This is a genomic window from Nocardia sp. NPDC055050 (genome assembly GCF_053608345.1).
Genome location: NZ_JBSGVG010000012.1, coordinates 112,991 through 169,657 on the forward strand (window position 1 = coordinate 112,991; position 56,667 = coordinate 169,657).

The following is a 56,667-nucleotide window of genomic DNA, read 5'->3' on the forward strand; positions in this document are numbered from 1 at the left end:
CGATCGCGGCGAGAAACGCGGGTGTAGATGCGCGAGCCGAACCGGTCGACGCCGCAGGGGAATCCGATGTGGTGTCGGAAACAGCTGTCTCCGAGGGGGAGCCGAGCTCCACAGCGGTCGGGGCGATGGGCCGGGAAGTGGTCGCCGGGTCGAGCGCGGCCGGAAAGCCCTGTGCTGTCAGCTCATCGGGGGAAGGCAACAGATGGCCCAGGTTCAACGCGCCGAACACCCGGGTGACGTCATCGATGCTGAGCCGGACCGTACGCCCGCTCTCGGCCTGGAAATAGTCGTGCAACGCGCCGGCGTCGTCGCGATCGATCAGCACCGCGCGGTACCCGTCGGCGATCCTGGTTTCCTCGATGGTGATCTCGGCGCCGGGCTGAGCGACCAGCGCGATCACCGCGTTCACCCAGCCGAAGATCCCGGATTGCTGCAGCAGGCTCTTGGCCGCGAACACCTGTCGGCGCACCTGGACGAACGGGTTCGGCACCCGGACGGCGTGATAGAGCGCCGCCGGTTCGCCGTCGATGGTCCACGGGCCGTTCGGTGGGGTGGCGAGGGTGCCTTCCTGACGGGCGGTGAAACCCTTCACCTCCACGATGGTCACGCTCTGCGGCGTGCACACCAACGCGTCGACCTCGACCGACCCACCCCGGTTCTCCGGTACGTGACAGCGGAACACGGCGACGCCGCCCGCCCGAAACGCCTGGTCACGGAGCGCCGCGCCGACGATCTGTTCCGCGCCTTCGAGTTCGCTCTCGTCCGCGACAACGACGATCACCACGACCCCCTGTGCACCTGACTGCGGACTGCTACCAGGATACGGCCTCCACTAGCCGTATCGAAACCGAATCCTGTTGCTGAGCAACGGCTTCGGCAATGTCGATTACCGATCTCACCACGGCGGCCCCGGGTTTCGTCTGCCCGCCGGTTCCACACCGACCGGCCGAACCCATTCCACCGGCGGCTTCGTGACCTGACCTGCGACCAAGACGAGGCCGGTCGGCCGGTCTACCGCGATGAATCCGAAGGGGCGGTCGACGTTCACCGATGTGATCGTCGACCATGTCTTCTGCGGAACGCCGCCGAGGCGCATTGCCACGGCCGTGACGGCAGCCGCTTCGAAGCCTTCGGCGTCGAAGCGTGCGATGACGTCCTGACCCGCAGCGTCCAGCGCCAGCGGATCAGCTGCGAGTCCAGCGAAATGGGAACCGGGAACGTTCATCGAGGTGGACAGGCCGAACATCGCCGCATGGCGAGCGAGGTTGTGCTTGTTCTCCACCTCGAACGGTGGCATGGTCAGCACCACGGAGTCGCCACCGCCGAAGGTCTCCCGTCGACTCACCGATAGACAGGGTGCCGTCGTGCCGACAGGCAGTTCCGTCCGCACCTCGACGGTCCCGTCCAGAGCTGCGAGGCCAGTGGCCAGACCGTGCCGCGGATTCGCGCCGATCAGCACGTGCACGTCGAGTTCGCCCTTGCCGGTGACGATCACCCGGGTCACTTCGTCGTCGAGTACCGACACACTGCCGTCGGGATGGCTCGTGCGGTACAGGCCGGGTCCCCGATGTCCTTGCCACGGACCGGTTTCCGGTGTGTAGAGGATCTCGTCGAACGCCGTCACCCAGCGGGTGCGTGCCATCAGCGCGGTCGCCAGCGCGAGCGCCGTGTCCGAGGTGATCGGTACCGGAAATTTCTTGATCAACCCCCGGGTCTGCTCGTTCGCCCACGCATCCAGTGCCGCCGGATCGCCCAGCTCACCGACCGTCCCGGCGGGCATGCTGCGAACCCACTCCTCGCGCAAGGTCAGCCCCGCCCGGACCCACGCCCCGATCGCCGTCGACACCTCCCGCGAAGTATCCAGCGATTTCAGCATGTCCAGCCCCGCCGCATGCGCCTGCTCCGCCGGAACTCCCACCGCGGCAGCGAGCTCATCCCTGGCCGGGCCGGAAGCAGCCCCGGCCAACACAGCGAGCAACGGCCACAATCCGGCCCCCGACACCACCGCGTCCCCGCCCTCGAACGTTTCGCACCACCGCCCCGTCAGCGCGTTCGATGCCCGCACATGCGGCAGAAGTGAACTCCCCATCCCCGGATCCTACGACCAGCGACCGACAATCCGCCACGTCGCCGACATCCGTCAGCCCCGGACGATCCCCAGCCAGACATAGTCCCTGGCCCGCGTGACCGCGACGAACTGCTGGCGCATGATCAAATCCTGACGCTCCCGTTCGGCGTCGGTACCCGGCGGCGTCGGCTCGACGAACGGATGGATCACCGCGCGGAAATCCAAGCCCTTCGCGCGATAGACCGTGCCGACCTTGACGCCGCTGTCGGTGTCGGCGCAGCGGTACTCGACGAGCTCCTGCGCGGCGATCCCCCAGCGGCGCAATCGGCGGAGCACGGCTTCCGCTTCGGCGTTGGTGATGGTGATGATCGCGGTGTCCGACAGCGAGATGCCCTGGGCGACAATATTGTCCAGCTGGCGACGAATATGACCGTGCAGCTCGGCCCGCGTGCAGTACTGCCGTCCGGCGTAGCCGTCGGGAAGGGCGGCGTCGGTGAGATCGAGGCTCTGCCGTTCGCTGGTATCGAGGTCCTCGACGGGTCGTGCGCCCGGCAGGCTCGCCGCGAGTCGCAGGACCTCCCGGCGGTTGCGGTAGTTCTTGGTGAGCTTCTCGCTGCGCCCGACGATATTGACTTCGGCATCGACGAATCGCCAGCCGCCCGCGTAGATCTGCTGCTGGCGGTCGCCGACGAACAGCAGGGAGTTGGGTTCGTCGCCGGTCAGCGCGTGAACCAGCCGCACACTCTGCACGGTCATGTCCTGCATTTCGTCGACGACGACCATCGCGTACGGCTGCCGGAGGGGACGCGCGCGCAGTTCGTCGAGCGCTGCGGTGATGACATCGTTTCCGTCGAAGCATCCCCACTCGGTCCGGTACGCCTCGTAGGCCTGGTACAGCTCCCACACGTGTCGGCGCTGACCGGTACGCAACGACACTCGGCGACCACGCCGATCCACCTCGGCGTAGGCGGTGAACCCGGCGTCGTCGCAGGCGAGTCCACGCCCCTTGATCACCCGATCGACTTCCTCGCGCCAGTAGGGGAGCGCGGGCGAGATCTCCGCCAGTGGGCCCGACCTGCCGACTCGCCCCCACGCGAGGTTGAAGGCTGTGTCGGCCCGCTTGAGTTCCATTCTCATCGGAATCCCGCGCTCGGTCAGGAACGCCTGCGCCCACGCGTGCAGGTTCGTGAACTCCGCCCGCCCGGCCGCATCGGGCAGCAACCGCGCGAACGCCGACTCCTGGCACGGCGGCAGGTTCTTCACCAACGTGGTGAACAGCAGCGGTCCGGTGCTGCGGCGGGCCCGATGTGCCATCCGGTGTAGCGTCAGTACCGTTTTCCCCGACCCCGCCGGACCCACGATCCGTGCCGGACCGTTGTGATTGCGGGTTACCAACGCGAGCTGGGCGGGATCGAGGAAAGCCAGCCAGGTCGGGAACGGCTTGGCCAGCGCACCGGCAAGATGGTCGGTATGTAGCGTTTCCACCTCCAGCAGGCCGTCTGTCTCGGCGGGCGGCTGCGCGGGAGCGAGCCGGGCGATCGGACGATAGTCGCGATGGCGCTGGGCGGTGTGCTCGGCGAGGTCGCCTGCCAACCGTGCGGGCATCACCGATCGCCGACCCATCAGTGTGCGCACCGTCGCGTCGGTGACGACCACGAACCGGCCATCGCCGCCGGCACGTCGGCCCGGCGGCAGAACGAACACCAACTCGACTGTCTCCCGGACGAACTCATTGCGATTCGGTCCGATCGACACACCGGCAAACAGCTGTTCGGCCTGTGCGCGCAGCCGCCGCACCTGGTCGTCGTCCGGCAGCTCGTCGACCACGGCGAGCGCGAACACTCCACCGGGCCCGATGAGCAGCGCGTCACACCGACCAGTCGGAGCGGGCTGGGTCCGGTACACCGACAGCCGCCATCGCTGTCTACCCGCCAATAGCAACGCTGTGTAGACGCCACGCAAACGCCCGGTCAGCCCGACCACGCTCTGCGCGAGCGCCTCTTCCGCACGCAGACGCAGGAATTCCTCATCATTACCGGACGTCATCTCGGCCACCCCGCTTGGTCCGTAATACTCCGTTCTTTCGAGTATCAATGAATTACCAAGCAACAGAAAGTGTTTCGACCGAATCAGTCCGACGGACGTCGTCGGGTCAGCGGACCCCGCGGGGGCGGAACTGGATGCTGATGCGGGGTCCGACGGGGCGTGCGGTCTTGGGGACCGCGTGTTCCCAGGTGCGCTGACATGCCCCGCCCATCACCAGGAGATCCCCGTGCCCGGCCGTGAACCGGACGCTCGCGCCACCGCCGCGCGGGCGCAGCAGCAGAGCGCGCGGCGCTCCGACCGAGACGATCGCGACCATCGTGTCGTGGGTGGCGCCGCGGCCGATCGTGTCGCCGTGCCAGGCGACGCTGTCCCGACCGTCGCGGTAGAAACACAGCCCGGCCGTGCGGAACGGTTCACCGAGTTCCGCCGCGTAATGCGCGGTCAAGGCCGCCCGCGCATCGACCAGGATGTGATCGGGGAGCGGGTCGTTCTCCCCGAAGAACGACACCAGCCGCGGCACGTCCACGACCCGGTCGTACATCGGCCTGCGTTCGGCGTGCCAGGGAACGCGTTCGGCCAGTCGATCGAACAGCCGGCTCGCGCCGCTCAGCCAGCCGGGCAGCACATCGACCCAGCTGGTCGCGTCGAGTGGGGTGCGCCGGATCGCCTCGATCGAACCCAGGGCAATCGCATCACCGTCGAACAGTGAACCTTGCAGGGGCAGCGACATGAGCCCCAGTCTACAACGTGTTCGAATGTATGTTCGATAGACGGCTTGTGGTGCGAGTGTCGCTCAGCGGAGTTCCTCGACCAGCCCGAGGAGGACGCCGTCGGGGCCGCGCACATAGGCGTAGCGGCAGATGTCTTCGTAGCGGGCGAGCGTGCCCACGAGTTCGGCGCCGTGGGCGCGCAGGCGGTCGAGGACGTTCTCGACATCGTCGACGACGAATGTCAGGCGCGGGATGCCGGGGATGTTCACCGGCGCGTTCGGCGCGGCAAGGGTGGTCGTCGGCGAGCGGAACGTCGAGAGCTCGACCCGGCTGTGGCCGTCGGGTGTCCGAACGACGGCCATGTTGGCTCGGACGCCCGTCAATCCGAGCAGGTCGTCTGCCCATTGGCCCCCGACTGTGGCTTCGCCCTCCAGCTCCAGGCCCAGTTCGACGAAGAACGCGACAGCAGCCGCGAGATCGTCGACCACGATGCCGACATGATCCATCCGATGGACCGTCATGATGTTCTCCTCGGGTTCGTCCGGCTCATTCTGGCCGGGTCGATCGATTTCGGACGCGCTGACGCTCGTCGTCTCGAGGCCCGTTCGGCTCTCGTAACCCTGGGACGGAGCCGCCCGGGCGCTCTCGACATCTCAGTCCTGCCAGCCGCTCGTGTCGAGAACCGTGTCCCACGTGTACGGCACCAATTCCGGATGCCGCAGCCGGAGGATCTCGCCCGGCAGCGAGCCCGGCGGTGCCTTGCGCGGATCGGCGACGGCTTGACGTTCGATGATGTCGGTGAGAGCTCGCGTGCCGCCGAGACGTGGATAGGAGGCGTGGACCAGGTCCGCGAATCCCGGGGGCAGATCGTCGGGGCCGCCGCCGACGTCGAGACCGATGCCGGTGACCGCGATCCAGATGGCGGCGGGTCGGCGACGGCGGTATACGGGTGAGTCGCTGAGGCCTGTCGTGTGTGCGGCGATGGCGTCCCAGATGATGTCGACGCGTTCGTCGTCGATGCCCTGCGCTTCGAGGAACTCGGCCGCGAAATCCGCGCCGTCGATCTCGAATCGCTGTGTGCCGACGGCACGTTCGGACAGGCCGATGTCGTGCAGCGCGCAGATGAGGTACATGAGCTCCTCGTCGTAGTCCGCGCCGGGCCGCAGGCCCTGCTCGGCGGCGTGGGCGCGCCCGAACAGGAACCCGCGAACGCTGTGATGGCATACGGATGTTTCGAGGGCCTCGTTGATCAGCCGGTGGGTCTCGATCGCGAGTGGGGTGGACGGTAGTGCCAGCGAGTCGACGCCGAATGTGGCCTGTGACATGAGGTTTGCTCCTATCGGTGTGCCCGGGTTGCGTGACGTCCACCAACCTTCAGGCTGGTTGAAGCATACCTCGAGTTTCAAGGAGACTGAAGGTTCATGGACGCAGGAGCACCGTGCCGAAAGCGGTTCTGTCCTCCAGCATTCGGTGTGCCCGCGCGGCGTCGGCGAGGGGGAGGATCGAGTCGATCGCGGGTGTCAGCAGGCCCTGTGCTGTTGCCGTGAGTGCCGCCGATCGCTGCCGGGCGACTTCGCCGAGCCAGGCGGTGCCCGCGCAGCCGGTGAGCGTGAGCCCGCGCAGGATCAGTTCGGTGACGCCCAGCTGTGCGGGAGCGCCGTCGAGCCAGCCGTAGCTGAGGATTCGGCCACGCAGGGGCGTGATCAGGTCGAGCAGCGGCGTCAGTGATGCGCCCCCGATGGAATCGAACACGACATCGACCGTGCCGTCCGTGAGGAGATCGGCCAGCCGATCCGCCCAGTCGGGCGCGGTGTGATCGAGCACCTCGTGCGCGCCGCGCTCGCGCGCGAGCCGGGCCTTCTGTTCCCCGCCCGCGGTGCCGATGACGCGCACGCCCGCGGCGGCGCACAGTTGGGTGAGGCAGCTGCCGACACCGGTAGCCGCCGCTTCGACCAGGACGGTCTCGCCCGCCGCGACACCCGCGGTCCGCATCAGCGCCAGTGCCACCGATCCCGGCATCAGTATCGCGGCGGCGTGCTCGATGGTCAGGTCGGCCGGGATCGTGGTCACCGAATCGGTTTCGGCGACAACAAGTTCGGCGTAGGCGCCGAAGCCGCGGGTCGACGCGACCACCCGGGCGCCCAGCAATGCCCGATCGACGCCCGCGCCGATATCGATCACCGTGCCCGCCGCCTGGAACCCGAAGACCTCGGGCAGCGGCGCGGGAAACGGAAACGCGCCGGCCCGAACCTTGGTCTCGGGGTAGAGCACCGGCACCACTTCGGCCCGGAGGACGACCTGTCCCTCGCCGGGGCGAGGTTCGCCGATCTCGCGCGCTACCAGAACGTCGGGTGCGCCGGTCTGGGTCATTACGATTGCCTGCATCAGAACTCCATAAGTTGACTGCCGGTCCAGATATCTCGAACGATATGGACCGTCGGTCAACTTGTCAACGGATCGGCGGGTGCCGAGAAAGCGGGTGCGATGACCGACCGACGTCCCACCGAACGCGCCGATGCCGCGCGCAACCGTCGAGCGATCCTCGATGCCACCGCCGCGCTGCTGGCCGAACACGGCGCGGCCGGGGTGACGATGGATCGGGTGGCCGCGGCGGCAGGTGTCGGAAAGGGGACCATCTTCCACCGGTTCGGCAGCCGCGCGGGCCTGCTCTACGAGCTCGTCGCCGAGGGCGCCGTCGCGTTGATGGCGGCGGTGTCGAGCGGCCCACCGCCGCTGGGACCGGGCGCGCCGGCGACCGACCGGCTACTCGCCTTCTTCGATGCGATGACGCGCATGGTCACCGACGACGTGGAGCTGATCGCGGCCTATCAGGCGATGCCGCCACATCCGCGCAGCGCCGAATTCCACACGTTCTGGGCGCAGCACATCGGCACGCTCCTGCACGAAGTCCGTCCCGATATCGACGCCGACACCGTGGGCGCGCTGTTGTTGTCGACAGTCGGCGGGGAACTCGCACAGCAACTGGCCAGGGCGGACGAGGTCGACCGATTGCGATCGGCGGTAGCGGAAGTGGTGCGTTCGGTGCTGCGCGCTCCCTGAACGCCCGGGTCGGAGCCGTTACCGCCGTGCTGTCGGCGGAAGTGGCCGACGCGGAAGCCGCACGGTGACGCGGAGTCCGCCGGCCGGACGGGGATCGAGTGCGAGGGTTCCACCGTGTGCCGCGGTGATGCTGTCGACGATCGCCAGGCCGAGGCCGATGCCCGCGTGGTCGGTGCGAACGCGTTCGGTGCCGCGCTGAAACGGCTCGACCAGTGTGGAAACCACCAGGGGGTCGAGGACCGGGCCTGTGTTCTCGACGGTGAGCACCACGGTCTCGGGGCACAGTCCGGTCGTGACCCACACGATGCCGCGTGCGGGCAGGTTGTGCACGATCGCGTTGTGCACGAGGTTCGTCGTCAGCTGCAACAGCAGGGCGTGCGAACCGATGGTTGGCGTCACCTCGCCGGAGGTCTCCAGGCTCACGCCGTGTTCTTCGGCGAGGGCGAGCAGCGTTTCGGCGGCTTCTTCCGCGAGCAGGGAGAGGTCGACGTGTTCTCGGGTGAACGACCCTTGATCGGCGCGGCTGAGCAGGAGCAATGCCTCGGTGAGAGCGATCGCTCGGGTGTTGACGGCGTGCAGGCGGTCGACCAGTTCGCCGGTGTCGTGGGTGCGGTCGTCGCGGGCCACGTCGAGCAGGGTCTGGGTGATCGCCAGCGGCGTGCGCAGTTCGTGGGAGGCGTTGGCGGCGAATCGACGCTGTTCGGTGACGTGTGCTTCCAGCCGGGTGAGCATGATGTCGAAGGCGTCGGCGAGTTCGCGGAACTCGTCGCTGCGGCCCGGCAGCCGGATTCGGTGGGCGAGTGAGCCGTTCGCGGCGGTCCGGGTAGCGGCGGTGATACGGGTCAGCGGGGTGAGCATCCAACCGGCGAGGAACCATCCGCCCACCAGACCGATCGCCAGCAGGAAAGCCATCACAATGGTCACGAACGGCGCGAAGGACCGTAGCAGCATGCCGCGATCGATCCAGAAATCGCCGCCGCTGGTGTAGATCCACCCCTCGGGCAGGTACCACAGGTAGTAGACACCCACAGCGGCGATGAGCAGAGAACCCACGACCGTGATGAAGCCTGCGTAGCTGAGGGTGAGTTTGAGGCGAACACTCAATCCGGGCGCCCTACCCACGCGCTCGCCCGTCGCTGATGCGATACCCGACACCGGCCACGGTGGTGATGACCCAGGGCTCGCCGAGCCGTTTGCGTAGCGCCGAGACGGTGATACGCACCGCGTTGGTGAACGGGTCCGCGTTCTCGTCCCACGCCCGCTCCAGGAGTTCCTCGGCGCTCACGACCCCGCCTTCGGCGGCGATGAGCACTTCGAGCACCGCGAACTGCTTGCGGGTCAGAGCGATGTAGCGGCCGTCGCGGTAGACCTCCCGGCGGAACGCGTCCAGCCGCAACCCGGCGATCTCGCGCACCGGTGGCCGGTTGTGCGCGCGCCTGCGATCGAGCGCTCTGAGCCGGAGGACCAGTTCGCGGAGTTCGAACGGCTTGGTGAGATAGTCGTCGGCACCGAGCCCGAAACCACTCGCTTTGTCGTCGAGCCGATCGGCTGCGGTGAGCATCAGGATCGGCAGACCGCTACCGGAGGCGACGATGTATTCGGCGATCTCGTCGCCGGAGGGACCCGGGACATCGCGGTCCAGGACCGCGATGTCGTAGGTGTTGACGCTCAGCAGCTCCAGTGCGGTGTCGCCGTCACCCGCGATGTCGCCGGCGATCGCGTCCAGGCGCAGGCCATCGCGGATGGCCTCCGCCAGATAGGGTTCGTCCTCGACGATCAGTACACGCATAGACGCTCGATTCTCCCAGCCCGGGGATATCGTCGGCGTATCCGAAACCGCATACGCGTCGGCAACACCATGCTGCCTTGACTGAGGGGCATGAACTACCGTGAACCGGCGATTCGCCGTCTCCGATCGATCGCCCTCGGCGCCGTTGTCATCGTCAGCGCGGCGTCTGTCGGTGTCCTCGTTTACCAGTCTCTGCCGACCATGTCCTCGGTCGCACGATCCATCGACGCCTTTGTCGGCGGCCACGCCGGTCCGCCCGGCGCGACGCTCTTCGATGACGGGAATCCGTCCGTCGGCAACCTCGACTCCGATCTGCTCGCCGCCCTGCGCGCCGCCGCCGCCGACGCCGCGGACGACGGAGTCGAGCTCGTCGTCAACAGTGGCTGGCGGTCGCCGGAATACCAGGAACAACTGCTGCGCGAGGCAGTCTCGAAATACGGCTCGGAAACCGAAGCCGCTCGGTGGGTGGCAACCCCCTACACCTCCGCTCACGTAGCCGGCGAGGCGGTTGATATCGGGCCGACCGACGGCGCGGCATGGTTGGCCGCGCACGGCGCCGCCTATGGGTTGTGCCAGATCTACGCGAACGAACCCTGGCATTACGAACTTCGCTCCGACGCGGGGGAACTCGGCTGCCCGCCCCTGTACGCCGACCCGACCCACGACCCGAGGATGCAGCAGTGACCACGACAGTGTCTGCCCCCGTCGCCGCACGGGCCGGTCGGCCCGTGCTGACCCAGATCGTCCTCCGATTCTCCATCATCTACTTCGGCCTGCTCTGCCTGCTTCTCACCTATATCCCGTTCGCGCTGCTCGGCATCCTCGGCCGGTGGATTCGCGAATACCCGGGGCCGTGGAACATGCCCATCACCGACCCCGTCACCGGGCCGGTGGGTCGAGCGGTCTTCGGGGTCGACGCTCAGTTACACCAGGATTCCGGAGCGGGCGACCAGACCGCCGTCTGGGTACTGGTGTTCTGTCTGCTGGTCGTCGCGGCGACCGGCGCCGCGGTGTGGACAGCCGTCGACCGTCGTCCCGTACCCGCCCGCGCGCTCGCCTGGTTCTCGCTGTTCCTGCGGCTGGCTCTGGGCGGGCAGATGATCGGGTTCGGGTTCGCCAAACTGATCCCCACCCAGATGCCGGCCCCCGGACTGGCGCAGCTGTTGCGGCCGTACGGCGAGATGAGCCCCGCCTCGGTGTTGTGGCTGCAGGTCGGCAGCTCGTATCCGTACGAGATGGCTCTCGGTGGGGTGGAAGTGGTGGCGGGGCTGCTGCTGTTCGTGTCCAGGACCGCAGTGCTCGGCGCCGCGTTGACGCTGGCGAGTACAGCGCAAATTCTGCTGCTGAACATGACGTTCGACATACCGGAGAAACTGCTCGCCGCGCACCTGCTGCTGATCAGCGTGTTCCTGCTCGCGCCGTACCTGCGCCGGCTGACCGATGTCTTCGCGCGCGAACGCGCGTGCGCGCCGCTGACCCAGCCCGCGCTGTTCACCGACGCCAGGAAGAACCGCGTGGCGATCTGGGTGGTGGCGGCGCTGGGCTTGTGGGTCGCGTTGGGGAGCGGCTATGACCGCTGGGTGGTCTGGCACGAACAATCCGGTGCCGCGAGCCCCAAGTCCGCGCTGTACGGAATCTGGGAGGTGCGGGATTTCACCATCGACGGGCAGCCGATCCCGCCGCTGACCACCGACGAAACACGGTGGCAGCGACTGGTTTTCGATGACCCGCAGGAAGCCGCCTACCAGCGGATGAACGGCGAACTGGTACCCGCGCACGCCCACTTCCGCCCCGATGGACAAGTGGAGCTCACCTCGATGAACGCCATCGGCGCGGTCGACCCCGGACCACCGTTCGCGACACTGTCCTCCGAAAAACCCACCCCGGACCGACTGCTGCTGCGCGGAACACTGCACGACCGCCCGATCACGATCACCCTGGAACGCAAGGACCCCGACACCTTCACCTTGCGCAGCCGCGGATTCCATTGGGTCCAGGACTATGTGTACTTCCGCTGACAACCACCCTGACGGTGACCCGCTGACTCGTTGCCCCTTCTAACTTATAGCTCACCCCGGGGCTTGCGGCAAGGCCCCGGTGGTGCTGCAGAATCGCTGGGCAATGCAGGGACCAGCCGTATTCGGGAGTGACGAGATGCAAGAGATGACCACCGACGTGATCGTTGTCGGCGCTGGGCCTGCCGGATTGATGCTCGCCGGGGAACTGGGCCGGGCCGGGGTGCGGCCGTTGGTGCTCGAACGTCGTGAACGGCCGGGCACCGCGCAGAAGGCCAGCGGTCTCGGCGGGCGAATTCTGGATGTGCTGCGCCATCGGGGCCTGCTCGACCGGATGACGGCGGTCAGCGGTGACGCGAGTCCGAAGCCGATCTTCCCTTTCGGCGGGGTGTACCTGGACTTCACCGGTCTCGACGAAACTCCGTTGCACGCCATGGCGATTCCGCAGGCGCGGGTCGAGGAACTGCTCGCCGAGGACGCCGTCGACCTCGGCGCCGAGATCCGGCGCGGACACGAAGTGGTCGCGGTGACCCAGGACGACGAGGCGGTGATCGCGGAAGTGAACGGGCCGGACGGACCGTACCGGGTGCGGGCCCGCTACCTGGTCGGCTGCGACGGCGGCCGCAGCCGGATTCGCGAACTGGCCGGAATTGGGTTCCCCGGCAGCACCTATCCGGAGGTCAACCGGCTGGCCGTGGTCGCGGTGCACGAGTCGGTGACCGTGCTCGACGACGGCGGCCTCGAGGTGCCCGGTGTCGGACGGATCGATCCGGGATTCACCCGCACCGACACCGGGGTGTTCGCGCTGGGACGGGTCAGCTCCGAGGACCGCGTGATGTTCTTCCAGACCACCGAGAACGACGACGCCGAATACGACAACGACGAACCACTGACCATGGCCGAACTCGGCCACAGCGTCCGGCGTGTGCTGGGCGCGGAGGTTGCGCTCGGTGCGCCGACTCGCTTGTCGCGCTACCAGTTCCAGGACCGACAGGCCGAAAACTACCGTGTGGGCCGGGTTTTCCTGGCGGGGGACGCGGCCCACCTGCTGCCCGCGACCGGCGCCGCGATGAATCTCGGCATGACCGATTCGGTGAACCTGGCCTGGAAGCTGGCCGCGGACATCCACGGTTGGGCACCGGCCGACCTGCTCGACACCTACCACGACGAACGTCACTTCGCCGGTGGTCGCGCGCTGCTGCAGACCCGCGCCCAGGCGGCACTTCGCCAGGGTCAGGACCCTGCCGCCGAGGCACTGCGCGCGGTATTCCAGGAACTGCTCTCCGACGAACCCGCGTTGCGCCGTATGGGAGCCCTCGTCGCGGGCACCGATCTGCGCTACCCCTCGCCCGGAACCCATTCGCTCACCGGAACTTTCGCTCCTGATCTGAGCCTGCACACCGACCAGGGCACCACCACAGTCGCCGAGATCATGCGCGGCGCGCGACCGGTCTTCCTCGACCTGGCCGACCGTGCCGATCTGCGTGAGATCGCCGGGGAGTGGGCACCGCGCGTCGACATCCACGCGGCCAAGACCGGCGATCGTGTCGCCGACGCACTCCTGATCCGCCCCGACGGTCACATCGCCTGGGCGGCAACGATCGACGAGTCGTCGGACATCGCCGCAGCTGATCTGCGCGCGGCGCTGACCAGGTGGTTCGGCGTCCGGTAACCGCGCGAACGCGAAACTCCGCAGCTGCCGGCGTCGACGTTCCGGCAGCCACGGGACGCACTGTCACCGGTAGTGCGAACCGGTCCTCGATCATTCGATCCCGGGCCGGTTCGCGTTGAAATCCGTGCCCGTGTGTGGATTACTCCTGGGATGAATGCGATCTCGACAACCGACCGGGCGGCGACGCGCGCGCTACCCGGCTGGTCGGTGCCGATGGTGTTCATCATCGCGGCGACCTCGCAATATGTGGGTGCGGCACTCGGCGTCTTCCTGTTCGACACCACCGAGCCGTCCACTGTCGCCTGGTTGCGGGCCGCGGCGGCGGGGGTCGCGTTGCTGGCCTGGCGGCGGCCGTGGCGGACCCGCTGGACACGGCGGGGCATCGCGACGGCGGCGGGCTTCGGCATCGTCACCGTGTCGATGAACATCGTGTTCTACGAGGCCATCGCGCGTATCCCGCTCGGCACCGCCGTGGCCATCGAATTCCTCGGTCCGGTCGCCGTCGCGACGCTCGGGTCGCGGCGGGCGCGCGACCTGCTCGCCGTGGCGCTGGTGGCGGTCGGTGTGGTGTTGCTGGCCGGCGTGCAGTTCGACGTCGAGCCGGTCGGGGTGGGGTTCGCTCTCGCCTCGGCGGTCCTGTGGGCGGCGTACATCCTGGTCGGCAAGCGCGTCGCCGATACCGGTGAAGGCCAGGATTCTCTCGCTGTCGGGATGGCGGCCGCGGCGGTGCTACTGGCGCCGTTCGTGCTGATTCCGCAGCTGATGATCGATGCCGCGGTATTCGCCGATCCGCGGACCTGGCTGCTCGGTCTCGGTGTCGGTGTGCTGTCGAGTGCGGTGCCCTACGCGCTGGACCAGGTGGTGCTGACCGCGGTGGGACGCGCCCGATTCGCCCTGCTGCTCGCGTTGCTCCCGGCGACCGCGACCGTCGTGGGCGCGATCGCTCTCGCGCAACGCCCCACCCTGCTGGAACTCGCGGGCATCGCATTGGTCATGCTGGCATTGACGATCAGCGCCCTGCCCGCCCGCCAGACCACGCCGGAACCGCCCGCACCGCTGTGACCGTCCGTCCGGATCATGCGCGAGACGCCCGCTCCGGCGATGGCGCTGTGAGAGGCCGAGCGGCGCCGCTGATTCCGCGCAGCGAGGATTTGCCTCTCCCCCGAGGGGAGACGGCACGCTGAGATCCATGGACGACGACACGCTCCGCACGATCGGTGAAGTGGCCGCGCGTACCGCGCTCACGGTCAAGACCATCCGCTTCTACGCCGACCGCGACATCGTGGCGCCGACCGTACTCAGCCCGGCCGGCCACCGCCTCTACGACACCGCCGCGATCGCGCGACTGGAATTCGTGCGCACCCTGCGCGCACTCGGCATGGATCTGAGCACCGTGCGCGCTGTGCTCGATCGCGAATCCTCGATGGCAGAGGTCGCCGCCACTCACGCGGACGCGCTCGACGTCGAGATCCGGACCCTGCGGGTGCGCCGGGCCGTGTTGCGAGCGGTGGCCGTCAGGGACTCCAGCCAACGAGAGATGAACCTCATGCACCGACTCGCCGCCCTGTCCGCTGCCGAAAGGCACCGCCTCATCGAGGAATTCGTCGACGACACCTTCGGCCGCTACGCCGCCAACCCCGCCATGGTGGAGCTGGTCCGGGCAAGCGTGCCCGACCTCCCCGACGACCCGACCCCCGATCAGCTGGCAGCCTGGATGGAACTGGCGGAACTGGTGCAGGACAACGACTTCCGTGACGCTGTCCGCCGGATGGCCGACTACCAGGCCCGCGAACGCGCCGCAGGCGACACCACCGGCCTGCACCACGACCTCACCGAAGCCGTCCGCACACTCGTCGGTGACGCCATCGCCGCGGGCATGCCCCCACAACCCCCGGCCGCGACCCCCATCCTCGATGCCCTCACCGCCCGCTACGCCACCACCTTCGACCGCCCTGACGACAACGCACTCCGCCGGTGGATTCTCGAACGACTCCATGTAGCCGACGACCCACGCGTACAACGCTATTGGCGGCTACTCGGCACCGTGAACGCCTGGCCCGACCAACCCGACCTGGCCCCGATCTTCACCTGGTTCGCCCAAGCCCTGCGCGCCCACATGGCGTGAGCCGCAGGTCCTGACCTGGAACGAGGCACAGGCACCGGCTCGAGCGGCGTGGTTCGGCGACTACTCGCCCCGTGTGGCGTGTCAGTTTCCCTGAGCCAGGTAGTTGTAGATTTCGTGGACTTCGATGGTGGGCTGGTTGGGCATGCCGACTTCCATGCCGATGGGGCCGAGGGTGGATTCGGCGAAGCTCTGGAATTGCTCGGGGGTTTCCCACACGTCGGTGACGTGGAATCCGGTGTCGGTCTTCCTGACCAGATGGAACAGGAGGCCGGGGCCGCCGGAGCCGCCGTGCACGAAGCCCATCTTCCCGAGGGCCTGGTCGTACTGTTCGAGTGTCGCGCCGGTGAATTCGAGTTCGACGGCAACCGCCATGACGGTCATCTCCTTGCGCGGTCGAGCGGGTTGGAGTGACTTCGGGCCCGGTCCGACGAGCGGGGGGCCACGATCGAACACCGCGATCCGGCGCTCCGATCGGATCACGATCGCGCTGGACGGCGGTGTGCACCCGCCGTCGCGATATGGTGCGCGTCACAGTCTAGTCCGGGGGTCGTCGAGCGACAAGCGATCTCCTCGGCCCGCCCGAGGACCCTCGATGGTCGACCAGACCATGCCGATGCCGGAGTCGGCGGGCGCTGTGCGCGGGCGTGGGGCAGTGCTGACCAGCTCGTATCCGAGCCGTCGGGGAACAGCCGCACTGCGGACATTGGCCGCGTCGCAATGGATTTCGACGCGACCGATGTGGGGGAGGGCGAGCGCGGCGGTGGTCAGAGCATGGGCGGCGCGCGTGATGATTCCCCGTCCGGTGTGGGCGGTATGGCACCAGTAACCGATCTCCAGTGCGGCCGGGTCGATCCTGTCGTGGAGTCCGATGCCACCCGCCACCTCGCCGCTCGCGGTGAAGATCCCGTAGAGGTAGCCGCCGTCGGGTGTCGGCCAGTGTGCGGACGAGATCTGCAGGGAACGGCGTTGCCCGGCGAGCGTCGGCGGCTCCCCGGCCCACGACATCCACGGGCGCAGGTGTGCGTGCGAGGTGCTCAGCGCGGTGAACTGGCGGGTCAGGTCACTGGGGCGCCACCGGCGCAGCAGCAGATCGCCCAGATCGATCCGCTGCGGGGGAGTCGACCCGGGCTGAGCGCTGGTGCTGATGGTCATGATCGATGATCGCGGACGCAGGTGCTCGCGGGCAACGCGTTTCCGGCGCTCGACGATGTACGTTCAGTGGATCCTGGCGAGGATATCGATCGCGATATCCGTTGCCGCGGTGTGCATCTGGTCGTCGGTCAGATCGAGATCGTCCATCATCGACAGGCTCCAGCTGATGGCGAGCAGCGCTTGCCGTGCGTGGTAGATGTCCAGCGCAGCACCGTCGGGCGCGGTCATGAGGTCGGCGAGCACGCGGAACTGGTAGCGCAGGCCCGCGCCGAAACCGAGGTCGCGGAACGCGGGTTGGTTCTCGTGCCAGAACCGCACCATGTCACGGCCGAGACTGTGCAGCAGCGCGCTGTAGCGGCGCAGGATCTGCTCGGCCCGTTCGGAACCCGGCGGTGCCTGTTCGGCCCAGGTGACGATGTCGTCGATGCCACGGCGTAGATCGTCGGAGAGGCTGACGACGATGTCTTCCTTGGTCCGGAAGTGGTAGTACAGCGCGGCTTTGGTGACGCCGAGCCGCTCGGCGATCTCGCGCAGCGAGGTCTTCTCGTACCCGCGCTCGGAGAACAGTTCCATCGCCACCGTGCGAATGCGTTCCCTGGTGTCGCTACGACGTCCGTCCACGGGGCTTTCCTTTGCTTGACGACCGGCTAGGGGGAGCCTACCGTCGAATCATGACCGAGATCACTAGCCGGTCGGCAAGTTAGTTTGAAGGAGGGGCAGATGACACACGTGAACGCACCTACCGCGGGGGTGGCGCTGACAGCGATCGGCGTCGCGCTGATCCGCGAGCAGGAGTCGCGCAGGCCGGATCGGCTCTACGCCGACCCGCTCGCTACGGCGTTCGTCGACGCGGCGCGACGTGACTTCACCCGCACCGGGGCAGGCGCCGCGAAATGGGAGCGAGTCGAGGCCGTGGCCGAACAGTTCTTCGCGGGAAGATCCGTCGGGGTTCGCCTGGTCGACGACCGGGTGGCCGAGGCCGTCGCCGCCGGATGCAGGCAGATCGTTCTGCTCGGCGCCGGTCTGGACACCCGCGCGTTCCGGATGGGTCTGCCCGCCGACGTCACCGTCTACGAACTGGACCTGCCCGAGTTGTTCGCCTTCAAGGAGCCGGTACTGCGCGCACTGCACGCCACGCCGACCACGCAACGACACGTCCTACCGATCGACCTGCGCACCGACTGGGCTGTTCCGCTGCGCGAGCGGGGATTTCGGCCCGAGCTGCCGACTCACTGGATCGACGAGGGCGCGCTCCCGTACCTCCCACCCGGGGATCATCTCCGCACGGTGGCGACGCTGACGACACTGTCCGCGCCCGGCAGCCACTTCGGTCTCAGCCGGTTCGCGGTCGACCCCGAGGCTGCGCCCTATGCCGAATTGCGTCGCCTCGTCGCCGGTGACGACGCCGGTATGCCACCGCCGGACGCCGGGCGCCCGGGGGAGCAGTGGCTGCTCGAGCACGGCTGGCACACGCGGTTCCGCGCTTGGGACGACATGATCGTTCCCCTCGGCAGAGACGTGGCGGTGAACGACCCGGAGGTCGGCGTCGTGCTCGCCGAGCGGGTGTGACGGAAGGCAAACCATGTCGCGTCGAGGCGGCGGCGGTTGCCGAGGTCGTTCCGGCGACGTGAACGCGATCACCGACCGCTCGCCTCGGGGCGGTCGCCCCAGGTCTGCGTGGGGGTGAAACATGCGCGCTCGCTGCACTTTCGGCGTGCCTGTGAGCACCGACACGGCAGCGGTCACCCTCTTGTGCTCCGTGGTCGCGCTCACAGGTGGGCCTACCTGGTCAAAGGCACCTCGCGGCGCTGATAGGCTGACGGGCGAGTTAGGCATCCTTTAACGGACCGTCCGGTGAGGCGGGGAAGGAGGTCGGCATGGCTGTGCCCGAACGGGCGGCCAAAACCGGCGCGGGCGAAACATCGCAGCGGCACACCCCGGAGTGGGTGGCGGCCGGACGCGAGCTGTTGTCGCCATCGGACGTCACCAGGACCGTAGCGCGCATCGCGCATCAGATCATCGAGAAGACCGCCTTGGATTCCGGCGACGCCGACGCACCGCGGGTGGTTCTCATGGGAATCCCGACGCGCGGCACCACCCTGGCCAATCGGCTGGCGGACAAGATCGAGGAATTCTCCGGTGTGCGCCCCGCCCTCGGCTCCCTCGACATCACGCTGTACCGCGACGACCTGCGCAGTCGCCCGCACCGCCCGCTCGAACGCACCTCGGTGCCCGACGGCGGCATCGAGAACTCCCTGGTCGTCCTCGTCGACGACGTGCTGTTCTCCGGCCGCACGGTCCGCTCCGCCCTCGACGGCCTGCGCGACCTCGGCCGCCCCCGCGCCGTGCAACTGGCCGTGCTCATCGACCGCGGCCACCGCGAACTGCCGATCCGCGCCGACTACGTGGGCAAGAACGTGCCGACCTCGCGCGCCGAGGACATCTCGGTGCTGATGGTCGAGCACGACGGTCGTGACGGTGTGTATCTGCATCAGGAAGGTCAAGAGTGAAGCATTTGCTGACGGTCGCCGACCTGGATCGCGGCGCCGCCACCGAACTCCTCGACGAAGCTGAGCGCTTCGAACAGGCGCTGCTGGGCCGCGAGGTGAAGAAGCTGCCGACCCTGCGCGGACGCACCGTGATGACGGTGTTCTACGAGAACTCCACCCGCACCCGCGTGTCCTTCGAGGTCGCGGGCAAGTGGATGAGCGCCGACGTGATCAATGTGAGTGCGTCGAGTTCCTCTGTCTCCAAAGGTGAATCGCTGCGCGACACCGCCCTCACCCTGCACGCGGCGGGCGCCGACGCGCTGATCGTGCGGCACCCGGCGTCGGGTGCCGCGCACCAGATCGCGCGCTGGATGGAGCAGTGGGCGCGCGAGGAGAACCGCGCCGCCCCGTCGATCATCAACGCGGGCGACGGCACCCACCAGCACCCCACTCAGGCCCTGCTCGACGCACTCACCCTGCGCCAGCGCCTCGGCGACATCGAGGGCAAGCGGATCGTGCTGGTCGGCGACATCCTGCACAGCCGGGTCGCCCGCTCGAACGTCTCCCTGCTCAACACCCTCGGTGCCGAAGTGGTCCTGGTGGCGCCGCGCACGCTGCTGCCGGTCGGCGTGGAGGCCTGGCCCTGCCGGGTCTCGTCCTCGCTGGACGCGGAACTGCCCGGCGCCGACGCGGTGATGATGCTGCGGGTGCAGGCGGAGCGGATGAACGGCGGGTTCTTCCCGTCGGCCCGCGAATATTCGATCAACTACGGACTGTCCGAGCGCAGGCTCGCGCTGCTCGGCGACGACGCGGTGGTACTGCATCCCGGCCCGATGCTGCGCGGCATGGAAATCGCTTCGGCGGTCGCGGATTCGCCGAAATCTGCTGTGCTGCAGCAGGTCTCGAACGGAGTGCACATGCGGATGGCCGTGTTGTTCCGGCTGCTCGTGGGTCAGGAGGAAACGGTATGAGTGAGCTGCTGATCAAGAACGTCAAGCCCTACGGCGAAGGCGACCCCGTCGACGTCCTGGTGCGCGGCACCCTCATCGCCGACATCGGCACGGGCCTCACGGCGTCCGACGGCGCCGAGGTGATCGAGGGCAACGGCCAGATCCTGCTGCCCGGCTTCGTCGACCTGCACACGCACCTGCGCGAACCCGGCCGCGAAGACACCGAGACCATCGAAACCGGTTCCGCCGCCGCCGCACTGGGCGGTTACACCGCGGTGTTCGCGATGGCCAACACCAGCCCGGTCGCCGACTCGGTGGTCATCACCGACCACGTGTGGCGTCGCGGCCAGGAAGTCGGTCTCGTCGACGTGTTCCCGGTCGGTGCCGTGACGGTCGGCCTGCAGGGTAAGCAGCTGGCCGAGATGGGTACCATGGCCGCCGGTATCGGCCAGGTCCGGATGTTCTCCGACGACGGCCACTGCGTCGACGACCCGCTGATCATGCGCCGTGCCCTCGAATACGCGAACTCGCTGGGCGTGCTCATCGCCCAGCATGCCGAGGAACCGCGCCTGACCAAGAACGCCATCGCGCACGAAGGCCCCAACGCCGCGCGCCTCGGACTGCACGGCTGGCCGCGCGCCGCCGAGGAGTCGATCGTCGCACGTGACGCACTGCTGGCCCGCGACGCGAACGCCCGCGTGCACATCTGCCACGCCTCCACCGCGGGCACCGTCGAACTGGTGAAATGGGCCAAGTCCCAGGGCATCTCGATCACTGCGGAGGTCACCCCGCACCACCTGCTGCTCGACGACTCGCGCCTGGAAACCTATGACGCGGTCAACAAGGTGAACCCGCCGCTGCGCGAATCCACCGACGTGGCGGCCCTGCGCCAGGCACTGGCCGACGGCATCATCGACTGCGTCGCCACCGACCACGCCCCGCACGCCGAGCAGGACAAGTGCTGCGAATTCGCGGCCGCCCGCCCCGGCATGCTCGGGCTGGAGACGGCGCTGTCGATCATCGTGCAGACGATGGTCGAGCCCGGCCTGCTCGACTGGCGCGGCGTCGCGAAGGTGATGAGCGAGAAGCCCGCCGCGATCGTCGGCCTCGACGACCACGGCCGCCCGATCGCGGTCGGCGAGCCCGCCAACCTCACGCTGATCGACCCCGACGCCGAGTGGACGGTGCGCGGCGCCGAGCTGGCGAGTATCTCGAACAACACACCGTTCGAGGACATGACGTTCCCGGCCGAGGTCACAGCCACTGTGCTGCGCGGCCGGGTAACTGCCCGCGAGGGCAAGGCGGTCGGGATCTAGGGAGGCCAGGACGTGGAAAGAACGCTGTGGGTAGTCGGGCTGCTGGCATTTTTCATTGTGTGCCTGTGGCTGATGTACCGGGCTTGGCAGAAGAAGGCCACGCGACAGCAGGCACGCATCGGCGAACTGCCGACGGTGCCGGCCGAACTGGGCGCACAACTACTGGAACCGACCACCGGCATGTACCTGGGCAGCACCATCGCGCCCAGCTGGCAGGACCGGATCGCGGTCGGTGACCTGGGATTCCGGGCGACCGCCGAACTGACGCGGTTCGAACGCGGGATTCTGCTCGAACGCGACGGCGCCACGGTGATCTGGATTCCGCAGGAATCGGTGACAGCCGTGCGTACCGAGCGCGGACACGCGGGCAAAGTGATGACGGAGAATGGTGTGCTGGTAATTCGCTGGACACTGCCGACCGGAACCGAGATCGATACCGGATTCCGGGGCGACGACAAGACGGTGTACCCGGCATGGACTGCGGATACCAGGGTGACGACGGGAGACGATGAATGAGCACAGTGAAGGCAGCCTTGGTGCTCGAGGACGGCCGCGTATTCCGCGGTACCGCCTTCGGCGCCGAGGGACAGACACTCGGTGAGGCCGTGTTCTGCACGGCGATGACCGGGTACCAGGAAACCCTGACCGATCCCAGCTACGCCCGCCAGATCGTGGTGGCCACGGCCCCGCAGATCGGCAACACCGGCTGGAACGACGAGGACGACGAGTCCGCCAAGATCTGGGTCGCCGGCTACGCCGTGCGCGACCCCTCGCGGGTCTCCTCCAACTGGCGCGCCACCGGCACGCTGACCGACGAGCTCGACCGCCAGGACGTGGTCGGCATCGCGGGCATCGACACCCGCGCGGTGGTCCGCCACCTGCGCAGCCGCGGCTCGATGAAGGCGGGCATCTTCTCCGGCGCGGCACTGGCCAACGACGAGGAACTCCTCGCCCGGGTGAACGGCCAGGCCTCGATGCTGGGCGCCGACCTCGCCGAAGAGGTCAGCACCGACGCGATGTACACGATCGAACCGATCGGTGACCACAAGTTCACCGTCGTCGCGGTCGACCTCGGCATCAAGACCAACACCCCGCGCATGTTCGCCGAGCGCGGCGTGCGCACCCACGTGGTGCCGTCGAACACCTCCCTCGACGACATCCTCGCGCTGAACCCCAACGGGGTCTTCCTGTCGAACGGCCCCGGCGACCCGGCCACCCAGGTCGGCGCGATCGCGCTCACCCAGGGTGTCCTGGAACGCGGGATCCCGCTGTTCGGCATCTGCTTCGGCAACCAGATCCTGGGCCGGGCACTGGGCCGCAGCACCTACAAGATGAAGTTCGGCCACCGCGGCATCAATATCCCGGTGATCGAAGAGGGCACCGGCCGCGTGTCCATCACCGCCCAGAACCACGGCTTCGCCCTCGAGGGCGAGCGCGGCGAGGTGTTCGACACCCCGTTCGGCAAGGCCGAGGTCTCCCACATCTGCGCCAACGACGGCACCGTCGAAGGGGTCCGGCTGATCGACGGCCGCGCCTTCTCGGTGCAGTACCACCCCGAGGCCGCCGCAGGCCCGCACGACGCCGCATACCTGTTCGACCGTTTCGCCGGTCTCATGGAAGGAGCCTGATGCCTCGCCGCGAGGATCTGAAGCACATCCTGGTGATCGGCTCTGGCCCGATCGTGATCGGCCAGGCGTGCGAATTCGACTACTCCGGTACCCAGGCGTGCCGGGTGCTGCGGTCCGAAGGACTGCGCGTGTCGCTGGTGAACTCCAACCCGGCGACCATCATGACCGACCCGGAATTCGCCGACGCCACCTACGTCGAGCCGATCACCCCGGAGTTCGTCGAGAAGGTCATCGAGAAGGAACGCCCCGACGCCATCCTGGCCACCCTCGGTGGGCAGACCGCGCTCAACACTGCGGTCGCGCTGCACGAGAACGGTGTGCTGCAGAAGTACAACGTCGAGCTGATCGGCGCCGACTTCGACGCCATCCAGCGCGGTGAGGACCGGCAGAAGTTCAAGGACATCGTCGCCAAGGTCGGCGGTGAGAGTGCCCGCAGCGCCGTCTGTTACACCATGGACGAAGTCCGCGAGACCGTCGCCGACCTCGGTTACCCCGTGGTCGTGCGTCCCTCGTTCACCATGGGTGGGCTCGGCTCGGGCATGGCCTACAACGAGGAAGACCTCGACCGCATCGCCGGTGGCGGCCTGTCCGCCTCGCCGACCGCGAACGTCCTGATCGAGGAGTCCATCCTCGGCTGGAAGGAGTTCGAACTCGAGCTCATGCGTGACCGCAACGACAACGTGGTCATCGTCTGCTCGATCGAGAACGTCGACCCGATGGGCGTGCACACCGGTGACTCGGTCACCGTCGCCCCCGCGATGACCCTCACCGACCGCGAGTACCAGAAGATGCGCGATCTCGGCATCGCGATCCTGCGCGAGGTCGGCGTCGACACCGGCGGCTGCAACATCCAGTTCGCGGTGGATCCCGCAGACGGTCGCCTGATCGTCATCGAGATGAACCCCCGCGTCTCGCGCTCCTCGGCGCTGGCGTCGAAGGCCACCGGCTTCCCGATCGCCAAGATCGCCGCCAAGCTGGCCATCGGCTACACCCTCGACGAGATCGTCAACGACATCACCGGCGAGACCCCGGCCTCTTTCGAGCCGACCCTGGACTACGTCGTCGTGAAGGCGCCGCGGTTCGCGTTCGAGAAGTTCCCCGGCGCCGACGCCACGCTGACCACCACCATGAAGTCGGTGGGCGAGGCGATGTCGATGGGCCGCAACTTCTCCGAGGCCCTCGGCAAGGTGCTGCGCTCGCTCGAGACCAAGGCCGCCAGCTTCTGGACCACCGACGACGGCCAGTGGGCCCCGGCCGATCCCAGCGATCCGGCCTCGGTGCGCGAGGCGATCGAAGCCATCCTCGCCGACCTGCGTGTGCCGACCGAAGGTCGCATCTACCAGGTCGAACGCGCACTGCGCTACGGCGCGAGCGTCGCGGAGGTCGCGCTGGCCTCCGGTGTGGACCCGTGGTTCGTCGCCGAGGTGCTCGGCCTGGTCGAGCTGCGGACCGAAGTCCTCGATGCGCCCGTCCTCGACGAGGATCTGCTGCGCCGCGCCAAGCACTACGGCCTGTCCGACCGTCAGCTCGCCGCCCTGCGGCCCGAGCTGGCCGGTGAGTCGGGTGTGCGCTCGCTGCGTCACCGGCTCGCGGTGCGCCCGGTCTACAAGACCGTCGACACCTGTGCCGCGGAGTTCGAGGCCAAGACCCCGTACCACTACAGCACCTACGAGCTGGATCCCGGCGCGGAGTCCGAGGTCGCGCCACAGCGTGAGCGCGAGAAGGTCATCATCCTGGGCTCGGGCCCGAACCGCATCGGTCAGGGCATCGAGTTCGACTACTCGTGTGTGCATGCGGCCCAGACCCTGTCGGCCGCCGGGTACGAGACCGTGATGGTCAACTGCAACCCCGAGACCGTCTCCACCGACTACGACACCGCCGATCGTCTCTACTTCGAGCCGCTCACCTTCGAGGACGTTCTCGAGGTGTACAACGCCGAAGCCGAGTCGGGCACCGTCGCCGGTGTGATCGTGCAGCTCGGTGGACAGACCCCGCTGGGTCTGGCGCAGCGGCTCACCGACGCCGGCGTGCCGGTGGTCGGCACCTCCGCGGCCGCGATCGACCTGGCCGAGGACCGTGGCGAATTCGGTGACGTGCTCGTCGCCGCCGGACTGCCCGCGCCCAAGTACGGCACCGCCACCACGGTGGCCCAGGCCAAGAAGATCGCAGGCGAGATCGGCTACCCGGTGCTGGTCCGCCCCTCCTACGTGCTGGGCGGGCGCGGCATGGAGATCGTCTACGACGAGCAGTCCCTCGAGGGCTACATCTCCCGCGCCACCGAGCTCAACCCGGATCACCCGGTGCTGGTCGACCGCTTCCTCGAAGACGCCATCGAGATCGACGTCGACGCGCTGTGCGACGGCGACGAGGTCTACCTCGGCGGCGTGATGGAACACATCGAGGAAGCCGGCATCCACTCCGGTGACTCCGCCTGCGCGCTGCCCCCGATCACGTTGGGCCGCAGCGACATCGAGGCCGTGCGCCGCTCCACCATCGCGCTGGCCAAGGGCATCGGCGTCAAGGGCCTGCTCAATGTGCAGTACGCCCTCAAGGACGACGTGCTCTACGTCCTGGAAGCCAATCCCCGGGCGAGCCGCACGGTTCCGTTCGTCTCCAAGGCCACCGCGGTTCCGCTGGCCAAGGCGTGCGCGCGCGTGATGCTCGGCGCCACCATCGCCGACCTGCGCGAGGAAGGCATGCTGCCGCCCGAGGGCGACGGCGGTCATGTGCCGCTCGACGCGCCGGTCGCGGTGAAGGAAGCCGTGCTGCCCTTCCACCGGTTCCGTCGCGCCGACGGCTCCGGCATCGACTCGCTGCTCTCGCCGGAGATGAAGTCCACCGGTGAGGTCATGGGCATCGACGCCGACTTCGGCACCGCCTTCGCCAAGAGCCAGGCCGCCGCCTACGGCTCGCTGCCGACCGAGGGCACCGTGTTCGTCTCGATCGCCAACCGCGACAAGCGCGCCATGGTGTTCCCGATCAAGCGCCTGCACGACCTGGGCTTCCGCATCCTCGCCACCGAGGGCACCGCGGAAACCCTGCGCCGCAACGGCATTCCGTGCGAACAGGCACGCAAGCACTCGGATCCGGAATCGACCGATCCGGCCACCGGCATGCCGGAGGCCTCGATCGTGGAGCAGATCCGCGACGGCGAGATCGACATCGTGTTCAACACCCCCTACGGCAACTCGGGCCCCCGCGTGGACGGCTACGAGATCCGCACCGCCGCGGTGGGCGCGAACATCCCGTGCATCACCACCGTGCAGGGCGCTGCCGCGGCGGTGCAGGGCATCGAGGCCGGTATCAACGGTGGCATCGGGGTGCGCTCGCTGCAGGAACTGCACTCGAAACTGCGTGGCTGACATGAGCTTCGGTCACCGGTTGCAGCACGCCATGCGGCAGTTCGGACCCGTGTGCGTCGGCATCGACCCCCACCCCGCGCTGCTGCGGGCGTGGGGGCTCACCGAAGACGTCGACGGGCTCGAGGCGTTCGCCGAGATCTGCGTCGAGGCCTTCGACGGGCGCGTTGCCCTGGTGAAGCCACAGGTCGCGTTCTTCGAAACCTACGGTTCCGGCGGCATCGCGGTGCTCGAGCGCACCATCTCGGTGCTGCGCGCCTCGGGCACCTTGGTGCTGGCCGATGCCAAGCGCGGCGACATCGGCTCCACCATGGACGCCTACGCCCATGCCTGGCTCGGCGACGGCCCGCTGGGTTCGGACGCCGTGACGGTCTCGCCCTATCTCGGGTTCGGCTCCCTCGACCCGGCGCTGAGCCTGGCGAAGGACAATCACCGTGGGGTCTTCGTGCTCTCGGCGACCTCGAATCCCGAAGGGGCGCAACTGCAGCGGATCACCGCCGCGGACGGGCGCACCATCGCGCAGACGATGGTCGACGAGGCCGCGGCTCGCAATGCCGGGTCCGGTTTCGGCTCCGTCGGCGTGGTCGTGGGTGCGACGCTCACCGAGGCGCCCGACCTGTCGGATCTCAACGGCCCGATCCTGATGCCCGGTGTCGGCGCGCAGGGCGGGGGAGCGGACTCCATCCGTGCCCTGGTCACCGAGGCGAACTTCGCCGCCGCCGTCCCCGCGGTGTCGCGCGAGGTGCTCAACGCGGGCCCGTCGGTGACGGCGCTGTGCGACAAGACGGCACAGCTGCAAGAGGAGTTCGCCTTCCTGCAGCGCTGATGCACGCCATGGCGGGCCGGGGTAGCGACACGCTGCCCCGGCCTCGTCGTTGTCGCGCCCCACTGCCCAGGGGAGAACTCCGTCAGGCGAGGCAGTAGGTGGCGGTGACCGTGGTGAACAGCGACAGCGCGTCCGACGACGCCGCCGAGCCGAGAACCATCGTCAGCGATCGGCCGCCGGTCGAGCGGAACGCGTACGAGACGTAGCCGAGCAGTTCACCGCCGTGTCCCCACAGGTCGGCGCCACACGGAGGCTCGAAACGCTGCAGGCCGAGGCCGTAGTGGAAACCCATGCCCATCGGGACCGTCTCCCGCATCCGGTCCCACGACGCGGGGCTCAGCAGGCGCCCACCGAGCAGTGCGGCGAAGAACGCGTCGAGATCGGCTGTGGTGGAGATCATTTCACCCGCGGCCCAGTCCAGCGAGGGGTTCATCTCGGTCACATCCACGCGCCCGACACCGTCGATGTCGCGGTGCGCGGTGAGGGCGGGCGAGGGGACGCGCGGGTCGTCGCCGGGCACGGTGGTGGCGGTCAACCGCAGCGGCGTGAGCACACGGTCGCGGATCTCGTCGCCGTAGCGGTGCCCGGTCACGTGCTCGATCAGCAGGCCGAGCGCGATGTAGTTGGTGTTCGAGTACCGGAAGCGGGCGCCCGGTGCGAAATACGGGTCGTGGCGCATCGCGGTGGCGAGCAGATCGCGCGGCGCGTGCGCGCGGAAGCGGTCGTCACCGCGCCACCGGTTCGTCGACAGGCCCGATTCCTTCATGTAGTCGTAGAGCCCGCTGGTGTGATTCATCAACTGCCGCACCGTGATCCGGTCACCGCCCGGAATCGGCTCCGGCAGCTGCCCGGCGATCGGGCCGTCGAGCTCGACTCTGCCCTCGTCGACCAGTTGCAGCACCACGGTGGCGACGAAGGTCTTGGTGATGCTGCCGATCCGGAACCTGCTGTGCGGTCCCGGCGTACTCGTCTGCCCGGCGGCGCTGCCCTCGTGGTGCCATTCGCGCTGCCGCTCGCCGTCGGAAACTCGCACCACCACGTCGGTGTCGTTCCAGCGCGCCGTGGCCTCGACCATATCCCCGACGACCCGCCACCGTGCCGTCACGAGGACGAGAGCGGCCACCAACGTGGCCGTCACAACGGTGCCCACAACGACCACTGTGGCCCGAAAGAGTTTCTGTCGCATAGCTTTCGACGCTAAGTGGCTACTCGGACCGTATCGATGGTGCAGGCCTCGCGACGACGGGTGCGGAAATCCTCACCCTGCGACTGCGGTCGTACCGCGTCGACCGGGTGGTTGACGCTACTGATCACCGCGCCGGGGCTCCCTAGCGTCGAAAACATGGATACGACAGGGAATTCGACCGAACTGACCGGCATCGCGGGCTGGGCCGTCCAACTGATGGAACAGCTCGGCGGCTTCGGCGCCGGCCTCGCGATCGCACTCGAGAACCTCTTCCCCCCGCTGCCCAGCGAGGTGATCCTGCCGCTGGCCGGCTTCACCGCCAGTCGCGGCCGGTTCAGCATCGCTGAGGTCTTGCTGTGGACCACCCTCGGCTCGGTCGTCGGCGCGCTCGCCCTCTACGGCCTCGGCGCCGCCCTCGGCCGCGACCGCCTGCGCCGCATCGTCGACCGGCTACCCCTGGTCCGCCTGTCCGACCTGGACCGCACCGAGGACTGGTTCGCCCGACACGGCGACAAGGCGGTCTTCTTCGGCCGGATGATCCCGATCTTCCGCAGCCTGATCTCGATACCCGCCGGTGTCGAACGCATGCCGCTCGGTCGCTTCACGCTGCTGACCACGGCGGGCAGCCTGCTGTGGAACGCGGTCTTCGTGTTCGCGGGCTACTTCCTCGGCGAGAACTGGCACGTCGTCGAGACCTACGCCGGCATCGTGCAGAAGGCCGTGATCGCCGCCGTGCTCGTGGCCGCGGCCGTCTTCGTCGTCCGGCGCGTGCGGCAGCGGCAGGTACAGCCGAGCACCGGCCGATGAGCGTCACGGCGTGGGCTGACCGCGCGTCCGGAGTGGTTGCCGGTCGGACATCGACGGGGGCGGGGCCCGGATGGCCGGAGTGGGCGCGGCACGCGAGAATTGGCCGATGAGCACCTCTGCGGCGCGATCCGCACGCGTCGCCGCCGCGGTCGCGGGATATCTGCTCGGCGTGCTCACCGTGCCTCTCGATCTGCTCGGGGTGCTTGCCGCGCCGATCTCGCCGGGCCTCACCGATCGGATCGCTCAGGTCGAGCAGCGGCGCCTCACCCGGTTGCTCGACGTGCGGTCGAGTGGTGTTCCGAGCGGGCGGCGGGCGGCGGGGTATCTGGCGGTCCGCGCGCTCGTCGGGGTGCTCGGCGCGCTGGTGCTGGCGCTGTCGGTGCTGGGCGTCGTGGTCTCGGTGGCCGTGGTCTACGGCGCTGCCACCGGCGCCGCGGTACTGATCATCGACGCGACCGAACCGGGACAGGTCACCTGGGCGACGGTCACCGTGCTGGTTCTTCCCGGCGCGGTGCTCTGCTTCCTCGCCGTCCAGGGTCTGCTCGGGGTGGTGCGCGCCGAGGCCTGGTGCCTGCGCCGGAGCACGCGCCCGGGACAGCACGAACTGACCCAGCGGGTCGCCCAGCTCACCACCACCCGCGCCGAGATGGTCGAAGTGATCGACGACGAACGGCGCCGGATCGAGCGCGATCTGCACGACGGTGTGCAGCAGCGGGTGGTCGCGTTGTCGATCCTGCTCGGCCGGATGGACCGGGCGGCCGACGAGGACGGGCGCGCCGACCTGCGCCGGCGTGCGATCGCCGAAACCGGGCACATCCTCGACGAACTGCGCGAGGTCTCCTGGCGGATCTACCCGGCCATGCTCGCCCGCGACGGCCTGCGCGCCGCCCTCGAAGCCCTCGCCGACCGCACCCCGATTCCGACTCGCCTGACCGTCGACCTCGACGAACGCGCACCCCGCCCGGTCGAGTCGGCCTGCTACTTCACCGCCAGTGAGGCGATCACCAACGCCATCAAGCATTCCGGCGCCACGGCCGTCGAGGTCGGCGTACAGCGGGTGGGATCGATCGTGCGCCTGCGGGTACACGACGACGGACAGGGCGGCGCCGACCCCACCGGACACGGCCTGACCGGCATCGCCACCCGCGTCACCGCGCTGGACGGCACCATGACGGTGGCCAGCCCGCCCGGCGGCCCGACGATCATCACCGTGGAGGTTCCGTGCGGATAACCCTGGCCGAGGACTCCGCGCTGCTGCGCGAGAGCCTGGCCCAGCTGCTCACCGCGGAGGGACACGAGATCGTGGACTCCGTCGGCACCGGGACCGAACTGCTCGCCGCCGTGCGAGTGCGCCCGCCCGATCTGGTCATCGCCGACGTGCGGATGCCGCCCGACCACGTCGACGAGGGGATCAGAGCGGCCCTGGAAATCCGTCGCGACCAGCCGGGCGTCGCCGTCCTGGTGCTGTCGCAGTATGTCGAGCGCAGGCACGCGGCGGAGTTCCTCACCGGCACCGGCGGCATCGGCTACCTGCTCAAGGACCGGGTCGCCGCGATCGGCTCGTTCCTCGACGCCGTCGAGCGGGTGGGTGCGGGCGGCACAGCCTTCGACCCGGAGGTGGTGCGTCAGCTCCTGCTGCACAATCGTGCCGACTCGCCACTGCACCGGCTCACCGAGCGCGAACGCGAAGTGCTCGAACTCATGGCGCAGGGTCTGAGCAACGCGGCGATCTGCGGACAGCTCTACGTCACCCGCAGCGCCGTCGAGAAACACATCAACGCGATCTTCACCAAGCTGGATCTGCCGGTCGGTGAGGCGCACAACCGGCGGGTACTCGCCATCCTGCAACACCTGCGGGCGGGTGCGGCGCAGGGCTGACCGCTCAGGCCGTGGCCCGCGCGTTCCTGGCCCGCCACCAGCCGAAGACGCCGGCACCGAGCGGCAGCAGCACCGTGATGAACCCCGACAGCGGCATGAACGCGAGACCGAACACCGTCGCGACGCCGAGCACGAGCAGCACCGTGCCGGGCACGTACCCCAGCGCGCGCTCCAGCGCGATCATCGCGAGGCCGAAACCGATGCTGACCACGCCGAACTCGGTGAACCAGAAGGTGAGCTCGACGTCCTGATCGCCGGCGGCGAACACCGCGACGCCGAGCGCGGTGTGCACCGTGCCGATGAATGTCAGGAGGGCTCCGGCGAGGGGAAATCTTGTTCTTGAATCCATATTCATAAACTGTGCCACTAGGCTGATCCGGTGGCAAGACCCCGCCTTTTCACCGATGAGCAGGTGCTCGACGCGGCGCGCGACCTGCTCGCCGACCCCGCCATCACCCGGCCCACCGTCACGGCGATCACCAGGGCCGCCGGCGTGCACGCCGGGTCGATCTATGTGCGTTTCGCCTCACGTGACGAACTGCTCGCCCGCCTGTGGCTGCGGTCGATCCGCCGATTCCACGAGGGCTTCATCACGGCACTGACCGGCCCCGCGCCGCTGCTGGCCGCGGCCACGTTTCTGCCGCGCTATTGTCGCGCGCACCCGACCGAGGCGCGGGCGATGAAGATGTTTCATCGCGACGAACTGCTCGAGGTCGGCGCCGAGGATCTGCGGGCCGCGATCGCCGGTGTCAACGACGAGATGAACGCCGCGCTGCTGACTGCCGTGGTGACCGAATTCGGGGTCGCCGACGACCGCTCGCTGGCCATCGCGGACGCCGCGGTGAAGGCGATTCCGTACGGTCTGGTCCGTGATTACATCGCCCGTGCCGCCCCGATTCCGGACTGGATCGACGACGTCGTAGCGACCGCATCGGGTGCGGTTCTCGACCAGTTTCGGACCCGATCGTGACGACACGCTGTGCGAAATCGGGCGACACGCGGGCTTTTTCAGGAAACCCGCTGGTCGCGCGCCACCGGGTTTGCCAGGGCGGCACCCGGCACTCACGCTACCCGGTGGCTATCATCGCCCATATCGGTATAACCGCAGGTGAGGATGCATTTCAGCGATTCGACTGTACGATCGAGACGTGGGAATCAGCCGTCACCGCATCGGGTCCGCGCGCGCCATACGGCATGCGTAATCCTGCCCTGACCTGGGGGTCGGGTTCGCAATCGGCGCGCACCGTGGGTACGGTCGCACAGACCGTCCGGGTAACCGGCGGTAGATCTGGCAATGAACGATGAGACGGAGGAACCCGTGGCCCTTCCCCAGCTGACTGATGAGCAGCGCGCCGCTGCTCTGGAGAAGGCGGCTGCCGCTCGCCGCGCTCGGGCAGAGCTCAAGGAGCGCCTGAAGCGCGGTGGAACGAACCTGAAGCAGGTCCTCACCGATGCCGAGTCCGATGAGATTCTCGGCAAGATGAAGGTTTCTGCGCTGCTCGAGGCTCTGCCGAAGGTGGGCAAGGTCAAGGCGGCGGAGATCATGACCGAGCTGGAGATCGCGCCTACGCGTCGTCTCCGTGGTCTCGGTGCCCGGCAGCGCGCAGCGCTGCTCACCCGCTTCGACTTCGACGCCTAAAGTCTGGTGGACAAAAACACGCGGAAGGGCCGGCTGGTAGTACTGGTCGGCCCCTCGGCCGTGGGTAAGTCCACGGTCGTTCGGTGCGTGCGGGAACGCCTGCCCGAACTGGTTTTCAGTGTGTCGGCCACCACCAGGGACCCCCGTCCCGGCGAGGTCGACGGTCTCGATTACCGCTTCGTTTCCCGAGTCGAGTTCGACGCCATGATCGCGGCGGACGAACTGCTCGAATGGGCAGACATCCATGGGGGGCTGCAGCGATCGGGCACCCCCGCCGCCCCGGTGCGCGAAGCGCTGGCGAGCGGACTTTCAGTACTGATCGAAGTCGACCTGGCCGGTGCACGGTCGGTCCGGCAGGCGATGCCGGAAGCACTGCTGGTGTTTCTCGCGCCGCCCAGCTGGGAAGAACTGGTCTCGCGGTTGCGTTCGCGCGGCACCGAGACGCCCGAGGTGATCGAGCGCAGGCTCGCGACGGCTCGGGTCGAATTGGCGGCCTGTGACGAGTTCGACACGGTCATCGTGAACAGCGAGGTAACGACCGCGTGTGAGCAGTTGGTATCGTTGTTCGTTAGCACAAATTCGAGTTCTTGACCCACTAACCCGCAGGAGTCACCCCTAGTGAGCACGGACATCACCGCAGTACCCGCGTACGACACTCCGATCGGCCTCACCAACCCCCCGATCGACGAGCTGCTCGAGCGCACGTCCTCCAAGTACGCCCTGGTGATCTACGCGGCCAAGCGCGCCCGTCAGATCAACGATTACTACAACCAGCTCGGTGACGGCATCCTCGAGTACGTCGGCCCGCTCGTCGAGCCGGGTCTGCAGGAGAAGCCGCTGTCGGTCGCCATGCGCGAAATCCACTCCGACCTGCTCGAACACACCGAGGGCGAGTGACAATCTCTAGTCCGGAGGCGTAAAGACCATGCGGATCGTCGTCGGGGTCGGCGGGGGCATCGCCGCCTACAAGGCGTGTGCCCTCGTTCGCCGTTTCACCGAGACCGGACACCAGGTGCGGGTGATTCCCACCGAGTCGGCTCTCCAGTTCATCGGTAAGGCGACCTTCGAGGCGCTGTCCGGTCAGCCGGTGCACACCACGGTGTTCGCCGACGTGCCCGAGGTGCCGCATGTCCGGATCGGCCAGGAGGCCGATCTCGTCGTCATCGCCCCCGCCACCGCGGATCTGATGGCGCGCGCCGCGCAGGGGCGCGCCGACGATCTGCTCACCGCCACCTTGCTGACGGCTCGATGTCCGGTGCTGTTCGCGCCCGCGATGCACACCGAGATGTGGGAGCATCCGGCGACGGTGGCCAATGTCGCGACGCTGCGAGCGCACGGCGCCAACGTGATGGAACCCGCGTCGGGCCGGCTCACCGGCACCGATACGGGTCCGGGGCGGCTGCCCGAGCCGGAGGAGATCTTCGGTCTGGCCTCGCTGCTGCTCGAACGTGCCGACGCGCTGCCGCGCGACCTGACCGGTCGCCGCGTGGTGATCACCGCCGGTGGCACGAGGGAACCCCTCGACCCGGTGCGCTTCCTCGGCAACCGCAGCTCCGGCAAGCAGGGCTACGCCCTGGCCCGGGTCGCCGCTCAGCGTGGTGCCCAGGTGACGCTGATCGCGGGCAACACGATCGAGCTGGCACCGCCCGCCGCGGTCGAACTCGTCCACATCACCACCGCCGACCAGCTCAAGACCGCGGTCGACAAGCACGCGCTCGGCGCCGACGCGGTGATCATGGCGGCCGCGGTCGCCGATTTCCGTCCGACCCACGTGGCCGCGGCGAAGATCAAGAAGGGTGCCGACGAACCCGATGTGATCCCGCTGACCAAGAACGAGGACATCCTCGCCGGCTTGGTCGACGCCCGCACCGAGGGACGGCTCGCCGGTACCGCGATCGTGGGCTTCGCCGCCGAGACCGGTGACGACAACGGTGACGTGCTCACCCATGCCCGCGCGAAACTGGCCCGCAAGGGCTGCGATCTGCTCGTGGTCAACGCGGTCGGCGAGGGCAAGGCGTTCGAGGTCGACACCAACGACGGCTGGTTGCTCGGTGCCGACGGCACCGAGGCTGCTCTCGATCACGGTTCGAAGGCGCTGCTGGCCAGCCGGGTGCTCGACGCGCTGGTTCCGCTGCTGCGCTGACCGGGGAGTTCGCGTCGATTTCGCGCGAAAACGGTTGCGCGGCAACGCGGGTCGTGCAGTCTACCGCCCGTGCGGGTGTTCGCGGCGTGGCTTGGTACTTACTCGCCACCATGTCGGTGGTTTGGAATAGTCTTGATGAGAAGGGTTGCGCGGTAACACCGAGAAGTTACCGTCACAAGCCGAACGAGTAACCCGTTGAGGGAGAGGGAATAACTGTGCGTACGACAGGCAGTCGGCTTTTCACCAGTGAGTCCGTGACCGAGGGGCATCCGGACAAGATCTGTGACGCGATCAGCGATTCCATCCTCGACGCCTTGCTCGCGGAGGACCCGAGCAGCCGGGTCGCGGTGGAAACCATGGTCACCACCGGGCAGGTCCATGTCGCGGGCGAGGTCACCACCTCCGCTTACGCAGACATTCCGCGGATCGTGCGCGAGAAGGTCCTCGAGATCGGATACGACTCCTCCGCAAAGGGATTCGACGGCAACTCCTGCGGAGTCAACATCGCGATCGGTGCCCAGTCGCCCGATATCGCCCAGGGTGTCGACACCTCGCACGAGGCGCGCGTCGGCGGTTCCGACGACGCGATCGAGCGCCAGGGCGCCGGCGACCAGGGCCTGATGTTCGGCTACGCAACGACCGACACGCCCGAGCTGATGCCGCTGCCGATCGCGCTCGCGCACCGGCTCTCGCGCAAGCTCACCGAGGTCCGCAAGTCGGGCGTGCTGCCCTACCTGCGCCCCGACGGCAAGACCCAGGTCACCATCGAATACGACGGCGACCGCCCGGTTCGCCTCGACACGGTGGTCATCTCCACCCAGCACGCCGCCGATATCGACCTGGACAACCTCCTGGCACCCGATATCCGCGAGAAGGTCGTCGACGCCGTCATCGGCGACCTGAACCTGCCCAGCCTCGACACCTCCGACATCCGCCTGCTGGTGAACCCCACCGGCAAGTTCGTCCTCGGCGGCCCGATGGGTGACGCGGGCCTGACCGGCCGCAAGATCATCGTCGACACCTACGGCGGCATGGCCCGCCACGGTGGCGGCGCGTTCTCCGGCAAGGATCCGTCGAAGGTCGACCGCTCGGCCGCCTACGCCATGCGCTGGGTCGCCAAGAACGTCGTGGCCGCCGGTCTGGCGGACCGTGTCGAGGTGCAGGTCGCGTACGCGATCGGCAAGTCGGCCCCGGTCGGTCTGTTCGTCGAGACCTTCGGCACCGAGAAGGTCGACCCGACCCGCATCTCCACCGCCATCTCCGAGGTCTTCGACCTGCGTCCGGGCGCGATCATCCGCGATCTCGACCTGCTGCGCCCGATCTACGCGCCGACCGCCGCCTACGGGCACTTCGGCCGCACCGATGTCGACCTGCCCTGGGAGCACACGGACCGCGCCGACAAGCTGCGCGCGGCCGTCGGCCTGTAATACCCACGGACCGCGTGTCAGCGGGCGAAACATCGACAGCAGCGGGACACCCCATCGCGAGGGTGCTCCCGCTGCTTTCGCCTGCCCACCTCGACCGCGACTTCGACTACCTCGTCCCTGCTGAATTGGACGAGATCGCGCAGCCCGGCGTGCGCGTGCGCGTGCGTTTCGCAGGCCGCCTCGTCGACGGATATCTGCTCGAACGTCTCCCGCGCAGCGATCACAACGGCAAGATGATGCCGCTCGAACGAGTGGTCTCCGCCGAACGCGTCCTCACCCCGGAGATTCTGCGCCTGGCCACCGCCGTCGCCGCCCGCTACGCGGGAACTCGCGCTGATGTCCTGCGTCTTGCCATCCCTCCGCGCCACGCCCGTACCGAAACCGGCGGGGCGAAGAAGTCCGATGCCGTGAAGAAGTCGACGCGTTCGGCGGCTGGAGTTGTCGATATCGCCGACGATCCGACGTCGTCGCCGGAAGACCCGGCCCTCGCCGATGAGCAAGGCGCGGGCGCCGTGGCCGGCTCGGCACCGGAAGCTGTTGATGGTGAGCATCTTTCGCGCTCGACTGACGCGGACAGTGCCACCGGTGTGGATGGCTCCACCGGTTCGGGCGGCTCGGCGGCGGCGGGTTCGGGCGGCGGCGGCGATTCGGTCGCGGAATTCGGCGGGGCTGCGGGCGACAAGGCAGCGAAGGTCCAGGTCGAGCAGACGTCGAGCGCCGCGGCGGAAGCGCGCAGCGAGGTCGACGCGTCGGCCTGGGGCCGGTATGCGCACGGCATGGGGTTCGTCGGCGCGCTGGCACAGGGTAAGGGTGTGCGGGCGGCGTGGCAGGCGTTGCCGGGGGAGGACTGGGCGGCCCGGCTGGCGGAGTTGGCGGCGACGGTGGTGGCCGCTGGTCGCAGTGCGGTGTTGATGGTGCCCGATCAGCGCGACCTCGATCGATTGCTCGCTGAATGTGTTGCGCTGGTGGGTGATTCGGCTGTCGGACTGTCGGCGGGGCTGGGCCCCGCGGCGCGGTATCGGCGGTGGCTGGCGGTGTTGCGGGGGCAGGCGCGGATCGTGGTGGGGACTCGGGCCGCGGTTTTCGCGCCCGCGAGCGATCTCGGGCTGATCGCCCTCTGGGACGACGGTGACGACACCTACGCCGAACCCCGTTCGCCGTATCCGCATGCTCGCGAAGTGGCGATGCTCCGGGCGCACGAGACGGGGGCCGCGTTCGTCGCGGCCGGTTTCGCGCGGACCGCGGAGATCCAGGCTGTGGTCGAAACCGGTTGGGCTCATGACCTTCTCGCCGAACGTCAGGTGCTGCGTGAGGTGACGCCCAGGATCAGTGCGCCGGGCGACAGTGACTACGCCCTGGAGCGCGACGCGCTGGCCCGCTCGGTGCGAATGCCCGGCGTCGCGTTCGCGGCCGCGCGCTCCGCGATCAAGGAGAACGTGGCGGTGCTGGTCCAGGTGCCGCGGCGAGGTTATGTTCCATCGCTGGCCTGTGCGAAATGCCGTACTCCCGCGCGCTGCCGGCACTGCAACGGACCGTTGGCACTACCGCATTCGGGCAATGGTGAAGCGGCGAGTCCGCAGTGCAAGTGGTGCGGCATCACCGAAGCCGCGTTCCGCTGCCAGGCCTGCGGTGCGCGAGCGCTGCGGGCCACGGTGATCGGCGCGGCCCGCACCGCCGAAGAGCTCGGGCGTGCGTTCTCGGGCGTCCCGATTCGTGCTTCGGGCGGTGGGGAAGTGCTCGACACGGTCGAACCCGGCGCCCAGGTGGTCGTCGCCACCGTCGGTGCGGAACCCCTCGTTCGCGGTGGCTACGGCGTCGCGCTGTTGCTCGACGGCTGGGCGCTGCTCGGTCGCGCCGACCTGCGCGCGAGCGAGGACACCCTGCGCCGGTGGATGGGTGCGGCCGCCCTGGTCCGCCCCCGTGGCCAGGTCATCGTCATGGCCGAGCCGTCCCTCGCCACCGTCCAGGCGCTGGTCCGGTGGGATCCTGTCAACCATGCCGCCGCCGAACTGGAGGCTCGCGCGGAGGTCGGCTTTCCGCCTGCGGTCCGGCTCGCAGCCATCGACGGCACCACCGCCTCGATCGCGGAATTGCTCGACGCCACCACGCTTCCCGACGGTACCGAGATCCTCGGCCCGGTACCGCTGCCGCCGACGGCCCGTAAACCGTTCTCCGGCGGCGATTCTCCCGCCGAGGTCGAACGGATGCTGCTGCGGGTGGCCCGCTCGGACGGCGCTCCCTTGGCACGCGCCCTCACCGCGGCCCAAGCCGTCCGCAGTTCGCACCGCTCCGACGCGCCCTTGCGCGTGCAGATCGACCCGGTCGATATCGGCTGACGAGGGTCCCCGCGGTCCGGTCAGGCGTACATCGCCCGATGGCGCCTCGCCCACTGCGCGTAGGTGGTGGCCGGTCGACCGAGTACATCCTCGATATCAGTGCTGACCTGCTGTTCTTCCGCTGTGGGCATGCCGAGGATGGTGAGGGTGTGGTCGGCGACCGGCTCGGGCATGAAGCGCAGCATGTTCTGCTTGGCCTCGTCCACGGTGAGTTCGAGGAAGGTGATCGGGGCGTCGATCGCTTCGGCCACCGCCGCGGCTTGGTCGCGTGGGGTGAGCACGGCGGGTCCGGTGAGGGTGTAGGCGCGGCCGTGGTGGCCGTCTTCACGCAGTGCCACGGCGGCCACGGCGGCGATGTCGGCGGGGTCTACCGCCGGCAGGCCGATATCGCCGAACGGTGTGGGGATGACCCGCTGGGTGCGCACCGGTTCGATCCACGCGAAGGTGTTGGAGAAGAACGCGCCGGGGCGCAGGGCCGTCCACTCCAGGCCGGATTCGGCGAGGGCCTGTTCGAACGCGATGGTTCGTGCGTAGCCGTCGGACTGTGGGCGGGTGACCGCGCCCTGCGAGGAGACGAAGACGACCCGGCGGATGCCGGCGTCCGCGGCGGTTTTCAGCAGCAGGGCCGGCTCGGGGCCGGTCATCAGTTGCTCGCCGGTGATCAGCAGGAACAGCGCGTCGGCGCCCTGTAGCGCGGGGGAGAGGCTGTCGAGATCGCCCAGGTCGGCGACCGTGTGCTCGACACCTGTCGGCAGGTCGACGGGGCGTGTGCCGCGGGATACCGCCCTGACCTGTGCTCCCGCGTCGACGAGTAGTCCGACCAGGGTGCTGCCGATATTGCCGGTTGCTCCGGTGACGACGATCATCTGAATCCTTAGTTAGTTAGCTGACTGACTTGCTGGACACGAATGTATCCCACCGGCCGCGCTCTGTCTATAGTTAGTTGTATGACTAAATCGGACGCGCAGCTCAGCCCGAAGATCGGGAAGCGGGAACGCCTGGTGCAAGCGGCGATGCGCGTGTTCTACGAGCAGGGCATCGAGAAGACGACGATCGCCGATATCGCGCGTGAGGCCGACGTGCCGGTCGGCAACGTCTACTACTACTTCAAGACCAAGGACCAGTTCATCGCCGCGGTCATCGAGTTGCACGCGCAGGTGCTGTCCGGCGTCGTCACCGAACTCGCCGAACTGCCGGGACCCGCCGAGAAGCTGAAGGCCATGGTTCGCAGCTGGGTCGAACAACGTGAGATGGCGGCGCGTTTCGGCTGTCCGACCGGTTCACTCGCCGCCGAACTCGACAAGCGCGAGGACGCCTTCGGGGGGCAGCCCGCACGCGTGATCGGGCTGCTCGTGGAGTGGGCACGCGAACAGTTCGCCGCCCTCGGTCGCGCCGACGCCGCCGAGCTCGCCGTTGCCTTCGTGGCCGCGTATCAGGGGATCTCGTTGCTGACCAACACCTTCCGTGACCCGCAACTGATGGTCACCGAAGGTGCCCGGCTGGAACGATGGATCGACGAGCTGGCGCAGGAGTCCGGATAGCACCTGCGCCGGCTCGGGGTCGTTCGTCGGCGCGGCTCTGCCCGTGGCCGGAGGTCAATCGGTGGGCTGCCAACCCGAGCACAGCAGGTCGATGGTGGTGATCGCGTTATCGGTGGTGGTCAGGAAAACGCGCTGGTCGGCGACACGAGTCGTACCGTTGGCCGGGCGCATGCGGACCAGCCAGTGCATCGCGAGCTTGTCGCCGATGTGTTCGCGGCCGGAGTCGACGACGGCGAAGTCGTCGGGACCGCCGAACCAGCCGCGAAAGCGCGCGATCGCCGGATCGGGACCCACCGCGGTGAACGGGCCGGGTGGGATCAGACCGCGCAGCGTGACCTCGGGAGCGAGGTAGGACGCCATCGCGGCGAAGTCGCGCCGGATCAGCGCGGCGAGAAACAGGTCGGCGACCGAGGAGGTCGTCTGCGGGGTATGGGTCGAAGTAGTCATGGGAAAAGTCTGCGACCTGCGCCGATGTCGAACATCGGGTGATCACCCGATCTTTGCCGATTGATCCTCGTCGGGCAGTAGGCCGTGGCGCATCGCGAACACCGCGGCCGAACCACGGCTGTGGACACCGATCTTTGTGTAGATGTGCTCGACATGGCTGCCCGCCGTGCGTGGGCTGATGCCGAGGGCCTGGGCGATCTCTCGGGTCGACCGGCCGCGCACCAGCAGGGCGAGGACGTCGAGCTCGCGGGCGGTGAGCCCGGCGATCTGCGCGCGCTTGCGTGGTCTTCGGCCCTGGGCCGCGGCCAGTACGGCGGCAACGGCGTCGCCGTCGAGTCGCCCCGCTGTCACCTCGGCGCGCAGGATCCTGGCTCGCTCGTCCGGCTCGATGGCGGGTCGGTGCGGTCGCTGCTCGCCGAGTGCGCGAAACATCTGGGCGGCGGCCAGAATTCGCGCGGTGGGCGGCAGCATCGAGCCGGTGAGCCCGCGCGGATAGCCGGACCCGTCCAGCCGTTCGTACACCATCGAAGCCGGTCCGCCGAGCGCGGCCAGGTGCGGGCTGCGCGCCAGCACTCGCTCGGTCAGATACGGAACCATCCGCACCCGTTCGCGTTCGGATGCGGTCAGCGGACCCAGTTTGTTCCAGATGCCCGTCGAGACACCGATGGTGCCGAGGCGACACACCAGGGCTGCCCGCCGCACGGTCACCGCCTGGTCGGCGGGCAGGCCGTACTCGCGGGCCGCGGCGGCGGCCAAGTCGGCCACGGCCCGCGAATGACCGAGGAACCAGGTTGCTTTCGCGTCGGCGTAGTCGGCGAAGACGGTGAGGACGTCGGTGAGTTCGTCGTCCGCGATCGGCCGGTCGAGCGCCGCGCAGCCGTCGATCACCTGCTGCCAGGCGTCGACCCGGTCGAGTCCGTCCAGCAGCGCGCCGTCGCCCCGGGCGCACAGGTGCACCAGTTCGGGATCGAACTCGGTGCCACTGCGCGACAGCAGCATTCGGACCGCCGCGTCGACACCGCCCACCCGGGTATGGACCTCGGCGTCGTCGGCGATGTGCACGACACGCATCACCGGAATGATCGCCTCGCCCCGCAATCCGCCGGGTACGCCGTGGCCGTCCCAGCGTTCGAAGGCTTGCGGCAGCGCTGCCCGGACGGCGGCCGGCAGGCCGAGGCGGTCGGCGATATCGGCCGCGGTGCGGCAGTGGGTGAGGAACGAGTCCATCGTGTCGCGCACCCCGCCCGCGAGGAACCGGCCGGTCATCGAGATCCGCCGCAGCGACGACCCGCCTTCGGCGAGGTGCCCGAGCAGGAAGGCCATCATCGGCAACCCGGTTTTGTCGATGTTGTAGCTGTCGGCCCGGATCTGCAGGTCGTCACCGAACCAGCGCGCCATCTCGGGGGAGTCGGCGACGCAGCCGACCCACGCCAGCAGCGAGACGTAATACACCGCGGCGCGATCGGCCTCGGACAACCCCGCGGCCTCGGCGAGCCGGACAGCGAGAACGGTCTGGCGCAGGACATGTTCCTGCGGCTGGCCGAGCCCGAGGTCGGTGGCCAGTGACAGTGAGGCGACGAGTTCGGCGAGCCGAAGGGGTCGGGACGGGGCCGTCACGAATTCAGATTACTCCTTGCGCTCGATGCATTGCCGATATATCGTCGATAGTGTCAAGAACAACGAGAGAGCCTGAGGAGGCTGTCATGCAGAACCAAGAACAACGAGAATTCGGACACTTCCGGCGCGGTCGCGGACCGGGCCCCCGGGAATTCGGTCCCGACCGCCAGCAGTTCCGCCACGGCGGGCGCCATGGCCACGGCCCCGACTTCGGACCGGGCTTCGGCCCAGGTTTCGGACCGGGCTTCGGTCCTGGTTTCGGTCGCGGTCGCGGCCGCGGCGGGCGTGGCAGGCGCGGTGACGTGCGGGCCGCGGTGCTGCTGCTGCTCGTCGAGCGCCCGATGCACGGCTACGAATTGATCCAGCAGATCCGCGACCGCAGCGACGATGTCTGGCGCCCCAGTCCGGGGTCCATCTACCCGGCATTGGCCCAGCTCGAGGACGAGGGTCTGGTGCTCATCGAAAAGGTGGCCGGTCGTAAGACTGCCCAGCTCACCGACGAGGGCAAGGCCTATGTCGAGGCCCATCGTGAGGATCTCGGCGACCCGTGGGCCGAGGTCAAGCAGGACGTCGGCGCCCAGGCGCTGGACCTGCGCGGACTGGTCGGACAGGTGATGGGCGCGGTCGGTCAGGTGGCCCAGGTCGGCACGGCACAGCAGGCGGCGAAGGCGGCCGAGGTGCTCGCCGAGACCCGCCGGGCGCTGTATCGAATCCTCGCCGAGGATGATGTCGCCTCCGAGGGCGATGCAACCCCCGAGAAGTGAGGGCGTCGTGACCGCCCTGCCCGGCGTGCGGTTGTCGGTCCCATGGAGTAAATGTTTGGGGTATGGAACAACTGGGAACGTTGTGGGGTTGGGGAACATCACGATTGCGCGGCGCGGTGTCGGTCACGGCACTCGCCTGCACGGCGGTGATCGGTGTGTCCTTCGCACCGATCGCCGCCGCTGAACCGGCGGGCTATCGGCCCGCCGTCATTCCGATGCAAGCGGGTCCGGCGCAGTCCGATCACCTGGACGCCGCCCATTACATCAAGGCCAACCCGAACTCGGTTCCGGTGGGGCTCAACAACTTCGGGTGTACGCCCACCGCCGAGCACCCGCGGCCGATCGTGTTGGTACACGGCACCGACTCGAGTGCGTACTCCGACTGGGCGGGAATCGGGCCGCAGCTGGTGTCGGCCGGCTACTGCGTCTTCGCGCTGAACTACGGCGGAGCGCCGGGCGCCGACACCTACGGCACCGAGGACATGCGCATCAGTTTCGCCCAGCTCGCCCAGTTCGTCGACGATGTCCTCGTCGCGACCAAGGCGACCAAGGTCGATCTGGTCGGGTTCTCGCAGGGGGCGAACGTCAGCCGGTTCTATGTCAACAAGCTCGGGGGCGCGCCGAAGGTCGGGACCTGGGTCGGCCTGGCCTCACCCAGTTACGGCGGGGTCATGTACGGACTGGTCCCGGTGGGGCAGGCCGTTCCCGGCATGATGGATATCTTCGCGAAGGTCACCTCGACCGCTGCGGTCCAGCAGGCTCAGGGCGAACCACTCATGGTGGAGCTCAACGCGGGCGGCGACACCGTGTCCGGTGTCCGGTACGTCACCGTCGGCAGCCGGGTCGACGAGATGATCCAGCCGTTCTCGAACATCGCGCTGCGCGGTGCGGGCGCCGAGAACCTCGTCCTGCAGGACCTGTGCGCCGACGACCTGACCGGGCACTTCCACCTGGTCTACGACCCCTTCGTGCAGCAGTTGCTCCAGCGCGTCCTCGACCCGGCCCGGGCACCCGCACCGGTCTGCGCGCCCGTCCCGCTCGGCACCGGCATCCCCGAGGTGATCATCGCGGGCAACTCCTGACAGCCGGGCTGGACGGAAGTACCTCGCGGGGTCACTAGACTGGGACGACCGCAATTCGTCCTCCCCGGGAGCCGCCGTGACCATTCAGCCCGTTCGCCTGTTCGGCGACCCGATCCTGCGTTCTCGTGCCGACGCGGTCACCGAGTTCGGTCCCGACCTCGCCACGTTGGTCGCCGATCTCACCGAGACCATGCACGACGACGGTGGGGTCGGGATGGCCGCGCCGCAGATCGGTGTCGGGCTGCGGGTGTTCGTCTACGACACCGGCGATGCCGCGGGGCATGTGGTGAATCCGGAGTGGTCGGCCCTCGGGGCCGACGAACAGGTCGGTCCCGAGGGCTGCCTGTCGATCCCCGGCGTGCGGTACGACGTGCGCCGGGCGGCGCGCGTGCGGGTCAGCGGGGTCGACGTCACCGGTGCGCCGGTCGAATTCGAAGCCGACGGTCTGCTCGCGCGCTGCGTACAGCACGAGTACGACCACCTCGATGGCGTGCTGTTCATCAACCGGCTCGAACCGGCCGACCGCAAGGACGCGATGCGGACCATCCGCGAATCCGACTGGTTCCGCGGCGGGATCACCGTGCGCGAATCCAGCGGCGTCGGCGGTGGCCGCTGATGCGCGTAGTTTTCGCGGGCACGCCCGAGCCCGCTGTGCCGTCGTTGCGCCGGTTGATCGAGAGCGAAGGCCACGAGGTCGTCGCGGTCGTCACGCGGCCCGACGCGGTCGCGGGCCGTGGTCGCAAGCTCCTGCGCTCGCCGGTCGGGCAGCTCGCCGACGAACACGGCATTCCGGTGTTCACGCCACGCAAGCCGTCCGAGCCCGAGTTCGTCGCCGCGCTCACCGAGCTCGCACCGGACTGCTGCCCGGTCGTCGCCTACGGTGCGCTGCTGCCCCAGCAGGTGCTCGACATCCCCGCCCACGGCTGGATCAACCTGCACTTCTCGCTGCTGCCCGCCTGGCGCGGGGCGGCTCCCGTGCAGGCGGCCATCGACGCCGGTGATGACATGACCGGCGCGTCGACGTTTCTGATCGAAGCAGGCCTCGATACGGGCCCGGTGTACGGGGTGATGACCGAGAAGATCGGGCTCACCGACACCGCGGGCGAACTGCTGGCCCGGCTCGCCGAAGCGGGTGCCGTGCTGCTCGAGAAAACCCTGGACGGCGTGGAAGACGGTTCGCTGCAAGCGATTCCGCAATCCCATGACGGCGTGACCTACGCACCGAAGGTGACCGTGGAAGCCGGGCGGATCGGGTTCGACGAACCCGCGCTCGCCATCCACCGCCACATTCGCGCCGTCACCCCGGCGCCCGGCGCGTGGACCGAGGTGAACGGGCTGCGCCTCAAACTCGGCCCGGTGGAAATGGTGGAGGAAACCTTGCCCGAACGCGAGATCGAGGTGCGCAAATCCGGCGTCTTCGTCGGAACATCGACCACAGCGGTCCGCCTGGGTCAGGTCCAGCCGCCCGGCAAGAAGATGATGAACGCCCTGGACTGGGCGCGCGGCGCCCGCCTCGCGCCCGGCACGGTGATCGGATGAGTGCCTCGGACCGCCGCCGTCGCCGTGAAGCCGACGCCGCGAAGGGCGTGAGCCCCCGCGAGGATCGCAAACCCACCGGAAAGTCTGGCGAGCCGCGCGGCGGTAGCCCCCGCGACGACCGCAAGATCACCGGCAAGAACGTCGACGGCGGCTGGGCCGCCCGCGCCGCGAAGGGCACCACCACCCCGCGCGCGGACGGCGACCGCTGGACGGATCGCTCCGACCGCCCCCGCCGCGACGACCGCCCCGGGGGCGCCCGATCCGGCGCGCCCCGCCGCGAAGACGACCGCCCTGGTTTCGCTCGCGGCGCGCAGGGTCGCGACGCGGGCAATCGACGCGACGATGCTCCGCGCTCCGGCGCGCCCCGCCGCGAAGACGACCGCCCCGGTTTCGCTCGCGGCGCGAGTGACCGGGCGCAAGGACGTGACGCGGGCGCTCGACGCGACGACGCCCCGCGCTCCGAGGCACCTCGTCGTGCCGACGACCGCCCTGGCTTCGGCGGCGCGAACGACCGGGCTCAGGGCCGTGACTCGGCTGACCAGCGCGGTGACCGTGGCAACGCGGCACGTTCCGGTGCGGGACGGTCCGACCGTGGCGCCTCACGTCCCGATCGTGGTGCGCGCGTAGGAGACTCGCGTGGCCGTGGTGCGGGCAACCGGGATGCTGGTGCGCCGGCGGGCAAAGCGCCCGCTCAGCGTCGTCCCGAGCGTCCCGATCCCAGTGTGCCCAGTCCGCGCAAGCGCCGCGGCGAGCCCGTGGATCCCGCGCGCGAAGTCGCCCTCGATGTGCTGCGGGCCGTGCGTGAGCGCGACGCCTATGCCAACCTCGCGCTGCCGAAACTGTTGCGCGAGCGCAAGATCAGCGGGCGCGACGCCGCGTTCGCGACCGAGCTCACCTACGGCGCCAGCCGTTCGCAGGGGCAGCTCGACGCGGTGATCTCGGCATGCGCGGGCCGCCCGGTCGACGAGATCGACGGCCCCATCCTCGACATCCTGCGCCTCGGCGTCTACCAGCTACTGCGGACCCGTACCAGCGCGCACGCCGCCGTCGACACCTCCGTCGACCTGGCCAGTGCCGAATTCGGCCAGGGCCGTGCCGGTTTCGTCAACGCGGTGCTGCGGCGAGCGGGGGAGAAGACCGCCGAGGAGTGGATCGCCGAGCTGGCCCCCGCCGACCCGGTCGGCAAACTGGCCTTCGAGCACGCGCATCCGAAATGGATCGCCCAGTCCTTCGCCGACGCGCTCGGCGCGCAGGCGGGTGAGCTGGACGCACTCCTGAAAGCCGATGACGAACGCCCGGTCGTGCACCTGGTCGCCCGGCCCGGCGAGATCACCTCGGAAGAGCTGGCGCTGGTCACCGGCGGTGAGGAGGGCCGCTGGTCCCCGTACGCGGTGTATCTCGACGGCGGCGATCCCGGTCTGCTGGAACCGGTCCGTGACGGCATCGCCTCCGTCCAGGACGAGGGCAGCCAGCTGGTCGCGCTCGCTCTCACGCGTGCGCCGCTGGAGGGCCCCGACAAGGGTCGCTGGCTCGATCTCTGCGCAGGTCCCGGCGGTAAGGCGGCCTTGCTCGGCGCGCTCGCCGCGATCGACCTGTTCACCGTCGACGCTGTCGAACCGGCCGAGCACCGTGCCGAACTGGTTCGCAAATCCACCCGGAATCTGCCCGTCACCGTGCATGTCGCGGACGGTCGCGACAGTGGCCTGACCCCCGGCTACGACCGCGTCCTCGTCGACGCGCCGTGCACGGGCCTGGGCGCCCTGCGTCGCCGCCCCGAGGCGCGCTGGCGCCGCACTCCGGCCGACGTGGCGGAGCTGGTGACCCTGCAGCGTGAACTCCTCACCGCCGCATGGGATCTGGTGCGCCCTGGTGGTGTCGTCGTGTATTCGACCTGCTCACCGCACCTCGCCGAAACAGTATCGGTGGTCGCCGATTTCGTCCGCCGCAGCGGCGCCGAGGAACTCGACAGCCGCGAGTTCCTGCCCGGTGTCACCGATCTCGGTGACGGCCCCTCCGCGCAGCTGTGGCCGCATCGCCACGGCACCGACGCCATGTTCCTGGCGACGTTGCGCAAGAAGTAGCCGCGACAGTACGACGGCGCCGTCCCCCGCACGGGGGCGGCGCCGTTCCATTCGTCCAAGCGAGGAGCGAGCGCCGAGCGGAGAATCGGCGTATGGCGATGACATGGGATCAGGTGGTCGCGATGGCGACGGCACTACCGGGTGTGGCGGAAGGCACCTGGTGGCGCAGTCCCGGCCTGAATGTCGGCGGCAAGAGCTTCGCTCGACTGCGTGATGAGGCCGAAGGCGGCCTCGTGCTGCTCTGTGAGCCCACGGAGAAGGAAGCGCTGCTGGCTTCCGGCGACCCAGCTTTCTACACGACCCCGCACTATGACGGGTACCCGTACATCCTCATCGACCTCGACGTGGTCGACCCACAGCAGCTCGCCGAGCTACTCGACAGTGCCTGGTGGCTGCGCGCACCCGCGAAGCTGCGGCGCGCGAGGCAGGGTGCATAGGAGAGGACGCCGTTGTCCTGTCCCCGAGTCAGTCCCGTTCGGACAATTCGCGCAGGCGCGCCAGGGTTTTCGCGAGAATCCGGGACACGTGCATCTGCGAGATCCCCAGCTGCGACGCGATCTGTGTCTGCGTCATCGACTCGAAGAATCGCATGGTCAGGATGCGGCGCTCCCGTTCGGGCAGGCCCGCCAGCAGTGGCCGCACCGCGATGTACTCCTCGACCCGGTCGAACTGCGACTCTTCCTCGCCGAGCGTGTCGAGCAGCGACGCGTCGCTGTCGCGCCCGATCGAGGCCGCGTCGATCGACGTCGGCTGATAGGCATTGCCCGCGATGACGGCCTGGGTGACCTCGTCGGGGTCGACATCGAGTTCGGCGGCGATCTCCTTGGCGGTGGGGGAGCGGCCCAGTCGCTGCGAGAGCTGATCCACGGCCGCGCCGATCCGCAGGTGGGTTTCCTTGACGCGCCGCGGGACTCGCATCGCCCAGGTGTTGTCCCGGAAGTATCGCCGGACCTCGCCCATGATCGTCGGCACCGCGAAGGACAGGAAGTTCGAGCCACGGCTCAGGTCGAACCGGTCCACCGCGTGCACCAGACCGACGCGCGCCACCTGCGACAGATCGTCGAACGGCTCGCCGCGCCCGCTGAATTTGCGGGCGATGTGATCGGCCAGCGGAATGCAGCGGTTGATCAGCGCATCGCGCGCGACCGCGTGTGCGACACTGCCCGGCTCGGTCGCCGCGAGACGCTCGAACAGGGCGCTGACGTCGTCGTACCCCGACACCGGTTCCGGAGTTTCGGTCTCCTCCTCGATACTGTCCTGCTCGAGGGCTTCCTTGTCCGGTTCCGCGGCGTTCTCCGATTCCGCGGCAGGGGAGTCGGTTTTGTCGGGTTCGCTGAGATCGTGCTGGTCGGGCTGGTTGTCCTCGCCGTGCACTATGCCTTCCCCCGGACCCTGCGGAATCGGACCGTCGTCGGGTACCCGGACACGCCTGCGTCGAAATCCTGCTGTTCGGCGATGACCTCGTCGCAGAGCGTGCGCAGCACATGCCACCCGAAGCTGCGCTGATCCGGCATGCCCTGCGCCGCAGCGACACCGTCGACGCGCACCTGGAGTTCGAAGTCACCGACGAGGAATTCGCAGGTGAGCAGCGTATCCGGGCCCGCGATCGCGATGATCGTCGAGCACACCTCATCCACGGCCAGGCGCACGTCGGCTACCTCGTCGAGGGTGAAATCACTGAGTAGCACCAGTGTTTCGGCCAGTCCGCGCACGATTGGCAGCTGCGTCAGCTGTGCTGCCACACGAATCTCCACCGGGGCGCCGAAAGGCCCATGTTCCGCCGAAAAATTGGTCACCCTGAGAAGGCTACCCATATCCCGGCAGGGCAATCACCATCGCCGTCGCTACACTGGCGCGCTGTGTCCACTCCGACGTTCTCCCGTCCGTCCCAGCCGATGATCGCCCCGTCAATCCTGTCCGCGGACTTCGCGAATCTGGCCGCCGAGGCCGCCGCGGTCGAAGGATGCGATTGGCTTCACGTCGACGTCATGGACGGGCACTTCGTACCGAACCTCACGCTGGGTCTGCCGATCGTGCAGAGCCTGCTGAAGGCGACCGATATCCCGTTCGATTGCCACCTGATGATCGACGATCCGGGCCGCTGGGCCCCGAGCTACGCCGAGGCGGGCGCCTACAACGTGACCATTCACGCCGAGGCGACCGATGATCCGATCGCGGTGGCGCGCGATATCCGCGCCGCGGGCGGGCGGGCCGGGCTGTCGGTGAAGCCGAACACCCCGATCGAGCCGTACCTGGAAATCCTGCGCGAATTCGACACCCTGCTGGTGATGAGCGTGGAACCCGGTTTCGGCGGGCAGTCGTTCATCCCCGGCGTGCTGGAGAAGGCGCGGATCGTGCGCAATCTGGTCGATTCGGGCGAACTGCACCTGGTCGTCGAAATCGACGGCGGCATCAACGACGACACCATCGAGCAGGCGGCCGCGGCCGGCATCGATTGCTTCGTGGCCGGGTCGGCCGTCTACAACACGGCCGACCCGGGCGCTGCCGTGCAGAAGCTGCGCAACCTGGCCACCTCGGCCTGGCTGCCGTAACTACAGGGCGCGGAGCTTGCGGGTGCCCAGCGCCCGCGCCGCGTCGATGACGGCCTGCACCGGCGGCCGCTGGTCGCCGGACTCGGGTTCCTGCACCCAGGTGCGGTAGCCGGTGCGCTCGTCGTCGGGGGAGGGCAGCACGATCTGGCTGCCCGCGCAGGCGACGGTCGCGTACAGACGGAACAGTTCGGCCGACGCCGTCGCGGTGACGGAGTCCGGGCGGCAGGGGCCGGTGAGGAACGTCCAGCGCCGCGCGCGGGGATGATCGACCACCGGACCCGCGATCGCGGCCTCGCGCAGTCGGGCCTGGACGCGCTCGCCCAGATCGCCGGGCATGGTGACCGCGCCGTAGTGCGCGCCGATCTGGAGCAGAATGCGGCGGGAATCGAAATCGATCTTGGCCGGTAGGTGCAGTTCTCGCCGATAACGCACGCAGCGCATTTCCAGCGTCGAATCGATCAATGTGCTCACGCGGCACCCCCACATATAGCGAACCTGTTGTGACCCACAGTGTTGTCTTCCTGGAGTGGTGGACTATCCCTGGGGCGAACTCCCGGTAGCCGCTGTGCTCCGGGCGATGATGTCGGGAGAACCTGCAGTTCCAGGGCCCGACATCTGGCTGAACAGCAGGAATCGTTGACGTAACAATATTGCGTCAGCGGTGCGGCGGGCGCAAGCATTACACTCACCGTGTTTCCAGTTCGTAGTGGCGGGTAATACCAGGCTAAGGCAGCCTGATGAATGCCGGGGATCGGTTCGCCGAAAATTGGATTGAACGCCGACCGCCGTATTGATTAACGGCGGCGTTGCGTCATGTCGATACACGGTTGCGACCCCAACGATGCGCTATCGATCGCTTTCGGTGATCAAGGGCTGCGCGCGGTCGGGTTCGGCCCCCGACCCGGGCTCACGGGCCGCGCTACTAGGCTGTGCGACGAGCTGGGTGGCCTCGCGGGAATAGCGGCCACTCACCTGCTGTTGGGCCCAACGGGTACGGATGACGCGACAAGGGAGTCAGGCATGTTCACAGGGATCGTCGAGGAGCTCGGCGAGATCGTGGCCACCGAGGCGCTGACCGACGCCGCCCGATTGACGATCCGCGGCAAGCTGGTGACTTCCGATGCCGGGCACGGCGATTCGATCGCTGTCAACGGCGTCTGCCTCACCGTCGTCGACGTGATCGACGGCGACAGTTTCACCGTCGACGTCATGGACGAGACGTTGAAGCGCTCGAGCATCGGCGGCTTGGTCCCCGGATCGCCGGTCAACCTCGAGCGCGCGGCCGCATTGAACAGCCGCCTCGGCGGCCACCTCGTGCAGGGCCACGTCGACGGCACCGGCGCCGTGCTGCGGCGCACCCCGTCGGAGAACTGGGAGGTCGTGCGGATCTCGCTGCCGGATTCCATCGCGCGCTATGTGGTGGAGAAGGGCTCGATCACCGTCGACGGCGTTTCCCTCACCGTCTCCGCGCTCGGCATCGACGACGAGCCGAACGCCGACGGATCCCGTGACTGGTTCGAGGTCTCCCTGATCCCGACCACCCTCGCCCTGACCGTCCTCGGCACCGCCCCTGTCGGCGCCACCGTGAACCTCGAGGTGGACGTCATCGCCAAGTACGTGGAACGCCTCGCCCAGCGAGGCTGACACCGATCGGCGCCGGGCCTCACCGAACACCCCGAGGCCACGCCGTAATGTAGGAAGTCATTGCCATCCCCCAGGGCAGTTTCTCGGCCGCCTCGATCTGGACCGACCAGAGGGTGCGACGAAGGAGTGCCCGCCGGGAGGGAAGATCGAGGCCCACCGGGCCGAGAAACCCGCGGCCCCGGCCGCCAAATATACGGAGCAAGCAGACGTGACCAGGTTGGACAGCATCGAGCGCGCGGTCGCCGATATCGCGGCCGGCAAGGCTGTTGTCGTCATCGACGACGAGGACCGGGAGAACGAAGGCGATCTCATCTTCGCGGCCGAGAAGGCCACCCCGGAGCTGGTCGCGTTCATGATCCGCTACACCTCCGGCTACATCTGCGTGCCGTTGACCGCCGACGACTGCGACCGGCTCGGCCTGCCGCCGGCGTACGCGATGAACCAGGACAAGCACGGCACCGCCTACACCGTCTCGGTGGATGCGCGCGAGGGCATCACCACCGGCATCTCCGGCGCCGACCGGGCCGTCACCATGCGCCTGCTGGCCAGCGCGCAGGCCAAGGCCGACGAGTTCACCCGCCCCGGCCATGTGGTGCCGCTGCGCGCCAAGGACGGCGGCGTGCTGCGCAGGCCCGGCCACACCGAGGCCGCGGTCGATCTGGCCCGGATGGCCGGGTTGCGTCCCGCGGGCGTGATCTGCGAGATCGTCAGCCAGAAGGACGACGGGCACATGGCCCGTACCGACGAGCTGCGCGTATTCGCCGACGAGCACAACCTGGCGATGATCTCGATCGCCGACATGATCGCCTGGCGGCGCAAGCACGAGAAGCATGTCGTGCGGGTGGCCGAGGCCCGTATTCCGACCGCTCACGGCGATTTCAAGGCCGTGGGCTACCAGAGCATCTTCGACGATGCCGAGCACGTCGCGCTGGTGCGCGGTGACATCGGTGACGGCGAGGACGTACTGGTGCGGGTGCACTCGGAATGCCTGACCGGTGATGTCTTCGGCTCGCTGCGCTGCGATTGCGGCCCGCAGCTCGACGCGGCACTGGAGATGGTCGATCAGGAGGGGCGCGGCGTCGTCCTCTACATGCGCGGGCACGAGGGCCGTGGCATCGGCCTGATGCACAAGCTGCAGGCCTACCAGTTGCAGGACACCGGTCGCGACACCGTCGACGCCAACCTCGATCTCGGTCTGCCCGCCGACGCCCGTGACTACGGCACCGGCGCGCAGATCCTGGTCGATCTCGGCATCCGATCGATGCGCCTGCTCACCAACAATCCGGCCAAGCGGGTCGGCCTCGACGGCTACGGTCTCGCGATCACCGAGCGCGTCCCGATGCCGTTGCGCGCCAATGCCGAGAACCTGCACTATCTGCGCACCAAGCGGGATCGGATGGGCCACGACCTGGTCGGCCTCGACGATCTCGACCTCGGCGAAACCGCGCAGTGATCATTTCGTACGAAAGGCGGCAACGATGAGCGGTACAGGTGTCCCGAGCTTCGCGCTGGCGCAGGCCAAAGACGTCAAACTCGGCATCGTCGCCTCGCGGTGGCACACCGAGATCTGCGACACCCTCGTGGCGAATGCCGAACGGGTGGCCAAGGAAGCCGGCGTCGAACATGTGACCGTGGTGCGCTGCGCCGGTGCGATGGAGCTGCCGGTCGTCGCGCAGGAGCTGGCGCGCACGCACGACGCCGTGGTGGCTCTGGGCGTCGTGATCCGTGGTGGCACACCGCATTTCGAGTACGTGTGCGATGCGGTGACGGCCGGGCTGACCCGGGTGTCGCTCGATGCGGCCACCCCCGTCACCAACGGTGTGCTCACGACGAACGACGAGGAGCAGGCGCGCGATCGGGCCGGGCTGCCCGGTTCGGCGGAGGACAAGGGCGAACAGGCCTGCGCCGCCGCTCTCGACGCCGCGCTCACCTTGCGCGCACTGCGATCGGTGTGACCGTGCCGGTGGTGCGGACCTGGCGTCGTAGCGCTCCCCAGCCCGACGCGGGCTGGGAGTTCCAGGTGCGTCCGCGCCGGGCGACCCGCACCGCCATCGTGGTCGCGATCGTCATCCTCGTCGCGTTCACCGCGGGTGGGCTGATGCTGCGCACCGGGTCGACCGGGGTGAACTTCCGGGTCGCCGATCAGGTCGCGATGATCCTGATCGGGGTGGTCGGGGCGGGCGCGGTACTTATGCTCACCCGTCCGCGAGTGCGCGCGGGCAGCCAGGGTGTCGGGGTGCGCAATATCCTGGGCGAGCAGGTGTACCCGTGGGCCTACATCCGTGGCGTGTCCTTCCCGGACCGCAAGGCATGGGCCCGCCTCGAACTGGCCGACGACGATTACGTCCCGATGCTGGCGATCCGTTCCAACGACAAGACCCACGCCGCCGACGCCATCGAGCGCGTCCGCGAACTCGGCGCCCGCTACGCCCCGCGGGACTGACTTCGCTGAGCGGTCGGCACCTGGAGCCGACTGATTGCCGGCAACGCTGCTGTCTGTGCGCCACCGAGTCGTGACGCACAGACCAGCGCATCAGCGGGTATCGCCGAGGACCGCTCCCTCGCGGCGCGGATCCGCACCGCCGATCCAGCCGTCCTTGCCGTTGTGCTGCAGGGCGCTGAGCCCGCTGGACTGCGGCGCCACCGACACCTGATGGCCCATCGCCCGCAGCTTCTCGACCAGGGGATCGTGGTCGCCGTTGTCGGTCGCATTGATGTCCGGGTGCTCACCGCCGACGCCGGTGACCGGCGTATTGCCCGCGCCGAACGACACCCCGGAGACCGCCTGTTGCGGGTCGAGACCCCAATCCAGCACATTGACCAGCGTTTTCACGACGAACTGGATGATCACCGAACCACCGGGTGAACCCGTGACGAGCTTCAGTTCGCCACGGTCGCCCCGATCGTCACGATCGAACACCAGGGTCGGGGCCATCGAACTGCGTGGGCGCTTGTTGGGCTGGAGGCGGTTGGCCACGGGTGTCCCGTCGGGGTCGACCGGGTCGGCGGCGAAGTCGGTGAGCTGATTGTTGAGCACGAATCCGTCGACGAGATGGAAAGACCCGAACGCCGATTCGACCGTCGTGGTCATGGCGGCGGCGTTGCCGTACTTGTCGATGACGGAGATGTGGCTGGTGCCGTGTTCGGGCGGCTGTGGACCGTTGCCGAGGGGGACCGGCCCGAGGTTGCCGGGCTTGGCGGTACCCATGCTGCGCTGCGGGTCGATCAGCGTCGACCGTTCCTTGAGGTACTGCGGGTGCACGAGGGAGAGCGCCGAATTGCCCGGCAACGGAACGAAATCCGGGTCGGCGACGTACTTGTTGCGATCGGCGTAGGCCAGTCGCTCCGCTTCGGAGATCAGGTGCACGGCCTGCGCGTCGGGCCGCCCGCCGTTGGCGTCGAGCTCCTGTGGGCGCAGCGCGGGGAGATCGAAATTGGCGAGAATGCCCAGCGTCGCCGCGACGGTGCTGCCGCCCGAGGACGGCGCGGGCATGCCGCACAGTTCGTACTTGCGGTACCCGGTGCACAGCGCCGTGCGCTTCTTCGCCTCGTAATTCGCCAGGTCGGTGGTGGTCAGCGCGCTGGGGGTACGGCCGCCCGCCGTGCTGCCCGCCGCCTCGACGATGTCCTGGGCGATGGCGCCGCTGTAGAAGGCCTTCGCGCCGTCGGTCGCGATCGCCGAGAGCGTTTTCGCCAGCGCCGGATTGGTGAGGAGGGTGCCCGACTTCTTGGGCGAGCCATCGGCTTCGAGGAAGTAGCCACGCGCGGCCTCGTCGGCGGCCAGGTCTTTCGCGGATTCGGCGATCTGGCCTGCCAGCCGCGGGCTGATCTCGAAACCGTTGTCGGACAGGCTGATCGCGGGATCGAACAGTTCCTTCCAGGCGCTCATCCCGTGTTCGGAATGGGCGAGTTCGAGCATCCGCAGCACTCCGGGCACGCCGATGGAGCGACCGCTGGCCCGGGTATTCGGTGCGGGTTCGGTGCGGTCGGTGTCGCTGACCCAGCGCAGATAGTTCTCGGTCGCCGCGGCAGGAGCGGTCTCGCGGCCGTCGTAGGTATCGACCGTGCGCGACTTCGCGTCGTAGTGCACCAGGAAGGCGCCGCCGCCGATGCCGGAAGCCTGTGGCTCGACCAGACCGAGTACCGCCTGTGCGGTGACCAGGGCGTCGGCCGCGGTGCCACCCGCCCGCAGTACCCGGCACGCGGCCTCGGTGGCGATCGGGTTGGCGGTCGACACCGCGTAGGTGCTGGTGCGCACCGCGGTCATATCCGAGCGATAGCCCGACGCGATCTCAGGGTTGGTGCTGAGATTCTGCGAGGTCGGCGCCCCGGTGCCGGTGGCGGGCGCCGCGGACACAGGAGTGCCGTTGGGCGTGCTCGTGCATTCCGCGGCCGTTTTCTCGTCTGTCGAACATCCGGCCAGTACCCCCACCGCGAGCACTGCGGCCGTCGTGGCCCCGATCCACGTCCGTCGCCTTGGCGTCATCCAGCCAGGGTAACCCGGCGGTACGACGCGATTCGATCTTTTTCCGCCGGGGGCTTGCCGTGTGCTCCTGTCCGGCCGCGACGACCGGATGGCCGGCACACGAATCCTGGGTTACCCGGCCGATTTCCGCCGGGCGCACTGTCTTCGTCTCGCTACCCTGGCTGCCATGGACATCGACGCGGTGCTGTTCGACTTCTCCGGCACGGTCTTCCGCCTGGAGGACGACCGGACCTGGGCTCACGAACTGGTCGGGGACGACGGGACGCCGTTCGACGTGGCGGCGAAAGCCGAAG

The 56,667-nt window shown here is 68.6% G+C and carries 58 protein-coding genes (2 of these 58 only partly in view); 37 read left to right on the plus strand and 21 right to left on the minus strand.

Features of this window, described 5'->3' with window-relative positions:
- The 7 genes from ACWGCN_RS15285 to ACWGCN_RS15315 all read right to left on the minus strand — a co-directional run.
- Positions 1–784, minus strand: the beginning of a protein-coding gene (locus ACWGCN_RS15285) for an NERD domain-containing protein (protein WP_452457829.1). It extends 1,466 nt beyond the left edge of the window; only the first 784 of its 2,250 coding nucleotides appear in the window; it begins with the start codon at positions 782–784; its stop codon lies off the left edge, out of view.
- Between the two features lie 111 nt (positions 785–895).
- Positions 896–2,089, minus strand: a complete 1,194-nt coding sequence (locus tag ACWGCN_RS15290; protein WP_452457830.1) for a serpin family protein — start codon at positions 2,087–2,089, stop codon at positions 896–898.
- 51 nt (positions 2,090–2,140) lie between these two features.
- A complete protein-coding gene (locus ACWGCN_RS15295; protein ID WP_452457831.1) occupies positions 2,141–4,114 on the minus strand; it encodes a UvrD-helicase domain-containing protein in 1,974 nt (657 codons plus the stop codon).
- Between the two features lie 106 nt (positions 4,115–4,220).
- A complete protein-coding gene (locus tag ACWGCN_RS15300; protein ID WP_378989037.1) occupies positions 4,221–4,844 on the minus strand; it encodes an alpha-ketoglutarate-dependent dioxygenase AlkB in 624 nt (207 codons plus the stop codon).
- A gap of 63 nt (positions 4,845–4,907) precedes the next feature.
- Complete coding sequence (locus tag ACWGCN_RS15305) at positions 4,908–5,345, minus strand: VOC family protein (protein ID WP_452457832.1); 438 nt, start codon at positions 5,343–5,345, stop codon at positions 4,908–4,910.
- A 132-nt stretch (positions 5,346–5,477) separates the two neighbouring features.
- Positions 5,478–6,149 carry an HD domain-containing protein gene (locus ACWGCN_RS15310; protein WP_387442857.1) on the minus strand — a complete coding sequence of 224 codons (672 nt, stop codon included), beginning with the start codon at positions 6,147–6,149 and terminating at the stop codon, positions 5,478–5,480.
- Between the two features lie 94 nt (positions 6,150–6,243).
- Complete coding sequence (locus ACWGCN_RS15315; RefSeq protein ID WP_452457833.1) at positions 6,244–7,209, minus strand: quinone oxidoreductase family protein; 966 nt, start codon at positions 7,207–7,209, stop codon at positions 6,244–6,246.
- Between the two features lie 99 nt (positions 7,210–7,308).
- Here ACWGCN_RS15315 and ACWGCN_RS15320 point away from each other — a divergent pair, with 99 nt between their 5' ends.
- Positions 7,309–7,884, plus strand: coding sequence for a TetR/AcrR family transcriptional regulator (locus tag ACWGCN_RS15320; RefSeq protein ID WP_378989046.1), 576 nt, complete (start codon positions 7,309–7,311; stop codon positions 7,882–7,884).
- A gap of 18 nt (positions 7,885–7,902) precedes the next feature.
- On the opposite strand, the gene ACWGCN_RS15325 is transcribed toward ACWGCN_RS15320, so the two are convergent.
- Positions 7,903–8,988 (minus strand): sensor histidine kinase, encoded by a 1,086-nt coding sequence (locus ACWGCN_RS15325; RefSeq protein WP_452457834.1) that lies wholly within the window; start codon positions 8,986–8,988, stop codon positions 7,903–7,905.
- Positions 8,989–8,998: 10 nt separating this feature from the next.
- The gene (locus ACWGCN_RS15330) at positions 8,999–9,673 is read right to left on the minus strand and encodes a response regulator transcription factor (protein ID WP_378989048.1); all 675 of its coding nucleotides are present in this window, start codon (positions 9,671–9,673) and stop codon (positions 8,999–9,001) included.
- Between the two features lie 90 nt (positions 9,674–9,763).
- On the opposite strand from ACWGCN_RS15330, the gene ACWGCN_RS15335 reads away from it, so the two are divergent.
- From ACWGCN_RS15335 to ACWGCN_RS15355, 5 genes are all read left to right on the plus strand, one after another.
- Complete coding sequence (locus tag ACWGCN_RS15335; protein WP_378989049.1) at positions 9,764–10,357, plus strand: M15 family metallopeptidase; 594 nt, start codon at positions 9,764–9,766, stop codon at positions 10,355–10,357.
- Entirely contained in the window at positions 10,354–11,691 is a 1,338-nt protein-coding gene (locus tag ACWGCN_RS15340) for a DoxX family protein (RefSeq protein WP_452457835.1), read from the plus strand. Before ACWGCN_RS15335 ends, ACWGCN_RS15340 begins: the two co-directional genes overlap by 4 nt.
- 136 nt (positions 11,692–11,827) lie before the next feature.
- Positions 11,828–13,360 carry an FAD-dependent monooxygenase gene (locus ACWGCN_RS15345; protein WP_452457836.1) on the plus strand — a complete coding sequence of 511 codons (1,533 nt, stop codon included), beginning with the start codon at positions 11,828–11,830 and terminating at the stop codon, positions 13,358–13,360.
- Positions 13,361–13,510: 150 nt separating this feature from the next.
- A complete protein-coding gene (locus ACWGCN_RS15350) occupies positions 13,511–14,422 on the plus strand; it encodes an EamA family transporter (protein WP_378989052.1) in 912 nt (303 codons plus the stop codon).
- Between the two features lie 127 nt (positions 14,423–14,549).
- Positions 14,550–15,485: a helix-turn-helix domain-containing protein gene (locus ACWGCN_RS15355; protein ID WP_452457837.1), complete on the plus strand. Its 936-nt coding sequence runs from the start codon at positions 14,550–14,552 to the stop codon at positions 15,483–15,485.
- An 81-nt stretch (positions 15,486–15,566) separates the two neighbouring features.
- Here ACWGCN_RS15355 and ACWGCN_RS15360 read toward each other — a convergent pair whose 3' ends face one another.
- The 3 genes from ACWGCN_RS15360 to ACWGCN_RS15370 all read right to left on the minus strand — a co-directional run bounded on the left by ACWGCN_RS15360 (position 15,567) and on the right by ACWGCN_RS15370 (position 17,258).
- Entirely contained in the window at positions 15,567–15,857 is a 291-nt protein-coding gene (locus ACWGCN_RS15360; RefSeq protein ID WP_378989054.1) for a hypothetical protein, read from the minus strand.
- A gap of 156 nt (positions 15,858–16,013) precedes the next feature.
- On the minus strand, positions 16,014–16,637 hold the full coding sequence (locus ACWGCN_RS15365) for a GNAT family N-acetyltransferase (RefSeq protein WP_449965986.1): 624 nt from the start codon (positions 16,635–16,637) through the stop codon (positions 16,014–16,016).
- 63 nt (positions 16,638–16,700) lie between these two features.
- Entirely contained in the window at positions 16,701–17,258 is a 558-nt protein-coding gene (locus ACWGCN_RS15370) for a TetR/AcrR family transcriptional regulator (RefSeq protein WP_452457838.1), read from the minus strand.
- 99 nt (positions 17,259–17,357) lie between these two features.
- Between ACWGCN_RS15370 and ACWGCN_RS15375 the strand changes: the two genes are divergently transcribed.
- The 8 genes from ACWGCN_RS15375 (at position 17,358) to pyrF (ending at position 27,205) form a co-directional block, all read left to right on the plus strand.
- Positions 17,358–18,206, plus strand: a complete 849-nt coding sequence (locus ACWGCN_RS15375) for an SAM-dependent methyltransferase (protein ID WP_387442884.1) — start codon at positions 17,358–17,360, stop codon at positions 18,204–18,206.
- A gap of 308 nt (positions 18,207–18,514) precedes the next feature.
- The gene (gene pyrR, locus ACWGCN_RS15380) at positions 18,515–19,147 is read left to right on the plus strand and encodes a bifunctional pyr operon transcriptional regulator/uracil phosphoribosyltransferase PyrR (RefSeq protein ID WP_378989058.1); all 633 of its coding nucleotides are present in this window, start codon (positions 18,515–18,517) and stop codon (positions 19,145–19,147) included.
- Positions 19,144–20,097: an aspartate carbamoyltransferase catalytic subunit gene (locus ACWGCN_RS15385; protein ID WP_266290507.1), complete on the plus strand. Its 954-nt coding sequence runs from the start codon at positions 19,144–19,146 to the stop codon at positions 20,095–20,097. The genes pyrR and ACWGCN_RS15385 overlap by 4 nt, the downstream gene beginning before the upstream one ends.
- Entirely contained in the window at positions 20,094–21,392 is a 1,299-nt protein-coding gene (locus tag ACWGCN_RS15390; protein ID WP_379314659.1) for a dihydroorotase, read from the plus strand. The genes ACWGCN_RS15385 and ACWGCN_RS15390 overlap by 4 nt, the downstream gene beginning before the upstream one ends.
- A 12-nt stretch (positions 21,393–21,404) precedes the next feature.
- Positions 21,405–21,908, plus strand: coding sequence for a PH-like domain-containing protein (locus ACWGCN_RS15395; RefSeq protein WP_358062764.1), 504 nt, complete (start codon positions 21,405–21,407; stop codon positions 21,906–21,908).
- Positions 21,905–23,020 (plus strand): glutamine-hydrolyzing carbamoyl-phosphate synthase small subunit, encoded by a 1,116-nt coding sequence (gene carA / locus ACWGCN_RS15400; RefSeq protein ID WP_378989060.1) that lies wholly within the window; start codon positions 21,905–21,907, stop codon positions 23,018–23,020. The genes ACWGCN_RS15395 and carA overlap by 4 nt, the downstream gene beginning before the upstream one ends.
- On the plus strand, positions 23,020–26,382 hold the full coding sequence (gene carB / locus ACWGCN_RS15405; RefSeq protein WP_452457839.1) for a carbamoyl-phosphate synthase large subunit: 3,363 nt from the start codon (positions 23,020–23,022) through the stop codon (positions 26,380–26,382). The genes carA and carB overlap by 1 nt, the downstream gene beginning before the upstream one ends.
- A gap of 1 nt (position 26,383) precedes the next feature.
- A complete protein-coding gene (pyrF, locus tag ACWGCN_RS15410; RefSeq protein WP_452457840.1) occupies positions 26,384–27,205 on the plus strand; it encodes an orotidine-5'-phosphate decarboxylase in 822 nt (273 codons plus the stop codon).
- 82 nt (positions 27,206–27,287) lie between these two features.
- On the opposite strand, the gene ACWGCN_RS15415 is transcribed toward pyrF, so the two are convergent.
- Complete coding sequence (locus ACWGCN_RS15415) at positions 27,288–28,355, minus strand: serine hydrolase domain-containing protein (protein WP_378989063.1); 1,068 nt, start codon at positions 28,353–28,355, stop codon at positions 27,288–27,290.
- A gap of 192 nt (positions 28,356–28,547) precedes the next feature.
- Here ACWGCN_RS15415 and ACWGCN_RS15420 point away from each other — a divergent pair, with 192 nt between their 5' ends.
- From ACWGCN_RS15420 to ACWGCN_RS15430, 3 genes are all read left to right on the plus strand, one after another.
- Entirely contained in the window at positions 28,548–29,198 is a 651-nt protein-coding gene (locus ACWGCN_RS15420) for a DedA family protein (protein WP_452457841.1), read from the plus strand.
- Positions 29,199–29,304: 106 nt separating this feature from the next.
- The gene (locus ACWGCN_RS15425; RefSeq protein WP_452457842.1) at positions 29,305–30,429 is read left to right on the plus strand and encodes a sensor histidine kinase; all 1,125 of its coding nucleotides are present in this window, start codon (positions 29,305–29,307) and stop codon (positions 30,427–30,429) included.
- Positions 30,420–31,076: a response regulator transcription factor gene (locus tag ACWGCN_RS15430; RefSeq protein ID WP_378989066.1), complete on the plus strand. Its 657-nt coding sequence runs from the start codon at positions 30,420–30,422 to the stop codon at positions 31,074–31,076. The genes ACWGCN_RS15425 and ACWGCN_RS15430 overlap by 10 nt, the downstream gene beginning before the upstream one ends.
- A 4-nt stretch (positions 31,077–31,080) precedes the next feature.
- Here the strand turns inward: ACWGCN_RS15430 and ACWGCN_RS15435 are convergent, their stop codons facing one another.
- Positions 31,081–31,425, minus strand: a complete 345-nt coding sequence (locus ACWGCN_RS15435; protein WP_452457843.1) for a DUF6463 family protein — start codon at positions 31,423–31,425, stop codon at positions 31,081–31,083.
- Positions 31,426–31,455: 30 nt separating this feature from the next.
- Here ACWGCN_RS15435 and ACWGCN_RS15440 point away from each other — a divergent pair, with 30 nt between their 5' ends.
- From ACWGCN_RS15440 to ACWGCN_RS15470, 7 genes are all read left to right on the plus strand, one after another.
- Positions 31,456–32,046, plus strand: coding sequence for a TetR/AcrR family transcriptional regulator (locus ACWGCN_RS15440; protein ID WP_452457844.1), 591 nt, complete (start codon positions 31,456–31,458; stop codon positions 32,044–32,046).
- A 348-nt stretch (positions 32,047–32,394) separates the two neighbouring features.
- Positions 32,395–32,715: an integration host factor, actinobacterial type gene (gene mihF / locus ACWGCN_RS15445; RefSeq protein WP_056815410.1), complete on the plus strand. Its 321-nt coding sequence runs from the start codon at positions 32,395–32,397 to the stop codon at positions 32,713–32,715.
- A gap of 6 nt (positions 32,716–32,721) precedes the next feature.
- The gene (gene gmk / locus ACWGCN_RS15450) at positions 32,722–33,306 is read left to right on the plus strand and encodes a guanylate kinase (protein WP_378989069.1); all 585 of its coding nucleotides are present in this window, start codon (positions 32,722–32,724) and stop codon (positions 33,304–33,306) included.
- Between the two features lie 27 nt (positions 33,307–33,333).
- On the plus strand, positions 33,334–33,612 hold the full coding sequence (rpoZ, locus tag ACWGCN_RS15455) for a DNA-directed RNA polymerase subunit omega (protein WP_056810542.1): 279 nt from the start codon (positions 33,334–33,336) through the stop codon (positions 33,610–33,612).
- 28 nt (positions 33,613–33,640) lie between these two features.
- Positions 33,641–34,858 carry a bifunctional phosphopantothenoylcysteine decarboxylase/phosphopantothenate--cysteine ligase CoaBC gene (coaBC, locus tag ACWGCN_RS15460; RefSeq protein ID WP_378627030.1) on the plus strand — a complete coding sequence of 406 codons (1,218 nt, stop codon included), beginning with the start codon at positions 33,641–33,643 and terminating at the stop codon, positions 34,856–34,858.
- A gap of 215 nt (positions 34,859–35,073) precedes the next feature.
- Positions 35,074–36,285, plus strand: coding sequence for a methionine adenosyltransferase (gene metK, locus ACWGCN_RS15465; protein ID WP_101467096.1), 1,212 nt, complete (start codon positions 35,074–35,076; stop codon positions 36,283–36,285).
- 14 nt (positions 36,286–36,299) lie between these two features.
- The gene (locus ACWGCN_RS15470; protein ID WP_452449272.1) at positions 36,300–38,621 is read left to right on the plus strand and encodes a primosomal protein N'; all 2,322 of its coding nucleotides are present in this window, start codon (positions 36,300–36,302) and stop codon (positions 38,619–38,621) included.
- Positions 38,622–38,641: 20 nt separating this feature from the next.
- Here ACWGCN_RS15470 and ACWGCN_RS15475 read toward each other — a convergent pair whose 3' ends face one another.
- A complete protein-coding gene (locus tag ACWGCN_RS15475) occupies positions 38,642–39,487 on the minus strand; it encodes an SDR family oxidoreductase (protein ID WP_452457845.1) in 846 nt (281 codons plus the stop codon).
- Between the two features lie 81 nt (positions 39,488–39,568).
- Between ACWGCN_RS15475 and ACWGCN_RS15480 the strand changes: the two genes are divergently transcribed.
- Entirely contained in the window at positions 39,569–40,162 is a 594-nt protein-coding gene (locus ACWGCN_RS15480; protein WP_378989072.1) for a TetR/AcrR family transcriptional regulator, read from the plus strand.
- 54 nt (positions 40,163–40,216) lie between these two features.
- Here ACWGCN_RS15480 and ACWGCN_RS15485 read toward each other — a convergent pair whose 3' ends face one another.
- Together ACWGCN_RS15485 and ACWGCN_RS15490 are read right to left on the minus strand one after the other, a co-directional pair.
- On the minus strand, positions 40,217–40,609 hold the full coding sequence (locus tag ACWGCN_RS15485) for a nuclear transport factor 2 family protein (RefSeq protein WP_378989073.1): 393 nt from the start codon (positions 40,607–40,609) through the stop codon (positions 40,217–40,219).
- Between the two features lie 42 nt (positions 40,610–40,651).
- Positions 40,652–42,226: an HD domain-containing phosphohydrolase gene (locus tag ACWGCN_RS15490; RefSeq protein ID WP_452457846.1), complete on the minus strand. Its 1,575-nt coding sequence runs from the start codon at positions 42,224–42,226 to the stop codon at positions 40,652–40,654.
- An 86-nt stretch (positions 42,227–42,312) separates the two neighbouring features.
- Here ACWGCN_RS15490 and ACWGCN_RS15495 point away from each other — a divergent pair, with 86 nt between their 5' ends.
- From ACWGCN_RS15495 to ACWGCN_RS15520, 6 genes are all read left to right on the plus strand, one after another.
- Positions 42,313–42,990 carry a PadR family transcriptional regulator gene (locus ACWGCN_RS15495; RefSeq protein ID WP_379316204.1) on the plus strand — a complete coding sequence of 226 codons (678 nt, stop codon included), beginning with the start codon at positions 42,313–42,315 and terminating at the stop codon, positions 42,988–42,990.
- 62 nt (positions 42,991–43,052) lie between these two features.
- Complete coding sequence (locus ACWGCN_RS15500; RefSeq protein WP_452457847.1) at positions 43,053–44,072, plus strand: esterase/lipase family protein; 1,020 nt, start codon at positions 43,053–43,055, stop codon at positions 44,070–44,072.
- 76 nt (positions 44,073–44,148) lie between these two features.
- A complete protein-coding gene (gene def, locus ACWGCN_RS15505; RefSeq protein WP_378989077.1) occupies positions 44,149–44,688 on the plus strand; it encodes a peptide deformylase in 540 nt (179 codons plus the stop codon).
- Positions 44,688–45,611, plus strand: a complete 924-nt coding sequence (gene fmt / locus ACWGCN_RS15510) for a methionyl-tRNA formyltransferase (RefSeq protein ID WP_378662499.1) — start codon at positions 44,688–44,690, stop codon at positions 45,609–45,611. Before def ends, fmt begins: the two co-directional genes overlap by 1 nt.
- 722 nt (positions 45,612–46,333) lie before the next feature.
- Positions 46,334–47,692 (plus strand): RsmB/NOP family class I SAM-dependent RNA methyltransferase, encoded by a 1,359-nt coding sequence (locus ACWGCN_RS15515; protein ID WP_387444445.1) that lies wholly within the window; start codon positions 46,334–46,336, stop codon positions 47,690–47,692.
- 92 nt (positions 47,693–47,784) lie between these two features.
- Positions 47,785–48,129 (plus strand): MmcQ/YjbR family DNA-binding protein, encoded by a 345-nt coding sequence (locus tag ACWGCN_RS15520; RefSeq protein ID WP_378989078.1) that lies wholly within the window; start codon positions 47,785–47,787, stop codon positions 48,127–48,129.
- 28 nt (positions 48,130–48,157) lie between these two features.
- On the opposite strand, the gene ACWGCN_RS15525 is transcribed toward ACWGCN_RS15520, so the two are convergent.
- Positions 48,158–49,066, minus strand: a complete 909-nt coding sequence (locus tag ACWGCN_RS15525; RefSeq protein ID WP_378989079.1) for an RNA polymerase sigma factor SigF — start codon at positions 49,064–49,066, stop codon at positions 48,158–48,160.
- The gene (locus tag ACWGCN_RS15530; protein ID WP_379318243.1) at positions 49,066–49,434 is read right to left on the minus strand and encodes an anti-sigma factor; all 369 of its coding nucleotides are present in this window, start codon (positions 49,432–49,434) and stop codon (positions 49,066–49,068) included. The genes ACWGCN_RS15525 and ACWGCN_RS15530 overlap by 1 nt, the downstream gene beginning before the upstream one ends.
- A gap of 153 nt (positions 49,435–49,587) precedes the next feature.
- Here ACWGCN_RS15530 and rpe point away from each other — a divergent pair, with 153 nt between their 5' ends.
- Complete coding sequence (gene rpe, locus ACWGCN_RS15535) at positions 49,588–50,244, plus strand: ribulose-phosphate 3-epimerase (protein ID WP_378628313.1); 657 nt, start codon at positions 49,588–49,590, stop codon at positions 50,242–50,244.
- On the opposite strand, the gene ACWGCN_RS15540 is transcribed toward rpe, so the two are convergent.
- Positions 50,245–50,715, minus strand: a complete 471-nt coding sequence (locus tag ACWGCN_RS15540) for a hypothetical protein (RefSeq protein ID WP_378655995.1) — start codon at positions 50,713–50,715, stop codon at positions 50,245–50,247.
- Between the two features lie 549 nt (positions 50,716–51,264).
- Here ACWGCN_RS15540 and ACWGCN_RS15545 point away from each other — a divergent pair.
- From ACWGCN_RS15545 to ACWGCN_RS15560, 4 genes are all read left to right on the plus strand, one after another.
- On the plus strand, positions 51,265–51,888 hold the full coding sequence (locus tag ACWGCN_RS15545; RefSeq protein WP_378989081.1) for a riboflavin synthase: 624 nt from the start codon (positions 51,265–51,267) through the stop codon (positions 51,886–51,888).
- A gap of 208 nt (positions 51,889–52,096) precedes the next feature.
- Positions 52,097–53,341, plus strand: a complete 1,245-nt coding sequence (locus ACWGCN_RS15550) for a bifunctional 3,4-dihydroxy-2-butanone-4-phosphate synthase/GTP cyclohydrolase II (RefSeq protein ID WP_378627050.1) — start codon at positions 52,097–52,099, stop codon at positions 53,339–53,341.
- A 25-nt stretch (positions 53,342–53,366) separates the two neighbouring features.
- Positions 53,367–53,843, plus strand: a complete 477-nt coding sequence (gene ribH, locus ACWGCN_RS15555; RefSeq protein ID WP_378627052.1) for a 6,7-dimethyl-8-ribityllumazine synthase — start codon at positions 53,367–53,369, stop codon at positions 53,841–53,843.
- Positions 53,840–54,331 (plus strand): PH domain-containing protein, encoded by a 492-nt coding sequence (locus ACWGCN_RS15560; RefSeq protein ID WP_452459627.1) that lies wholly within the window; start codon positions 53,840–53,842, stop codon positions 54,329–54,331. The genes ribH and ACWGCN_RS15560 overlap by 4 nt, the downstream gene beginning before the upstream one ends.
- 90 nt (positions 54,332–54,421) lie before the next feature.
- On the opposite strand, the gene ggt is transcribed toward ACWGCN_RS15560, so the two are convergent.
- Positions 54,422–56,374 carry a gamma-glutamyltransferase gene (ggt, locus tag ACWGCN_RS15565; RefSeq protein ID WP_449965933.1) on the minus strand — a complete coding sequence of 651 codons (1,953 nt, stop codon included), beginning with the start codon at positions 56,372–56,374 and terminating at the stop codon, positions 54,422–54,424.
- A 166-nt stretch (positions 56,375–56,540) separates the two neighbouring features.
- Here ggt and ACWGCN_RS15570 point away from each other — a divergent pair, with 166 nt between their 5' ends.
- A protein-coding gene (locus ACWGCN_RS15570; protein WP_379314852.1) for an HAD family hydrolase crosses the window boundary here: on the plus strand, positions 56,541–56,667 show its start. The gene runs 566 nt beyond the window's last position; the window shows 127 of its 693 coding nt (coding positions 1–127); the start codon lies at positions 56,541–56,543; its stop codon lies beyond the right edge, outside the window.

Coding starts and splice junctions, on each gene's coding strand:
- ACWGCN_RS15290 (WP_452457830.1), bottom strand. CDS start 2,089: ATGGGGAGTTCACTTCTGCCGCATGTGCGGGCATCGAACGCGCTGACG.
- ACWGCN_RS15295 (WP_452457831.1), bottom strand. CDS start 4,114: ATGACGTCCGGTAATGATGAGGAATTCCTGCGTCTGCGTGCGGAAGAG.
- ACWGCN_RS15300 (WP_378989037.1), bottom strand. CDS start 4,844: ATGTCGCTGCCCCTGCAAGGTTCACTGTTCGACGGTGATGCGATTGCC.
- ACWGCN_RS15305 (WP_452457832.1), bottom strand. CDS start 5,345: ATGACGGTCCATCGGATGGATCATGTCGGCATCGTGGTCGACGATCTC.
- ACWGCN_RS15310 (WP_387442857.1), bottom strand. CDS start 6,149: ATGTCACAGGCCACATTCGGCGTCGACTCGCTGGCACTACCGTCCACC.
- ACWGCN_RS15315 (WP_452457833.1), bottom strand. CDS start 7,209: ATGCAGGCAATCGTAATGACCCAGACCGGCGCACCCGACGTTCTGGTA.
- ACWGCN_RS15320 (WP_378989046.1), top strand. CDS start 7,309: ATGACCGACCGACGTCCCACCGAACGCGCCGATGCCGCGCGCAACCGT.
- ACWGCN_RS15330 (WP_378989048.1), bottom strand. CDS start 9,673: ATGCGTGTACTGATCGTCGAGGACGAACCCTATCTGGCGGAGGCCATC.
- ACWGCN_RS15335 (WP_378989049.1), top strand. CDS start 9,764: ATGAACTACCGTGAACCGGCGATTCGCCGTCTCCGATCGATCGCCCTC.
- ACWGCN_RS15345 (WP_452457836.1), top strand. CDS start 11,828: ATGCAAGAGATGACCACCGACGTGATCGTTGTCGGCGCTGGGCCTGCC.
- ACWGCN_RS15350 (WP_378989052.1), top strand. CDS start 13,511: ATGAATGCGATCTCGACAACCGACCGGGCGGCGACGCGCGCGCTACCC.
- ACWGCN_RS15355 (WP_452457837.1), top strand. CDS start 14,550: ATGGACGACGACACGCTCCGCACGATCGGTGAAGTGGCCGCGCGTACC.
- ACWGCN_RS15360 (WP_378989054.1), bottom strand. CDS start 15,857: ATGGCGGTTGCCGTCGAACTCGAATTCACCGGCGCGACACTCGAACAG.
- ACWGCN_RS15365 (WP_449965986.1), bottom strand. CDS start 16,637: ATGACCATCAGCACCAGCGCTCAGCCCGGGTCGACTCCCCCGCAGCGG.
- ACWGCN_RS15375 (WP_387442884.1), top strand. CDS start 17,358: ATGACACACGTGAACGCACCTACCGCGGGGGTGGCGCTGACAGCGATC.
- pyrR (WP_378989058.1), top strand. CDS start 18,515: ATGGCTGTGCCCGAACGGGCGGCCAAAACCGGCGCGGGCGAAACATCG.
- ACWGCN_RS15390 (WP_379314659.1), top strand. CDS start 20,094: ATGAGTGAGCTGCTGATCAAGAACGTCAAGCCCTACGGCGAAGGCGAC.
- carA (WP_378989060.1), top strand. CDS start 21,905: ATGAGCACAGTGAAGGCAGCCTTGGTGCTCGAGGACGGCCGCGTATTC.
- carB (WP_452457839.1), top strand. CDS start 23,020: ATGCCTCGCCGCGAGGATCTGAAGCACATCCTGGTGATCGGCTCTGGC.
- pyrF (WP_452457840.1), top strand. CDS start 26,384: ATGAGCTTCGGTCACCGGTTGCAGCACGCCATGCGGCAGTTCGGACCC.
- ACWGCN_RS15420 (WP_452457841.1), top strand. CDS start 28,548: ATGGATACGACAGGGAATTCGACCGAACTGACCGGCATCGCGGGCTGG.
- ACWGCN_RS15425 (WP_452457842.1), top strand. CDS start 29,305: ATGAGCACCTCTGCGGCGCGATCCGCACGCGTCGCCGCCGCGGTCGCG.
- ACWGCN_RS15435 (WP_452457843.1), bottom strand. CDS start 31,425: ATGGATTCAAGAACAAGATTTCCCCTCGCCGGAGCCCTCCTGACATTC.
- coaBC (WP_378627030.1), top strand. CDS start 33,641: ATGCGGATCGTCGTCGGGGTCGGCGGGGGCATCGCCGCCTACAAGGCG.
- ACWGCN_RS15475 (WP_452457845.1), bottom strand. CDS start 39,487: ATGATCGTCGTCACCGGAGCAACCGGCAATATCGGCAGCACCCTGGTC.
- ACWGCN_RS15480 (WP_378989072.1), top strand. CDS start 39,569: ATGACTAAATCGGACGCGCAGCTCAGCCCGAAGATCGGGAAGCGGGAA.
- ACWGCN_RS15485 (WP_378989073.1), bottom strand. CDS start 40,609: ATGACTACTTCGACCCATACCCCGCAGACGACCTCCTCGGTCGCCGAC.
- ACWGCN_RS15495 (WP_379316204.1), top strand. CDS start 42,313: ATGCAGAACCAAGAACAACGAGAATTCGGACACTTCCGGCGCGGTCGC.
- ACWGCN_RS15500 (WP_452457847.1), top strand. CDS start 43,053: ATGGAACAACTGGGAACGTTGTGGGGTTGGGGAACATCACGATTGCGC.
- fmt (WP_378662499.1), top strand. CDS start 44,688: ATGCGCGTAGTTTTCGCGGGCACGCCCGAGCCCGCTGTGCCGTCGTTG.
- ACWGCN_RS15520 (WP_378989078.1), top strand. CDS start 47,785: ATGGCGATGACATGGGATCAGGTGGTCGCGATGGCGACGGCACTACCG.
- rpe (WP_378628313.1), top strand. CDS start 49,588: ATGATCGCCCCGTCAATCCTGTCCGCGGACTTCGCGAATCTGGCCGCC.
- ACWGCN_RS15545 (WP_378989081.1), top strand. CDS start 51,265: ATGTTCACAGGGATCGTCGAGGAGCTCGGCGAGATCGTGGCCACCGAG.
- ribH (WP_378627052.1), top strand. CDS start 53,367: ATGAGCGGTACAGGTGTCCCGAGCTTCGCGCTGGCGCAGGCCAAAGAC.
- ggt (WP_449965933.1), bottom strand. CDS start 56,374: ATGACGCCAAGGCGACGGACGTGGATCGGGGCCACGACGGCCGCAGTG.